The organism is Microvirga sp. CF3016 (assembly GCF_036314085.1).
Lineage (GTDB): Bacteria > Pseudomonadota > Alphaproteobacteria > Rhizobiales > Beijerinckiaceae > Microvirga.
The window spans coordinates 113,180-170,850 of sequence record NZ_JAYGGM010000005.1 but is presented as its reverse complement, the minus strand read 5'-3'; the positions used below and the strand labels follow the sequence as shown (position 1 = coordinate 170,850).

The following is a 57,671-nucleotide window of genomic DNA, read 5'->3' as shown; positions in this document are numbered from 1 at the left end:
CAATAGCAGTAGTTGGATGTGCAGACCTGACCGTCCTCGTCCAGGAGGTTCGTCGCGTTCACCTGGAAACGCAGCCCCTTGAGGCTTGGATCAAGGTTTTCAAGATCGTAGCGAATAGCTGCATCAAGGTAGGTGCGCGGCTCGTTCTCGATGACAGGGCGGTTGAGGTTGTCGCCGAAGCTGGAGCCGACATAGCGCACGCCGCCCGCGATGCCGAGCCCTCTCACCGGCCCGTCCTGGACCGTATAGTCGAGCCAGAGCGATGCCATATGATAGGGTACGCTCGTCAGCCGGTTGCCGACGGTTTCTGCGGTCAGCTTCTCGATGCGGGCGTCGGTGTAGGAATAGGACGCCTGGACATTCAGACCTTCCGTCAGCGAGGCGACGCCTTCGAGTTCGAAGCCCTGAGACCGCACATCGAGTTGAACCTGCTGGTTAGTGGCATCGATGACCTGATAGACCACCGCATTTTCCTGACGGATATCGAAGATCGCAGCGCGAAGCGATGCGTTGACTCCCGGCAGGTCATATTTCACGCCGATCTCGACCTGTTCGCCTGTCGTTGGCTCGGCCACGCTGCCGCCGAGAACCGTGCCTGGGTTGGGAGTGAACGATGTCCCCCAGCTCACATAAGGCGCAAGGCCGAAATCGGTCACGTAGCCCAGAGCGGCACGACCTGTGAACTTGGTGTCGTCGCGATCGAACTCGAGGCCCGCGCTATCGAACTCGCTGGACAACCAGTCGTGACGACCGCCCAGCGTCAGGCGCCAGTTCTGCCACTTCAGCTGATCCTGGATGTAAATACCCGTGAGGGTCTGTGTCTGATCTTCCCGATAGGAAAGCACCGGATCAGTCCCAACCGGGACGACACCGAAGCCCTGCTTGGAGACATAGCTAAGACGGCTAATGTCCAAGCCGGTCAGGATCGTATGATCCACAGCTCCTGTCTTGAGGCGGCTTTCGAGATAAGTATCGCTGACGACGCCCCAGTTGTTCTCGCGGGTGAGACCCGACCCACCATAGAAGTATTCCTGGTTGGTGCCGAGTGCAGAGAACCGTGTCCGCTGGTGCAGAGTAAACATGTCATTGAAGCGATGTTCGAACTCATATCCGATCCGGCCCTGTCTCTGACGGAAGTCGTTGTAGCGCTTGTCGCCGGCAAACACACGGGTCGCACCGATGGATAGGCTGGTGGGATTGCCTGCAGCATCGGTCGCATAATTGTTGATGTAGGCTGCCGTCCCGCCTGTCGTCGCATCCATGTATTCGCCAAGGATCGTCAGCGTCGTCGCATCATTCGGCTTCCAGGTGAAGGCCGGCGCGATGAAGACTCGGTCGTCCTTGACGGCATCGATTTCAGTGCCTGCCTCCCGTATAAGACCGGTCAGGCGGTAAAAGAACGTATTATCAGCATTGACGGGTCCCGAAACATCGAAGTTGCCTTGCAGGCGTCCATAAGAACCCGTTTGCACTTCGACCTCGCGGAAGGGGAGAAAGGTCGGGCGCTTCGAGATGAGATCGACGATGCCGCCGGTGCTGCTTGCGCCATAGATCGAAGCCGCCGGCCCTCTCAGAATCGTAATCCCTTCCAATCCGTAAGGTTCTAACCGGAACAAGCCATTCGGGCTGTTCACCTGGCGCAGGCCGTCACGGAAGACGCCGGTGTAAGTGACCTCGATGCCGCGGATGGAGAAGGCATCGTAACGAGGGTCAAAGCCATAGCTTCCGACTCTGGCGCCCGGTGTATAGGACACTGCTTCGAGCAAAGTTTGGGGCTTACGGTCCTCCAGTTGCTCCTGTGTGACTGTCGAGAGCGACTGAGGCGTCTCAAGAACTGGTGTGTCGGTCTTCGTCGCACTGCGGCTCGAAGTGGCGACATAGCCGTTTGCCGTGAGGTCACCGCCCTGCCCGCTTCGACTTCCCTCGACCGTCACCTCATCAAGCTGAATGGCGCGTGTATCGGATGATTGGGCAAGCACTTCGCATGCAGAGAACACAAGAGCTGACGATGCCAGCAACGTAAGGGGCAGCTTCACGGCAGAAACCTTCATAACGCGACGATGATGTCCGCCTATCAGAGCCTTTCTTGAGGTGTCAAATACTATAGTTTTTAATTATTTTAATCCTAATTGAGGCAACTTCGAACCATTCTAAGCTCATATTTACATAATAACTCGGGACCGAAACGTTCATTCGCCTCGGGTCGCCCTCAAGACCGACCCAAAGACATTCGCCACCCCTCAGCAACAGTTGGTCAACCACCGACGCTAAGTTTTGGCGGCAAAACACCAGGCATTTCCTGCGTCGGCGCCGATGACATGGAAATCAGGCCGTCGTCATGCGTCATTTTGCAAGTCAAAACTCTTAATATCTCTGAGTAACCCCTGAACTAACCTTGACTCTTCTTTGTCCGACTGATGCCATGCTTCGTCACACGTTGATTTGCAGCAACTCTGTATCAAGAGGCGGGAGGAAGTCATGGGCCGCATCATGAAAGAGGACGATATCTTCATCTCGGGATTATTCGACCTCATGAACCTTCGCTTCGGTCCATCACAGGGCCCCAAGGAAGCCTACGGCGGCATTGAGGAGATGGCGGAGCTTCAAAGGGAGTTCCAAATCTTCCAACGTGGACGCTCGTTTCGCGATTGCGTCGCAGTCCTCAATCTCGGAGGCTTCTGGAACCCGCGAGCACGAAACAGATGGCTCCAGCTGATCGGCGACCTGGGCTCCTATGAGTCCGATATGCCCGGCGTGAACGGCAATGATCGCATCATGGATATGATGGTCGAGAATCTGGCGTCGCGCCGTCCTCTTCCTGTTTTGTTTCAGGCCCATGACTCCCGCAGCGAGGATGGGCGCCGCGTCATCGTGAGGGATGCTCCCACCGGACGCTTCTACATCGAACAGGACCACATCATCGTGTCGATCCCCATGCTCCCGAAGACTGCTCCTCGGCTTGCCCGTCAAACCACGACCGCTGCACGAAAGTCCGCGACCAAGGCAGCGCCAAAGAATGCCCGTAAGACGCCCCGGCGGAGGTAGGTTATCCCGTTCGATGACGAATTGCTCTCCCTCAGAACTTGAGGATTCCTACCGGAAAGTGGCGCAGTATTACACACAAAAGCTGCGCCGCTTCGGTCCCACGCCTCTGGGGGTCGACTGGAGTTGCATGCCCACGCAGGCCCTGCGCTTTCGGAAGCTCCTCAAACTCTGTGACTTCGATAGCCCATTCTCGCTCAACGATGTCGGATGCGGGTACGGAGCCCTTCTCGATTACCTAGCGCTCTATCATCCACTAACTTCTATCGATTATCTCGGAATCGACGTGTCGTCTGCGATGGTTCGCAGCGCGAGGAAGCGTCGGTCCGGAGATCTGATTCAGTTTCACCATGGCAGGGAAAGTCCTCGGCAAGCCGACTACAGCATCGCAAGCGGAATTTTCAACGTTATGCTGGACCAGCCGCTCCGAGTTTGGGAGCATTCCATAGAGGCCACCTTGGTCCATCTCGGCGCAACGAGTCGCAAGGGCTTCGCCGTGAACTTTGTTCATCAGTCCGTGCCTCGGGAAATGGCGAGACCCGGTCTCTACTGCGCGAATCCCATGCAATGGATTGGTTTCTGTGAGAGACGCCTTGGCGCTCAGGTTCATTTCATCGATGATTACGCAATGAGCGAATTCACGCTTATTGTTGAATATTAAGTTCAATCGACGATGAGTGACACTCGATCCATCAGCAAACCTTACGATCGATTGGCATACTCCTGAGGGCCTGATCTGGGGATCAGGAACATCTGACCAGAAGCTTGTCCCGGCAAGCTTTCAGACGAGGCTCAAGGACTGTCGCACCGGTTGTCCGGATCAGCGCCTCGGCCTCCTCCAACAGACTGATGGCATCTTGACAGCGTTCACGTCCGAACTGCTCGATCATAGCCTCGCCGGCCACCATCAACGCGCGACATTCCGTGAGACGGGTCGCTCGATCCCGGGACAAGCTGATCGTACGCTCCGCAGTCAGAAGAGCCTCTCCATATTGTTTGGCATGGGCTTGGCACTCCGCCAAGCCGGCCATCATATCTGGCTCGTAGTCCAAGGCGGCCCTGGCCGCGTGCATGAAATTCAGCCCCTCCTCAAAGTCCTGAATAGCCGCCTGAGTGTCTCCCGCAAGTTGATTGGCCATTGCCGTGCATGCATATGCAAAAACCTTTAGGTAAGGCGTACCATGGCGCTCAGCAAGCTGGCTTACATGTGTCGCGTGTCGATGCGCCAATGCGGCGTCCCCGGACAGCCAGGCGAGGTCGACATAACCAAGGTGACTGATGAATTGAACGGTCGGATCAATAAGCCCGTCCTCGATCGCAAGCATATGATCGAGCCATCCCCTCCCCTCATCGATGCGGTTGAGATGGATCAGGATTCTCGCTCTCAGGCTGAGAGTCCAATGCTCGACGCTGTAGCCCAGGAACCGGTTCTCAAAGTCCTGAACGTATTGCAGCAGGGACAAGGCACGATCATTGGCCTCCAGGGCTTCCTTGAAAAGTCCGGCCCAGCCATAGGCTTGACTCAGTGACGCGTAGAGCGTTGCAGCCCGGCTTTGATTGGCTGCGCCATCCACTATCGCCAGTGCGTCTCTGACCCGAGCGACATAATGGTCTGCAGCTCCTCCACTGGCACCGCTGATTCTTGCCTCGACGAAAAGAAGCAAAGGGATCATCGTATCATCCGTTTCCTTCGCGATCGCGAGAGCTTCCTGGATGTAGGGAGCGGCATCCTTAACCCCCATCCCCTCGCGCCAGCCAAGCCATGCGATCTCGGCACTCGACAGGATGAGCAAGGCGTTGTCCCTCGCGGCCGGACTTTGAGCGTGGACGAGGCGATGGACGACCTGCCACTGCCTGATCGCTTGCGCCGGGTGCATAGACCCGATCCATTCTGCGGCTTTGCGAGCATACTCGGCAGCTTTCGAAAGTATCCCTGCGGCCTCATAGTGAAAGCTGATGAGGCCGGCGACCTCGTCCTGACGCTCGGCATAGTGGCTTACCAAAGCGGGGGCGACGAAGGCATGAAGTCTGCTTCTGCGAGCTTTCAACTGGCTGGAATACGCCACTTCCTGAATCAAGGGATGACGGAAGGAGTAGTAGCGACCATCGGGTCTGGAGTGGTCCTGCAGGAGCTCGACGGCACATAGCCGCAGGAGCGCTGGCTCGATCTCAGCGTGCTGCTCCTGATCACTCACAGCCTTTAGAACTGCATAAGGCACCTCCTTTCCAATGACGGAAGCCATCTGGAGGAGAGTTCGATCGTAGGTTGGCAGCCTGTCGATGCGCTCGCCGATGACAGCCTGAAGCGTCACCGGAAGTGGGTTGTCGCTGATTTCGCCACCAAGTCGATAATCACCAGGCTTTCCGACCAGCACTTGGCTCTCGATCAGTGAATGAATGATTTCTTCAGCAAAGAACGGGTTGCCGTCAGAACGCTCCGCAATACGATTTCTCACATCTTCTAGATCGGCATGAGAACCGACGACGGACGATATGAACCCGTCCATTTGATGGCGCTCAAGATCCTTCAGCTCCAGATGATGAAATCCCGCTCGCTCCATCCATGGAGCCCGATAAGATGGCCTATAGTTAATGATCATCAGCGCATATGAGCCGATGATCGAATTCCATAGGACATCCAAGAAGGCCTCACTCGCTTCATCGAGCCAATGGAGGTCCTCCAGTATCACGACATACGGCTTCGAAGCATGACCGCGGATCAGCCAGGAGATGGTGTCCAGAAGTGCCGCATGACGAATTTTCGGAGTCATCGCTGGCACGAGACTACTCTCGGCGATGCCAAGAAACTCAAGGAGGATTGGCAATGCGTTCTCTGGAGGAGAACCCAGCTGCTCGAGGCAGTCCATGACTCGGTTACGAGCATTGGCGGGATCATCGCCAGTGGATATCCGGAGCAACGATCGGACAGCTTCGAGGATAGGTTGGATCGGAGCAGCTTTTCCGTAGGGTTGAACCCTGACCTCGATGACCGGGATACCGTCTCTCCGGCATCGTTCGGCGAACTCATAGCAAAGCCTGGATTTTCCACTCCCGGCAGAACCACAGATCCCGACGACATGGCTCTCACCGCGGAGAGCAGCCTGCAAGGAGGCTTCTAGATCGGCCATTTCGCGTTCCCGAGCCTGGAACAGCGTGAGATTTGTATTCCTGAAAAGCTCTCCCGATGACGACAACTGCAAGCCAAAGAGTTCATAGACCGTTATGTCATGGGACAGCCCCCGGATGCTTCGGCGGCCAATCAAACGGGCAGAGCAGTACCGCTCGACAAGATGATAGCAGTCTTCACTGAGATAAATCGCCCCCGGATCGGCTAGTGATTGCACTCGATTAGCAATATGAATGGCGACCCCATAGGCTTCCCTTTCGTTGATGGCTCCCGAGAACTTCGTCTCAGCAACGATCAAACCGGAGTGCAGGCCGATCCGAACGGCCGTCGCCCCGAGCGTCTGTTTCGTTTCTGCTTGAATGTTCAAAGCAGCCTGACATCCCAGCAGAGCATGCCCCTCCTGCATCTGCGGCGCTCCAAAGAGCGCCATAATGCCATCGCCCAAGGTATGAATTACTGTTCCGCCGAAACGCTCCACCGCACGCCGCATGAGTGACACAGCTGGCGACAGACGCCTCATGGCCTCCTCGGGATCGAGCTTAGAAACAAGTTCCGTAGAGGCAACGATATCTGCAAAAAGGATTGTAACCGGTTTGAACTCTTCCCGACTCTCCGGTTCCGCTGGGGAGGCATCCGCTGCGGTGGAATCGGAGGTGAGAGGTGACCCACACTGGCTGCAAAACCGTGCATTGTCCGGGCTTGGTTGTGCACAGTGTGGACAAATCATTGCAGCCCTCAGTTTGCACCGTCCTAGATGAATGTCCTTGTTATTTAACGAGATGTTAAGCAGACAATGCAAGCTGTACGTTACTAGTATCGGGTCCTTAGTGATGTCTAGGTCACAAGGCGTTAACACTTATTATGTTATAAAGTTTTTAACGGATGAGGTTCACCTTCGAGCGAAGGAGTGGTCATTCGCCCATTCACTGCGCTATCGGCAAGTCATGGTTGAGATGCAGCTGCCTTGCGGCTTTGTATCGGTGCCGTTTCCTTGGCCTTGCATCCAACCCATTCTCCGCCCACATTAGCGTAGCTCAGGGGTCCGGGACCCTCTGGCGAGCAGGTTGCTGCTTGCGATGTCGGACACCTCTCTTGCCTTGCGCCGACGTGCGCTCCCGCAACTGGAGGATCCATCTTGGACTACGCAGCTTTTCGGACAAAAACGACGACCAGCGCCCGTTCCAGTGGATTTCTTTCCGTCCTGGTCAGGATATTAGCCATGGCTGCAGCAGGCATTGCCTTGCTGGCGATGATGCTGATCGGTCTTTTTGTCCTGCTCCCGCTCCTGCTCGCAGGCGGCACGGCCTTGTACGTCTACCTTCGCCGCCGGCTGCGTCGGGCTAGAAATCGCCGGCAGGATGATGTGATCGACGCGGATTATACGATCATCGAACATCGATAGGCCTTCGCCGACCAGACTGATCCAAGCTTGGAAAGCTTGAGCCGCTGTGTGAGAATGTGCCCGTCCAGGATAACCTGATCGTCGTATGCGTGTTTGAACGCCGACAATATGATGTTAACAGCGTAAGACGAGACTTCTCGTGAGGGTCTGAGTCAGGCCTGACCAGATTGGACCTCCCTCCACCATGCAGCCTCCAACCGATGTCAAAGACCGGCATGTCGCAAATCGACAGGGAGCGGTCTTCGCTCTGGTCGATATGGTGCTTGTCGTCACTTCGATGGGAGTCATCAAGCAGGCCGGCGCGACCTTTCCGGCCATCCAGCTTGTCTTCTTCCGCGCTGTCATTGGGCTTCTGCTTATAGCCCCGCTCATTTGGCGTTACCGAGGGGACGTGTTCAACAGCCGGCAGCTGAAGGGGCACGCTGGGCGGGTGCTTTGCAGCACGATGGCGTTGAGCTGCAATTATGCCGCCACCGCCGCTTTGCCCCTGACCCTCGTGAACGTGATTGGCTTCACCCGCCCGTTCGTCATTCTGGGGCTTGCTGCCATCATCTTGGGCGAGCGCATTTTGCGGCGGCACTGGATATCATCCGTCCTGTGTTTCGTCAGCGTGCTGTTCATCCTGAAGCCGGGCTCGATGAGCTGGGACTGGGGCCTGCTGGCAGCTCTGGGGATGGTTTTGTTCGGCTCACTGAGCGTGATCCAGACCCGGCGCCTCACAGGCGAACACGCCGTTGTCCTGATGGTATTCTACACGGTCGGTCTTGCGGTTCTAACGGCCATTCCGGCGGCTCTCGTCTGGGTTCCGCCAAGGCTGATCCACCTCCCCGCCTTCCTCATCATCGCCGTGCTCGCCCAAGTTGGCCAATTCTGCTTCCTGCGCTCGCATCAACTGGCTGAAGCGAGCATCTTGGCGCCCCTTAGCTACGTGGTGATCGTCTTCTCCGCTGTCGCCGACTACCTATATTTCGGCATCGTTCCGACGCTGTCTCTCGTTATCGGCAGCCTGGTCATCATCGCGGCCGCCTTCATCGGCACTCAGGTCGGCGGATCGCGGCGCTAGCGACCTCCCGTTCAGCTTACATGTGGTTGCTGCCCGCTTCCTGCGGCGACGCAATTGCATTCAATAAAATGCAAAAATTTGCATTTGCGTGATCATTGCAAGTTATCTCCGCCTGCGCAACAAATTGATGCAACGAACAAAAGGTGGGGAGGAAATGACGAGAGTGAGCCTCAGCCGTCGCCCACGTCAGACGGATATTGCCCGCTTTGCCGGCGTGTCGGTCAGCACCGTCTCACGCGTTCTCGCGAACGAGCCCGGTATCAGCACGAACGTGCGGGATCAGGTGATCCGGATAGCATCCGAACTCGGCTATAATGTCCGCCCGGTTCCCAGTGCTCAGCCCCAGAGCCAACGGTCGGTCGCCCTCATCCCGGTCGATCAGGCAACCGGCGGGCTGGGAGTCTTCTATGAGGGGATCCTGAGTGGTCTTCGCGGCGCCGCGGCGCGGTCGGGCGGGACCCTCCTGCCGCGGCTGGTCCGATCCTCGTCGTTGAAGGTGTCAGAGCTCAAGCAGACCCTGTCGGAGACCGATGCGACAGGGATCTTCCTCGTGGGCATCGATCCACCGGAGGATCTATGCGACTGGCTCGTCGGTTCCGACCTTCCAACCGTTTGGGTCAACGGCAACGACCCCGATCTTCAGTTCGATTGCGTGTCGCCTGCCAACTTCTACGGGGCGCGGCTCGCGACCCGGCATCTCATCGCCGCGGGCCACCAGCGCATCCTCCACTTCACGATGTCGCACCGGCATACGATCCGGGAGCGCGTCCGGGGTTTCGAGGCGGCTGCTGCGAAGGCTGGGGCAGTCACGCGCATTGTCCAGCTGCCTTCGACCGCAGCCCGGGCCAGCACGGCCGCGTGCGAGGCCATGGAGGCGATTCTCCTTGAGGACGAAGGCTTTACCGCTGCCTTCTGCATGAACGACATGATGGCCATCGGCGTCATGGAAGCTGTCACCAATCACCATCTCTCGATCCCTCAGGATTTCGCCGTGATGGGGTTCGATGACCTCCCCTGCGCCTCCATGACCACCCCGCGCCTGACCACCATGCATGTGGACCGGGAGGCGATCGGCCAGGAGGCCTATTACCTCATGCAGAGACGCATCGCCGATCCCGGTGCCGAGCCGCGCAAGGTCGAACTGGCCGTCAGGCTGGTGGAAGGCGCAACGGTGCAGCCGATGTCCAAGCAGCCCGAGGACGGAGAGCTCCCGGCATGACCTATACTCCCGCCTATGCCAATCCCCTCGCCGGCAACCCGCTCAAAACCAGGGGCGATGTCGAAAAGGCGCTTCTCGATCTCTTCAACCCTCTCCTGCCGGCCTTCTCGGAAGGCGGCGCCCGGGTGAGCCTCAGCGCCACGGCGGCGCATTTCGACCATGCGGCCGCGGATCTGGAAGGCTTTGCCCGGCCGCTTTGGGGACTGGCGCCCTATGCCGCCGGCGGCGGAAACTTCCCTCATTGGCCCCTCTACGCCAAAGGGCTCGCCAACGGGACGGATCCCGAACACCCCGAATATTGGGGCAAGGTCACCGACCGCGACCAGAGGATGGTCGAACTGGCGGCGCTCGGCTTTGCGCTCCGCCTGGTGCCCCAGCACCTCTGGGACCCTCTCGACGAAAGGGCGAAGAGGAACGTCGCGACCTACCTGCTGGAGGCTCGCCCGCACCAGTTCGCCGACAACAACTGGAAGTTCTTCCGGGTGATGATCGATCTCGGTCTCGCGCGGATCGGGGTCGATTTCGACCAAACCCTTACGGAGCAATATCTTCAGGAGCTGGAAGCCTTCTACCTCGGAGACGGCTGGTACCGCGACGGCAATGTCCCCCGCGTGGACCACTACATCCCGTTCGCCATGCACTTCTACGGGCTGATCTACGCAGCCCTGGCGACCACGGACGGGGAGCGGAAGCAACGGTTCCGCGAGTGGGCACGCCTGTTCGCGCCGAACATCCGGCACTGGTTCGCCGACGACGGGGGCACGCTCGTCTTCGGCCGCAGCATGACCTACCGCTTTGCCTGCGCGGGATTCTGGGCTGCCCTGGCCTTCGCGGACGAGGAGGCGCTGCCCTGGGGCGAGGTGAAGGGCTATTACCTTCGCCACCTGCGCTGGTGGGGGAAGCACCCCATCACGGATCGGAGTGGCGTGCTCACCGTCGGGTTCGGCTATGCCAACCTGCTCATGTCGGAGAACTACAATTCGGCGGGCTCTCCCTACTGGGCCTTCAAGGCCTTCCTGCCGCTGGCCCTCCCCGAATCCCACCCCTTCTGGACCGCCGAGGAAGCGCCGGCTCCCGCCTTCCCGGAACCCTCGCCGCAGCCGCAGCCCGGCATGGTGATGCTGCACGCGCCCGGGAACGTCGTGGCCCTGTCGTCCGGTCAGGAAAACCTGCAGATGCGGTTCGGCAGCGAGAAATACGCCAAGTTCGTCTACTCCTCCCGCTATGCCTTCAGCGTCGAGAGCGACGAGCGCAACTTCGAGGGCGCGGCTCTGGACGGGATGCTCGCCTTCAGCGACGACGGGCGGCATTTCCGGGTGCGCGAGACCAACGAGGAGGCGCGGATCGCCGGGACCGTGCTCTATGCCCGCTGGCGTCCTTGGGCCGATGTGGAGGTGGAGACCTGGCTCCTCCCGGCCTCGCCCTGGCATGTTCGCGTCCACCGGATCAGGACCCCGCGTCCGCTGGCGACCGCCGAGGGCGGGTTCGCGGTTCCGCGGGCCGATGCCTATCGGAATCTGGAGCGGATCGAGGAGCGGACCGGGGCTGCGCTGGTCGTCGGGACAAGCGATGTCAGCGCCATCGCGGATCTGGGATCCTCGATTGGAAGACGCGGCATCGCGCTGAAAGCGCCTCCCAACACGAATCTCATCTATCCCAAGACCTTCGTGCCCCAGCTGCGCGGCGAAATCCCAAGCGGCGAAACGGTTCTGGCGACCGCGGCGGTCGCGTTGACCGATCGGTTCGATCCCGAGCGATTCTGGAAGGAGATACCAAAGAAGCCGGCAATCGCCGACCTCGAAGCTCTCATTGCGCGAGACAGCCAACGCGTCGGCGCCATCGCCTGGAGAATGGCGCCATGACCCGCCCGCACACGATCGCCTTCGCCATGGATCCTGCCCGTACGGAAGGTGTGATCACGCCGCCGCTGCTTGACCGACTCGCTCGATCCTGCACCATCGTCGATCCGACCCCCCTCCGGTCCTTTACTCAAGGTCAGGCACCCGAGGTGCTGCGACGGACCGAGATCCTCGTGACCGGCTGGGGCTGTCCGGCCATCGGCCGGCGCATCCTGGAGACGGCGCCGAACCTGAAGCTGGTCGCCCATGCGGCCGGAACGGTCAAAGGGTTCCTGTCGCCGGACGTTCTCGAGGCCGGGATCACGGTCACCCATGCGGCCGAGGCGAATGCGATTCCGGTGGCCGAGTTCACGCTGGCGGCGATCCTCTTCGCCAACAAGCATGTCTTCCGCTTCCGCGACCTCTACCGGGCGGACCGGAACCGCTCCCGGACCTTTCCGCTCACCGCGCAGCCGGTCGGAAATTTCAGGCGGACGATCGGCATCATCGGCGCGTCGCGGATCGGGCGCCGGGTGATCGAGCTGCTGGAGCCCTTCCACTTCCGGGTTCTTCTCCACGACCCCTATGTCGACGCGCGGGGGGCTGCGGCTCTCGGCGCGGAGAGCGTATCGCTCGACGAGCTGATGCGGCTCTCGGACGTGGTGTCCATCCATGCGCCCGCCCTGCCCTCCACGCAGGGCATGATCGCCCGCCATCACCTGGCGCTCATGCGCGACGGAACCACGCTCATCAACACGGCGCGGGGCATCATCGTCGATCAGCAAGCCCTCATCGACGAGCTGCGCACCGGCCGCATCGATGCGATCATCGACGTCACCTATCCGGAAGTGCCGGAGGAATCCTCGCCGCTCTACGATCTTCCGAACGTGTTCCTCACGCCCCACATCGCCGGCGCCATCGGCAACGAACGGGAAATGCTAGGCGAATTCATCGTCGAGGAGATCGAGCGGTTCGTCGAAGGCCTTCCCCTGCGCTCCGCCATCATGCCCGCCGCCCTGGAGACGATGGCATGACGCGCTTCCGGCCCGGCCTGTGCTCCGTCACGTTCCGCAAGCTCGCGCCCGAGGCGATCGTGGCGCTGGCGGCGGAATGCGGGATCGGTGGCATCGAATGGGCGGGCGACGTGCATGTGCCGCCCGGTCAGTTCGACACCGCGCGCCGCGTCCGGCATCTCACCGAGGAGGCCGGTCTCTCGGTCGTCTCCTACGGATCCTACATCGCGCCGCCGAGCGACGACGAAGCCGCCTTTGCCCTCGTGCTCGACACCGCTCAGGCGCTCGGCGCCCCGAACATCCGCATCTGGCCCGGATCGCGCAACCGGGATTCGGCGACCTATTCCGCGCAGGAGCGCCAGCACGCCGCTTCGCTGATCCGACGCATGGCGCGATCGGCGGATTCGGCATCGGTGACGATCGGCCTCGAATACCATCCCAACTCGCTCACCGACGATCTCGCCTCGGCGCAAAGGCTCATGGCGGAGATCGACGACCCCAACGTGTTTCTCTACTGGCAGCCGCGCCCCGGTCTGCCGCTCGACGAAGCGCTCGACGAGCTTCGTGCGGTCGGCTCCGACACGTCGCATGTGCACGTCTTCGCCTGGGACAGCGAGAAGCGGCGCTACCCGCTGTCGGACCAGCGCGCCTATTGGACGAAGCTCCTGACCGATGCTCCGTCGACACGCTGGCCGCGCGACCGCTTCGCCATGATGGAGTTCGTCCGCGACGACAGCCCCGAGCAGTTCCGGGCCGATGCGGCCGTGTTTTGCCAAATGTTGAGAGAGGTGCGGGACCGCGCAGGCAGCACGGCCCGGCTTCTATAACAACACTCGCCGGGGACGTGCTTCTCGTCTCCGCGCGAAGACAGAATCGAGAAGCGAATGGGAGGAAGCCATGAAGTCTGATCTCAATCGTCGTACCCTGTTGAAATCCGCCCTGGCGCTCGGCGGCGCCGCTGCCGTCGGCGGTCCCGGCATGAGTTGGGCCCAAGAAACCGGGCGCCTGCGGGCCACCTGGTGGGGTTCGCCCGACCGGGCGCGGCGCACCACGGACGTGGGCAAGCTGTTCACCGAGCGCACCGGCATCGAGATTGCCGGCGAGCCTGTCGGGGCCGATTACTGGGCCAAGATCGGCACCCAGATGGCGGGCCGCAACATCGCCGACGTGTTCCAGCTCGAACCGAGCAGCCTCGCCGACTACGCCGGGCGCGGCGCCGCAAAGCCCATGAACGAGTTCGTCGGCAAGCAGCTCGACATCTCCACCTTCGGCGACAAGATGGTGGATCTGTGCCGGGTCAACGACAAGATCTTCGGCGTTGCGCTGGGCCTCAACTCGTTCTCCCTGTTCTACGACCAGACCGTGTTCGACAAGGCCGGCATCAAGCCGCCGACCCACGAGACCACCTGGAAGCAGTTCGCCGACATGGCGGTCGATCTCACCAAGGCGGTCGGACGTCCCGATTACTGGGGCGCGCCCTACGGGGCCCGATACCACTACGTGTTCGACGTGTGGCTGCGTCAGCGCGGCAAGCGCCTCTACACGGAAGATGCGAAGCTCGGTTTCACCGTCGACGACGCGAAGGAGTGGTTCAGCTACTGGGAGGATCTGCGCAAGCGCAACGGCTGCGTCCCGGCCGACGTGCAGACCCTCGACCAGAACCAGATCGAGCGCAATTCGCTCGCGCTCGGCAAGTCGGCCATGGGCCTGACCTACTCGAACCAGCTCATCGGCTATCAGCTTCTCACCAAGAACAAGCTCGGGATCACCATGGTGCCGCAGGCGGGACCGGGGGCGAAATCCGGCCATTATTACCGGCCGGCGCTGATCTGGAGCATCGGGTCGACCAGCAAGCAGCCCGACAAGGCCGCGGCCTTCATCAGCTTCTTCGTCAACGATCTCGAAGCCGGCAAGATTCTCGGCGTCGAGCGCGGCGTGCCGATGTCGCCCAAGGTACGCGAGGCGATCCTGCCGAGCCTGAACGAGGTCGAGCGCGCGACCGTGGACTACGTCAATCTGCTCGCCGACAAGGTGAGCGACTACCCGCCGCCCGTGCCCATCGGCGCCGTCGAGTTCGACAACAACGTCATGCGCAAGGTGGCCGACCAGGTGGCCTTCGGCCAGATCTCGATCGCCGATGCCGCCCAGCGCATCCTGGAGGACGGCAACGCCGTGCTGCGGAAGGTGAATTAGGCGTCGTCGCGCATTGTGCGCCAACGTATTCCATCTCATGATCCTGTTCGTCTAGTGCGTCCGGGATCCCACCCACCACGTCATCACCGGCCTTGTGCCGGTGATCTCGATTGTGTGAAGCGCCGCGCTCTTCCGCATCGGAATGGCCGGCACAAGGCCGGTAATGACGTGAAGGGTTGGGACAGCTTGTTCTTCTCGAAGAAGTGCGCCAAGCTCGCGTCATGAGACTGTATTACGTCTACATTCTCGCGAGCCGGCCCGGCGGTGCCCTCTATGTCGGCGTCACAAACGATCTAGCGCGGCGCGTTTGGGAGCACAAAACCGGACGCGGCAGCGATCACGCGCGGCAGTACGGGATCGACAAGCTCGTTTACTACGAAAGCTATCCGAGCATTGCGGATGCCATTCAGCGAGAAACCTCGATCAAGCGGTGGCCGCGCGTCTGGAAGTCAAACCTGATCCTCGAGATGAACCCAACGTGGCGCGATCTCTATGACGAGTTGAACGCGTGATTTCTCGTCACTCTCCACGTCGTTACCGGCCTTGTGCCGGTAACCCCGATGCTGTGAAGCGCCGTGCCTTTCCGATCGGGATCACCGGGACGAGCCCGGTGATGACGTGGCGGGTGTGATCCGTGGCGGCCGCACGCCGGAAACGACACCATCCTGTCTACGCTGCTCCACGTCATGGCCCGCCCTACGCCCGCCAGCTCGATGCTGAAAGGCGCGGCGTTCAATCCGTCGAGATCACCGGGCTCGTCCCGGTGATGACAAGCGGATAAATTATCGACCGCTGACACGTGGCCTTTGCCATGCGACACTGCCCGTGGTGGGAGACACGGATCATGGCGCAGAACGTGACGGTCTATTTCGCAACCAACCGCATGCCGCTGACCGACGCGAGCGGGGCGGCGATTGTCGATTTCGGCTCCGAACCCGGGCCCATCGACGGGACGGCGGTGCGGTTCGGCAGCGCGGAGGCGAGCGTCACGGCAACTGGGTCGAGCTTCGTCCCCGGTTCGCTCTATGTGGCGCCGGAACAGCTCATCGGACCGGCGATCCGGCGCGGCAGCCGCGACATCTTCGAGAAGCTGCGGCAGGACATGCAGGACGGCGGGCGGCCGACCCTCGTGGTGATCCACGGTTTCTCGAACACCTTCAAGCAGGCCATCGAACGCGCCGCGACCATCATCAATTTCTACGGCCTCGACGCCAACGTGTTCTCGTTCACCTGGCCGTCGATCGGCACGCCGCTGCCGACGCCCCTGCCCTACAACGATTATTTCCATGATCGCAGCACGGCGCGAGGCTCCGGCGTCGCCATCGCCCGCACGATGCGCATCCTCTACGACTTCATCGACAACCTTCCGCGCCGCGACGTCTGCCGCCAGCCGCTGCATCTCATCTGCCACAGCATGGGCAATTACGCGTTCCGCTATGCCGTGCAGGCCCTGATGCAGGTGCCACAGGGCGAGCCGCGCGAATATGGCCGGACGAGCGACGCTCCGCCGATGGAGGGCGAGGATCGTCCTCTCCCGGCCCTGATCGCGCTGGCGACCGAGGCATCGGATCCCAACCGCCTGCGCCGGACCTTCGACCAGATCGTCCTGGCCGCCGCCGACGAGGACGAGGACGCCTTCGACGATCCCAGGGAGCTGCGCTACCTGCCCCGCCTCGGCAATCGCGTCACCGTGTACCACACCCAGAAGGACTGGATCCTGTCGACCCTGAGCTCCGTGACCAAGTTCAACGGCCCGCGCCTCGGCGTGGACGGACCGGAGAACATGGCGATGATCAGCGACAAGGTCACGGCCGTCGACGTCAGCGACGCCATCGATCCGCGACAGGATTTCCAGAGCCACCAATATTACCGGATCTTCCCGGCCGTGCGGGACGACATCGTGGCGGTCCTCGCCGGCGAGCGGCAGGACAAGATCGCCAACCGGGAACGCACCGACACGCAGCGCTACCGCCTGCAGGCGCCGGCACGCCGGACGCGGCGCAAAGGGCGGTAGTGCATCGCGGGGAACGGCGGATCGGGCCTTTGCCGATGCGGATGTTCCGCCACGCTCCATGCACCACCCTGCACGTCATGGCCGGGCTCGTCCCGGCCATCGCGATGCTGTGGAGCGCAGCGCCGAGGAAGCCCCTCCGTGTCATCCCCGGCGGTCCGAAGGACCGGGAAGGGGATCCACGGGCTAGCGCTGCGCGATGGATTCCCTTCCCCTCCGCTGCGCTCCGGCCGGGAATGACACCGGGGGCGCTCGTCCGATCGGGATCACCGGCACAAGGCCGGTGATGACGTGAGGATTCCATGGCGCTGCCTTTCAGAACGAGGGCTCAGGCGATCGATGGTGCCCAGCGTGTCTGCCGCCGCAAGTTTGGCCACATGTCGTCCTAGATTGGCTCCGTCCTGACGTCGGAGCGCCCCATGCACCGACCAATTCCCTGATGGAGCGGAGACGGCCATGATCGGCTTCACTGCCAGAGCCCTTGGGCTGTTCGGTTGCGCTGTCGCTCTGTTCGTCGCCGCGCTTCCCGCGCACGCGGATCCCTTCTTCGTCCGCGTCTACGGCCGGACCTACAAGGTCGATCCACGCTATCCGTCCGAAGAGCCCAAAGGCCCCAAGCCCCAGGAGGCCATGAAAGCCCTGCCCTCCGACATCGCCAAGGGTCCCGGCTTCAGGCCGTCGCACGAAGAGGTTCTGGCCGAGGTGGAGGAGCGGGTGTGGATCGCCAGGAACCTGCTCGATGCGGAGCTGGACAAAGCGGCCGGTGCGCGGGACCGGCGCAACGCCGGGTCGGACGCGAAGACGGTCCGGCAGGAGATCGCCGGGTCCCTCGCGGCCGGCGACGGCCCGACGCGCTCGCCGGAACTCCAGGCGCTCTACGACCGGCACCGGGCCTTGAATCTGCTCGTGCGGGAACTGCGGCGCTCCCTGGACCTGCCGGTCAGAACGCCGGATTCAGGCTTCTCGCGGCCGAAGCTGACGCCGGAGACCGAGGCCAGCTACCGGGCCCAAAATTTCGACGCTTACGCGGCCTATTACGGCTTCCGGCGCGTGAAGGCCGCCTTCCGGTCAAACGACGCCGAACTTCTCGCCCGCGTGGCCCATTATCCCGTGAGCGTGACCGGCAAGGTCAGGCGGACCATCCGCAACCGCGATCAGCTGATCGCCGCGAAGGAGACCGTTCTGAACGCCTCCGTGCGGGAGGCGGTGGCGAAATCCACCTTCGAGAGCGCCTTCGTTCGCGACAAGGGGATGATGATCGGAGAGGGAGCGGTGTGGATCACGCAAGACAAGACCGGCTTCGGCCTGGGAACCGTCCATCTGGACTGAGCGTTACGAAGCTTGACCATTATGCCTCAACTTGGCCGGGATGATCCGGCAATTTCATTCGATGAGACCAATGTGGAAGGACAACAGATGACAAGGGGCTGGCGTAACAGAATTGCGGCCGCCGCGGCTTTCGTGTCGCTCGTCGGCATGGCCCACGCGGCCAGCGCGGCGCAATGCGGCAACACGGCGGCCGGCTTCGAGGAGTGGAAGCGCGACTTCGCCCAGGAAGCGAGAGCCAACGGGGTCGGCGCCTCGGCCATCTCGGCCCTGATGGCGACGAACTACGCGACCGCCACGATCCGGGCCGACCGCGGCCAGAAGAGCTTCCGCCTGTCGCTCGACCAGTTCATGGCCAAGCGCGGCGCCTCGACCATCGTGGCCCGCGGGCGCTCGCTCAAGCAGTCCAATGCCGCCCTCTTCGCCTCCCTGGAGCAGCGCTACGGCGTGCCGCCAGGGCCGCTGATCGCCATCTGGGGCATGGAGACGGCCTTCGGGACGCAGCGCGGCAACCAGCACACGCTCTCGGCCGTGGCCACTCTCGCCTATGATTGCCGCCGGTCGGAGTTCTTCACCGACCAGCTCTACGCGGCGCTCACCCTGATCGACCGCGGCATCCTCTCGGGCAATGCCCGCGGCTCCATGCACGGGGAGATCGGCCAGACACAGTTCATGCCGAAGAGCATCCTGAACTACGGCAATGGCGGCAATCTCGACAACTCGGCCGATGCCCTGGAGGCGACCGCCAACTTCCTCAAGGCCCACGGCTGGCGCGCGGGCGCCGGCTATCAGCCGGGCGAGCCCAACTTCCGGGCGATCCAGGCCTGGAACGCGGCCTCGGTCTACCAGCAGGCCATCGCGCTGATCGGCCAGCAGATCGACGGCGGACGCCGGTCGGCGGAGCGCTAGTTGTGAGGAAATGGGGCGATCCTGGACTTGGATCGCCCCTCCGGGAATGAGCTCTGAAGGCGCCGCGACGATCGCTCCGGCTATCACTCCAGGGCATCCCGCCACATCACGATCGAGACGGCACGGGCCTCTGCGTTGTGCGCGAGAAGAGCCTCCCTTCGCGCCGCGACGCCCTCGACCCTCGCTTCCGCACGTGCGCGGTAGATCGGCCGGGATGCTCCCAGAAGCGGCCCGAACCGCGTCAGGAAAGGCGAGAGCTCGGCATGAGTCCCCTGGGCGCTCGCGCGCACGAGCCCGTCGGCTTCGCCTTGCTGAAGGCCGGGAAGATTTCGCAAGATGGTTGCAGGGGCGTGCCTTGGATCCACGCCGCGAACATTGGTCCACACCGTGAAGACCGCTTCGAGATCGCGAGCCAGCCGGCCCGTGCGGTCGGGAGGATCGAGAAGGCCGCGGATGGACTCGACATACCGGCTGGTGCGGCGCATGGCCTCCAGCCGCGCGATGATGCGGTCGGCCTTGGCGCCATCGCGAACCATCGCGCGCAGCACGTTGACCACGAGGGCCGGATCGCCCGCGTTCACATCGACCTTGCCGACCTCGGGGACGAGCGAAACGATCACCTCGTGACCTGCGAAGTTCCAGCGCCCGGACCTGGCGAAGGTGGACAGAGCCGGCTCTTCCCCGTCTTCGAGTGCGGCCATGGCACGGACGAGCCCGGCATCCGCAAGGGCGCCCGCCTGCACGAGACGTCGTTCGGTTGCGGCATTCGCGCGGTTGGCGCGCACGGCGACGGTCACGGCGAGCAGAAGCGTTGATACGATGGCAACAACGAACAACACGGACAGCAGAACGAAGCCGCCCGCATCCCGCTGATCATCAGGCTGGCGATCATTCGTGGCCAACGGGAAGATCCAACGAAAGCTCGAGGCGCCGCTCCGCGATATCGACGAGCTCGACCATGCGGCGCTCGATCCTGGTGACCTGCCAGCCCTCCAAGGCGTCCCCCTCGCCGACACGCAGGGTCGACCCGTTCAGTTCGATCACGGCAATGCGACGCTCATCGGTGAGCACGACGCCCACAAGCCGCATGGTCGGGCTCGCCTCCGTGCTCGGTGAGGAGACATCGTGCTCGGGCGCCGGCTCGCCTCGAAAGAGCCGCCGCGCCAATTCCGGTTGCTCGCGCCAGGATCCGGATTCCGGCAACGAGACGGAAGCCTGCCTGTAGGTCGCAGGCCCCAACGAGCCGGCCGACAGCAGCTCGCTCGCCAACGGCCAGAATGCTGCGAGAAGGGCCAGATTGAGTCCGATCAGCATGATCCTCCACAGCCTCACGGTACAGGCCTCCCAGGTGCCGGGGCATCCAGGTGAACGACGACCGAAGCGGTCAGGTCGAGCAGGTCCGTTTCGCCATCGTCCGCAGTTTGAGAGCTATGGGTGATTCTGAGCAGATCGAAGAAGATGGCCGGAGGACCCGTTTCCAGCGCTTTGAGGAATGATCCGATAGTCCCGTCGCTGACGGTCAGGTGCAGCTTGCCGCGAACGGCAGGCAGCTTGTCGTTCACCGGCTGCACCATAAGAGAAATCGATTGTATGTCCGCGTTGTGGTCCTGGGCGATCGCGCGGATCAATCCTTCGAGACGCGAGGCCGCTTCGGCATCGCTCGCGATCAGAAGACCTGTCTGCGGGTCTGGCGCCGCCGCGAGCGCGCGCTTCATCGCGTCCATGTCGCGCGGGTCGAGGCGCTGGGCTCGAAGCTCGTTCAAACGCGTGTATGTGGACGCCAGGATCGCATGCCGGTCCGATCCGGCCTTTGCCAGGACAAGCCCGATGCACGCCAGCACGATTGCCGCGAGGACGATAAGGATCGGCCGAGAGTGCTTCATTGGCCCTTCCTCGAAATTTCGAACCCGGCCGTGACGGAACCCGGCTCGCGCGATGGCTCGATCTTCAGGTTCTGAAGGATCGGAATTCGACGAAGCGCTTTTATCGCCGCATCCGGACTGCTCCCCGAGAGATCAATCCGCCCTCGCCCGCTCCCGATTTCCAATGTCTTGACCAGGGCTTCGTCTGGCAGGTGCTCGGCCAGCGCCAAGAGAAGCTCATAGGCGCCGACCTCCTTGGTCCGTCTTTCCGACACGGCGGCCCGGCGCGCGACGAAAGCGGCATAGGTCGCCCGCAAGGCTTCCTCTTGACGAAATTGCGCAATCTCCGTGCGCAGGAGGGTTTCGGCTTCCTCAAGCCTTTGGGCCAGGACCATCACGCGAAGCGAGCCGAGAAGAAGGGCAAGAGAGACGGCCATGATCGCCAGAGCCCCATCGATACGACGGGCCCTGCGCAGACGAGTCAATTTGGGAGTCGCAAGCGTCACGGAATGCCCTGACATCGCGTCAAGGACAAGTCGATCGGCCGGAAGCCCCGCGTCCTCGAGGCGGACGAGCAGTGGATCGACCTTCGTTCTCAGCGCGTAGCTAAGACGAATTCTGGCTTGCCCTGCCTGAACCTCGTCCACGCTCCCCTTGACATACACCTCGTCGATCTCGAAAGGGCTCCAGGTCGGCAGTCCGTAAGCGATCGCCTCCGACAGGTTCGTGAGTGCCGCCTCGGGAAGCTTGACCCTTTGCGTCAGAGTGAAATCCGGCGGCAGTTCCAGGTCGACCGACCGGTGACGGGCTGCATGGAGGAGCCGATGAGAGGAGGATTCAGGTCTCCAGCGGCGATCCTCCTCCTGCCACCGGGCTTGCAACTCTCCCTTCGAACGCAACGACCGGAGGCTGGCCGTAAACCCTCCCGGTATGGGACGAACGACGATGGGGCTTCCCTCCCGGCGCATGATATGCGCCAGCACAGGTCCAACGGCGGCGGTCCAGATATATCCCTGCCTCAGAAGCAGGGATCGAAGGCCGATACGCCTCACCCATGAGAGTGCGCTCATCCTCTGGAACTCTCGAGAGCGCAGCCGCCCAGCCGTGGGTTGCGCAGGCAGGCCGCGGGAAGATCGGCCTCGATCGGGATCACGAACACCCATGCGGGATAGGCCGGCCCAAACCGAACGGTGAGCCGCAGGGCTCTCAAAGGCCCATCCTGCGAATCCCACCGTGGCCGCCAGGCCTCATTGCCGGACGCTCTGCCTTTCGCGGGACCGGCACCGAGCGGAAGATAAGCCAGGGCCAGCTCCGAGATGCCCTGGGCGAGGACAGCCCGTTGCGGCTGTCCTGTCTCTTCGGCCCACCGAAGAACCACGTCGGTCCCGTTTCCAGGTTCAGCGCGCACCCGAAAAGCCGAGGCTTGCGATAGACCCATGACCGGCAGCCCGTTCGAGACCACGGTCACCTCGTTCTCATCACCTGAAACCGCCGAATGGGGAGACGCTCCTGGGACCAGCGGAGGAGCGCCATCCACAAGAAGGCGCAGCACCCGCTCCAGGATCAAGGCCTCGGCGTGCATGCTCCCTCGCCGGGACGTCTCGGCGCGATTGCGCTCGACGAAGGCCACAAGCCCCACCAGGATGGATCCGGCAAGTCCGGCGACGGCAATGGCGACCAGAAGGTCGACGAGGGCGAACCCGGCGTGACCGGCGGCCCGATGCCGGACGTTCATCGCGGCGCCCTCTTCAGCGAAACGACCTCGACGGGCAACGCTCCCGACGCACGCCGCTCGAGACGGATGACGACCTGGAACAGGCCCGGATGTGCAACGGACGCAGCTCCGCGCTCGATCGCGAAGGGCGTGATCAGAACGGACCACATGTCGCCGTTGTCGAGCGCGCCGGATTGCCTGCCTTCCGCAAGCGGGAGATCTCGCCCGATCCGAGCCAGGAGCGTCCGCGCATGCAGCGCGGCCGAGACATCTGCATCGGCCTCGGCTTGCGCGCGTCCGTTCGTGGCGATCAGCATCATGAGCGAGGCCGTCGTTCCCGTCAGGATCGTGAGGGCGACGAGCGCTTCGAGCAAGGTGAAGCCGGCGTGGTTCCTGTCAGTGGTGTGCATGGCGGATCGATCCCGTGAGCCAGTCAACCCGATGGACGGAGGCATAGCCGCCGGCCCGTATGGTGAGCGCTGCCCCCGACGCGGTGCCGTCTGGCAGGAAAGCGACCGTCCTGATATCGGCGGATGGATCAGGTTCAGGCGTCATCTCCCACGTGACTCCGGACGGCAAGCCAAGCCACTGGCCCTCAGGCAGACGGTAGCGCCGCGCAGCCAAATCGAAATCGACCCAGGTCATGCGGCCCTCGCGCCGTGCCTGTCCACGCAGGCTCGACAGCGTGCTGTCGAGCCAGGCGCCAGCCCGTACAAACATGATCCGATCACGCGCATTCCCTACCCCGAGCACGGTTGCCGTCCCGGCAAGCGAGAGGACGGTCAATACGATCAGCACTTCGAGCAGCGTAAAGCCCGATTCAGTTGTCCGACCAGCTCGCCACATCCCGGTTCTCCTTCTCGCCGCCGAAGGCCCCGTCCGCGCCGAAGCTGACGAGGTCGTACTCACCGTGTTCGCCAGGGGATTTGTACCGGTATGGCCGGCGCCACGGATCCGTCAGGATGCTCTTGCTCCGCAGGTACGGACCGCGCCAGTTGTCGGCACCTTGAGGTGCCGTGAGCAACGCCTGCAAGCCCTCGCTCGTGGACGGAGGGCGGCCGACATCGATGCGGAACAGGTCGAGCGCCGTCATCAGTTCCTGAATCTGGAGACGCGCCGTGTCCGCCTTCGCCCGGTCGAGATATCCCATGAGCTGGAACGACCCGAGCGTCGCCATCAGCCCGAGGATCACCATCACGACCAAGATCTCGAGGAGCGTCATCCCGTCCCGGCCATGGCGGAACCGGTTCCACAAGCGGCCGGCACGAAGGGAAACGAGGATGGTATGGGACCTCATGATCGTCATCGACCCGCCAGTTCGTTGATGCCGAGTATGGTGGACAGCATGGCGTAAATGATCACGCCGGCTATAGCGCCGAACCCTATGGTCATCAGGGGCGTCAGCATGGCCCCCAACGCCTTGAGCTGCCGCGTCGCGCGCGCCTCATGCAGGGCGGCCGTCCGCTCGAGAGCAGCAGCAAGATCGCCCGTTCTCTCACCGACGCGGATGAGGCCGATGGCATCCTCTCGGAAGATGCGGCTCGCCGCGATGGCGTCGCCAATGGCCGCACCCGACACGATGGAACGATGAGCCTCCTCGAGAGCCGTCCGCATGTGCCGGTTGGCAACCGCTCGAAGGACGATCAACATCGCGACCGACAGGGTCACGCCGCCCCTCAGAAGAGCGCCGAGTGTCCGGGCGAAACGTCCGGTTTCGATGTCCCTCGCCAGCGGTCCGAAAACGGGCATCCTCAGGATGACGGCGTCAAGACGAACGTGACCCTTTGGCGAGAGAAGGAAGAGCGCGGCGGATACCGCCAGAACCGCAGTCGCGCCCAGGAGCGCAACACCGTGGTTCCGCAGGATCCGACTTGCTTCGAGCACGATCCGTGTCACCGTGGAAAGCCGCTCTTCGCCCCCCTCCCCGAGCAGGGTCTCGAGGTTGGGAACGACAACCAGCATCAGGACCAGGATCCCCGCGCTCGCAGTCACGAGCAGGAACAGAGGATATAAAAGCGCATTCCGGATATCGTCCTTCAATGCACGCCGAGCCATCAGATCGTCGCCGAGCCGGCGAATGGCGGAACCGAGATTGCCGGCCGCCTCACCGGCTTGAACTAGCGCTCGGTAGACCGGCGGGAACGAGCCCGGGAAGCGACCCAGAGCCTCATGAAGCGGCATGCCGGCCTTCACATCATCCCGGACGGCCAGGAGAATCCGACGTGTCGACGGGGCGCTAGCGCGGCCCAGCAGAGCGAGGCTCTCCTCGATCGGAATGCCTGCTTCGACGAGCCCTCCCCATTCCTGGGAAAGACGTGCCAGTTCCTGGAATCTCAAGGGTGACCTCAGGACCACGTCCCGGTTGAGCATGGCCCAGAGCGCAGAGAGCCGGGACGGCTTGCCAATTCGGATGACGACGAGACCACGGCTCCGCAGCATGCCGAGTGCATCCTGCATGCTTTCCGCTTCGATGGTGCCGTCGTGCGTTGCGTTGGCTGCGGTAGCGGCGAAATAATGGAAGCGTTCCATCATGTTCCCCCGAGAACCCGGACAAGCTCATGGATGTCGATGAGCCCTTCCGCGACCTTCGCCAGTCCATCGTCCAGCATGGTTTCGAAGCCCTCTGCTTGTGCGCTCCGGGACAGGGTTGCCTCGTCGGCGCGACGCAGAAGATGCGATCGGAAGGAATCCGTCATCGGAACGAACTCGGCCACGGCCACGCGGCCGGCAAAGCCCGATCCGCCGCACGCCGAGCACCCCGGGGACCGAAAGCCGACCCCGCTCTTCAGGCGTGCGCCCCAGAGATCCTGGAAGAAGGGCTCTATCGGATGGGGCTCGCGGCAGCTTTGGCACAGACGGCGCGCCAGGCGCTGCGCCATGGACGCGCGGACCGTGGATGCGAGAAGATAAGGCTCTATTCCCATGTCGACGAGTCGCGGCAGGGCTGCCACCGCATTGTTGGTATGAAGGGTCGCGAGCACCAGATGCCCGGTCAACGCCGCTTGGTTCGCGACTGCGGCGGTTTCCGCATCGCGAATTTCACCAACCATGATGATGTCGGGATCCTGCCGAAGAACGGCCCGTAGCGCACTTGCGAAATCGAGCCCGATCTTCTTGTTGACCTGGATCTGATTGACCCCGTCGAGCTGATATTCGATTGGGTCCTCCACCGTCACGACGTTCAATTCCGGCGACGTGATCGCCTCGAGCGCCGTATAGAGCGTCGTGGTCTTGCCGGATCCGGTCGGACCGGTCACCAACAGAAGCCCATGGGTTTGAGAAAGAACCTGACCGATCGCCGCGATGATCGGCGGCGACAGGCCGAGGGCCTCGAACTTCAGCACGACGTTGGACCGGTCGAGGACACGCAGCACCGCGCTTTCCCCGTTCAGATGCGGCATGGTCGAAACGCGCAAGTCGATTTCGCGCCCTCGCCACGGCACGCGGATGCGCCCGTCCTGCGGCAGCCGTCTTTCGGCGATGTCGAGGCCTGCCATGATCTTCAGCCGTGAAATGATCGCGGCATGAAATTGGGGCGGGGGCGCCTCGGCATCGTGCAAGAGGCCATCGATGCGGTAGCGGATTCGGACCCCTGTTCGGGTTCCGGAAATGTGAAGATCGGAGGCCTTGCGCTCGATCGCCTGATCGATCAGACGGTGAACCGTCCTGATCACGGGCGCGTCGCTGGCAAGGTCACGAAGCTTCTCCACATCGAGATAAAGGCCCGAACCTATGTCGGCATGATCCTCGGGCTCCGGTTCGTCGCGCCCCGTCTGGTACAGGCGGGCGAATGCGGCTGCAAAGTCTCCCGGTCGCGCCAGGTGTCGAACCACTCGAAGGCCCGTCTTTTCCTCGATGGCTGCGGGACTGAATCTGTCCAACGGGTCGACGACAGCGAGACTGACGGTTGCTTCACCTGCGTCGATGGGGATCGCCATCGCATGGGACAGGAAGATTCCTGACAGCGTATCGGTGAAGAGCGCCTCCTTCGGATATTCGTCGATGGACACGATCCTGAGGCCCGATACCGACGACCAGGCCTCAGCGAGTGCGGTGTCCGACACCAGGCCAAGTTTGTTCAGCACCTGATCCTGACGCTCGCCGCTTTCGGCAGCAACATGACGACCGCGCTCCAAAGCCTGGGATGTCAGAGCTCCACGTTCGATCAGAAGCTTCAGAACTCGCTTGACGAGAGCCTCGTCCGATTCGACGAGTGCATGATCGGCTGAATCCGTCATGGATAAATCCATGGCGCCACGCCGGCGACCTGAACGGCCCAGACCGTGGACGTTCCGATGCAGAGAAAGGGGCCGAACGGAAGTTCGTGCTGCGGATCGAAACGTCCGCTGAAGACACGGCAAAGTCCTAAAAACAGCAGTGCCGACAAGGACGACACGAACAGGATCGGCGCAAGCCCGTGCCAGCCGACCCAAAGGCCAGCGCCTGCCATGAACTTCACGTCTCCCAATCCCAGTCCGTCGCGCCCTCTGATGCTTCTGTACGAAGCGCGAAAGATCAGCAGCATCGCGAAGCCGAGAACGCTGCCGATGAGGCTCGCCGAGAGCGACGTGGATCCGTCCAGCGCCGCGAATGCGAGACCTCCGCCGGCATTGGCGGCGTTCAATGCGTTCGGGATGATCAGCCAACGTGCATCGACGACCGAAATGGCGAGCGAGACGGAGCCGAGATAGGCGGCCGCTACCCAAAGGATGATGTCGCTGCTGGCCACGCGATCCTCAGAGGATGAAGAAGTCTTTGGCGCTCAGAGCAGGCTTGTTCTTGAGGATTGCGACGAGAACAGGCTGCTTGCCGTTGCTGCCGTCCACATCGGCGTACAGGTAGCCCTTGGACCGATCGTACAGAATGCGGTCGTCGCTTTCCTGGGCCTCCGGGCTACCTTTGAACTTCACGAAGGCATCGGCCTTCAGCTTTCCCTTGCGCAGGCCGAAAACCTTTCCGGCCAGGTGAATTTTGTCTTCCTTGGGTTTGAAGTCGAGGATCGTGTCCGCTCCGCCGCCGCGGCTGTCGAAAACGAAGGCATCGCGTCCTTGATCGCCCTTGAGGATATCTGCGCCGCCCTTTCCATTGAGGAAATCGGCTCCCAGGCTCCCGAAAACGGACTGGCCGAGTTCGTTTCCGACGAGTTGCAGAGAGCTGGTGGCAGGGCCGCTCCCTTGAAGCAGCTCGATCGAAAGATTCTTCGAAAGAGTGAAGCCGACCGTCGTGACGATCGTGTCCTTTCCCTTTTGCGATTCCACAACGATGTCCTGCTCATGGTCGACCATGTAGGTGTCGTTGCCCGCACCGCCCTCCAAGCGGTCCGCGCCTGTTCCACCATCCAGCGTATCGTTCCCTGCGCCGCCGGTCAGAAGGTCGGCCCCATCCCCGCCCGTCAGACGATCGTCGCCGCCAAGACCATCGATCCGGTCTGCGCCGCGACCGCCTGCAAGAACGTCCGCAGAGACCCCGCCGGTCAGGGATTCATCCGATCCGTTGACGGTGAAGACGAGGCGCGCCGCAGCCTCGTCGCCGGTCTCGTTCCTGACCAGATACGTGAAAACGTCGCGTCCGGTCTCGCCGGCGATCAGGTCGTTGGAGAGATTGGCATTGTACGTGAAGCTCCCGTCCGGATTGATCGTGAGCGTGCCGTAGGTTCCCACGAGAACCAGCGGACCCTTCAAGGTCTGAGAATTCGGCACCACCGTACCGACGCTCGCACCGCGGATCACCAGCTCCTTCCCCAGCGGGGGCGGCCGGTCAGGGTCCACGTCGTTGGTGAAGACGTTGCCGGTGACGGCTGCCTCCTCGACAACCGGGAATGGGTCGTCCGCCGCGAGCAGCGGATCGTCGACCGGCGCAATCTGGAACGTCGTGGTGTCCGCGCCGAAGGCCTCCTCGTTCAGCCGGGCCGTGACCGTCAGAGTCCGTGCGGACGACTGGAGGATCTCGTGAGGATTGGCGTATTGGACGTTGCGCAGGATCGCCGAGACGATCTCGTCGCTGGCCGTGCCGTTCAGGAGGATCTTGAAGGATCCTGGCGACAGCTGCGTGATGCTGCCGACGGTGATGCCGGAATATCGCACGTCGGAGCCAGCCAGGCCGATCTGACCCGCACCCATGCCCTGATGCCGCAACCCGATGCTTTCCCCCGCACCGGCTCCGCCAAGATCGACATGGATCGCGATGCCGTCCCATCCGAGTTGCCCCCCGAGGGCAGAGACATCCTGATCGATGACGACGGCGCCTGACTGCTCCTTGTAGTCGCGCGCATCGCCGTCGAAGTCGGAGAACGTGAACAGGGGATCCTGCACGGGATTCTCGACCGTGATGGCCAGTTGAGCCGTGGCCTCTCCGCCGGCCGAACTCGTGATGCTGTAGGTGAAGATATCCTGCCCGGCACCCCCCGACGGAATGGCCGCGGTATTGTTGGCCAGATACACGTAGCTGCCGTCCGCGTTCAGGGTCAGGGTTCCGAACGTCCCCTGCACGGAGGTGCCGGCCGGAACCTGTGGGTGGGCGTCGTCCGCGCCGGCATTGACGCCCGTGACGGTCAACACAGCCTCGTCATCGTCCGGATCGGTATCGTTCTCGATCACATTGTCCGTCAGAGACCCTCCTGCCGTCACGGTCCCGATATCGCCCTTCGCGACCGGGTCGTCCGACTCGGGCTCCGCCTTCACGGAAACGTGGGATACGGACAGAAGCGTCGCCCCGCCCAGGAGCGTGAAGCTCACGACCTTGTCGGACGGCGAAGGGCTCGTGTCCGCATAGGCGATGCGTCGGGCCAGAGCGGCGATCGCGGTGTTCGTCGCGCCGGCCGAGAAGGTGACGCTGAGAGCGCCGCCCGGGTCGGCGGACAACATCCCGATCTCCGCCCCTTCGTACCGGACGATGCCGGTATCCAGCACGTCGATCTGACCTGGCCCGCTGCCCTCGCCGAGGACGGAGAAGACCTCGGACCCCGATCCATCGTCCGCCGCAACGATCAGGACGATGCCGTCGAGGGTGGGCAGGGCGCCCTCCACGAGAGCGTCCGCCGCCGCGTCGAGCAGAAGCGGCGCGGATCCCTCCGTATAGGTCAGGGCATCGCCGTCGAGATTTGCGAACCGGAACAAGGGAGGAGCCGTCACCGAAAAGCTGACCTCCGCGGTCGCCTCGCTCCCGTCCCCGTCCGCGATCGTGTAGGTGAACACGTCCGTGACCGTATCGCCGGGAGCCACGGAGCCCGCATTGTCGGCCGTGTAGGTGAATGCTCCGGTCGTGTCGATCGTCAGGGTGCCGTAGATGCCTGCGATCTCGATGGTTCCGGTATCCGGGACCAGGTGATCGGTGCCGGCGGCATCCGTCAGGCTGACGACGTTCAGGGGTCCGTTGTCGGGATCGTCCGGATCGAAGTCGTTGCTGGCAAGAGACCCCGTGACGCTCTCGTCGACGCCAAGGGCTAGCCCGTCGTTCTCGGCCACCGGCGCGTCGTCCACCGGAAAGGCATTCACCGTCACGACGGCGCTCGCCAGCACGCCCTCGTCGTCATTCGAGAAGGCGATCGTGATTTCGGACGATGCCGCCGGGGCATCGCCCGTGTCTTCATAGGTGAGGTTTCGGAGAAGGGCCGTGACCGCGTCGGCATTGTTCGTCGCGAGAACGATCGTCAGCGGCTCCCCTTCCCCGCCGGTCACCTCCCCGATCGTCAAGCCCGAGAAGGTGACGGTTCCGTTCTCGAAGCCGATCTGGTCGGGTCCATTGCCTTCATGCTTCACCGAAAGAATCTGGCTCGCCGACATGACGTCGATCGATACCGTCAGCACCAGGCCCATGAAGCTCGATGGATTGGCCGTGACGGAAACCGGTGTTTCCTGGTCGATCAGAGTGGCCTCGGCTTGCTCCACATAATCGAAACTGTCGCCATCGAGTTCGTCTATGGTCACGATGGTCTGGAATGCGACCGCAGGCGGGTTCGACACAGGGCTCATGAGCAGACTCCGATCTGAGACCGGGCAGTCTAAACACCGATACGTTGTAACGTCATTTTAGATGTCGAGTTTTCAACAAGAAGTAGTGCCGCCCGGATCGGCCACATTGATGGGGTTGTTCAGCGCATACGCGTACCGGTTCGTCCCCACCCCCGGCCGTGTCGGATCCAGGCTGTCGGGCGACAGGAAGCGGCCGAGAGCCGGGTCGTAATAGCGCGCGTTGAGGTAGACCAGACCGGTCTCCGCATCCTCCCGCTCGCCGATGTAGCCGTGCGTGTCGAGCAGCTTCTCCGACGGCTTGTCCGACACCACCACCTTCTCGCCATAGGCCCGGTGCACCACCGAGGCGAGCGCCGCCGCGTCGGACGGCTTGGTCAGGCGCCGCACCGAGCCCAGATGATCGCGCTGCACCACATCATGCAGGCGATCCATCGCCGGTGTTGGTTCACACAACCGAGATCGTTGTTGATAGACAGATTCAACCTTATTTAAGCATCAATAAGGAGTTCAATATTATCGCATTCTATTGCAATATCTGAATATTCATATGATTTACCCATATCCCACTGAATGAATATCTTAAATTTACTTATTTCACGCGAAATACTAATTATATTGTTCATACTACTGACTAATTCAATTTGATCAACTTCACGATCATTATTGTATAATTTGTATGGTTGATGGAATTTAATTCCGACATCAACGAGATTTTTAGTTTTTAGATCTTGAACTTCAACAATTCTAAGCAAAAAACCAGCAGCATCAAATGAGATGCTATCAATTTCCGAGTCATGGAAATCTAGTCGATCAAACTTGTCCATGGATACCTCACTGGCCAGGGAGCAGATGAGACGGATCGCTCCCCTTAGGGCAACTCGCCCCACAGCTGTCTAAATAATGGTCTAGCTTCCCTGTCCGTTCTGGATTCAGCTGGTGATAATGATCTTTGCCTCCCCATCCGGGTTGATTTGGTTTGCCTTCGTGCAAATCAATCCTATCACCTGTTTTTGGGTTTTCGAATGTTCGAACACCATGTTGACCCGCTTGCGGGTGTGTTGTTTCGATATATCCGGCCTTTGTTAATTCCGAGGGGTTATTTGGTAGCGACGGACGCCCATTAGGAAGATTCGATACAGGTGCGACATCATCGGAAGCGGATTTGTCGGCGGCCTGGGCAGCTCTCCCCAATCCGCGTAGCTCGGCCCCGAGAGTTGCGCCGTGACCGACGATTCCCGGCCCAGGGAAGGCAAAGCTAGGGCCCAAGCTCGCTAGAGTGCCAAAGGGGTTGTTTACAAAGTCTCCGATGACAACTCCGATGTCTGTCGGGGCCCGACTTAAGCTACTAAAACTTGTTCTGACATAATCTTTTAGAGACTCTGCCATCCCATTTGCCGAGCCTCCTCCGGACGTTTGTGCCGAGTTGGTGCCTGAGCTGGCTGTCCCCGTTGAGGTCCCCGAACCAACGGACGAACTTCCACTACTTGTCCCACTCCAGGAATCCCCCCAAGCCTTGTCGTCGGGCCCATCGATCGCATAGCCGCTCGGATCCTTGAGATTGACCGGATCGTTCAGCGCGTACGCATACCGGTTCGTCCCCACCCCCGGCCGGGTCGGGTCGAGGCTGTCGGCGACAGGAAGCGGCCCAGAGCCGGGTCGTAATAGCGCGCGTTCAGGTAGACCAGCCCGGTCTCCGCGTCCTCGCGCTCGCCGATATAGCCGTGCGTGTCGAGCGCCCCCGCGCCGGCGGCCACCACCTTCTCGCCATAGGCCCGGTGCACCACCGAGGCGAGCGGGGCCGCGTCGTCCGGACGGGTCAGCCGCCGCAGGCTGCCGAGATGATCGCGCTGCACCAGGGCTAACTAGCGCCGATCTCCGTGTGCCCATCCTCGACCTTTATGATCGAGATCTGACTCACGTTTTCTTGGATAGAATTTCTTCTTTACATGCTCTAGGCCATAAAACAGAGTTCCATGTATACCCGTAACTTCTGGCTTCCGGACTGGATTGTTCCACAAATCGTGAAATATTCGATCTACGCCGTCAAGTTCATCAAGATCTTCTATAAATTGAATATTTATGCCATCAGGAAATAATCGCTCGAAATCTTCTTTAGTACAGCTAAATATGTCGTATGCACAGTTTGGCATATCGTCAATGATCTGTATGTTTCGCCGCTCCGACATCTTTATTCCTCTTAGTATGGTCTAGTGTGACCACCAGGGTAGACGTTACCTACGCCGTTTCCGTTAGCATCTTTGACGTCCCAGTGTGGGCCGCCATGAGCGAGCGAACCCTGTCCGGTCGGGCTCCATGTACTTCCATCACTGTCAACCCATCCCGGCCGACCGCTGTTTGATGGGTCTCCCCAGGTTGGACCATCCTTGGGATCCTTAAATCCTTCCGCAGCACCAGGTTTGCCAGGTGCCTTAGCGCCTTCTGGATTCCACGCATCGCCAGGAATATTAGTGCCGTTCGGGTTTTTGCTCGGTTTGCCCTGTGACTGCTCATTCAGGAGCGGGCCGGAAGATAGGTCGGGACCCTGTCGATTCTTCTCATTGTACTGTTTCTCAATGTTCTTGCCTGCGATGTAGCCGCCGATCGCTATCGCACCAGCGCCTATGACAGCACATGGTCCGCAGGCGTAAGCAGTGTTCACATTTGCAAATTTATCCCCGAGAGGGCTCCCGGATGAATTTCCGCTGTCACCTAGGCTGATATCTCCCCTTTCAACTGCGGCCTCGTAATCCCGCAGCGCGTCATGGACGCTCTCGCCCGCGTAACCCGGTCCCGGATCACTGCGGTCGCTGCCCTGTTGGCCGCCCGGATCGGCCACGTTGATGGGGTTGTTCAGCGCATACGCATACCGGTTCGTCCCCACCCCGGGCAGCGTCGGATCCAGGCTGTCGGGCGACAGGAAGCGGCCCAGCGCCGGGTCGTAGTAGCGCGCGTTGAGGTAGACCAGCCCGGTCTCCGCATCCTCGCGCTCGCCGATATAGCCGTGCGTGTCGAGCGCCCCCGCGCCCGTAACCACCACCTTCTCGCCATAGGCCCGGTGCACCACCGAGGCGAGCGCCGCCGCATCGTCCGGACGGGTCAGCCGCCGCACGGAACCGAATAGACTGATCAATCAGAAAGAAAAGCACTTACCGCAGCAAGAAACTCGCCGTTCTGTCCTACATGTGGTCTGACGAGGACTATTGTACCTGGGCGATATTCCCAATCCTCTTCAGGGGGCATGTACTCTTCGCTGATACAGTAAAGATCTTTTGCCACTTGTTTAGCGTTCACGGGACGCCAGACCTCTGTACCCTCACCCAGAAGGCGAATGTAGATTGTCCTATTTTCAGTACTTAAACCCTGGCCCACCGACATGGATTACCTCTCTCGTGACGTTATCAATGACGACAGATTGTCCGGTATTCGGATTTTCAAATCGTGTTGCTCCATTTGCCGGGTTTATATTGTTAGGAGCCTCATACTGCTTTCCGCTGCGAATGGCATCATCGATTTTATCTGTGGTCCATCCGCGCGCGTCCATTCTATTCGACCATTGCTGTGCCGTATGATTACTGCCGAATGACCAATCTGTGCGAGGAGTAGCAGAAGTCTGCGGTTGCGCAGTAGAAGTCACAACATCGGAAGCGGATTTGTCGGCGGCCTGGGCAGCTCTCCCCAATCCGCGTAGCTCGGCCCCGAGAGTTGCGCCGTGACCGACGATTCCCGGCCCAGGGAAGGCAAAGCTAGGGCCCAAGCTCGCTAGAGTGCCAAAGGGGTTGTTTACAAAGTCTCCGATGACAACTCCGATGTCTGTCGGGGCCCGACTTAAGCTACTAAAACTTGTTCTGACATAATCTTTTAGAGACTCTGCCATCCCATTTGCCGAGCCTCCTCCGGACGTTTGTGCCGAGTTGGTGCCTGAGCTGGCTGTCCCCGTTGAGGTCCCCGAACCAACGGACGAACTTCCACTACTTGTCCCACTCCAGGAATCCCCCCAAGCCTTGTCGTCGGGCCCATCGATCGCATAGCCGCTCGGATCCTTGAGATTGACCGGATCGTTCAGCGCGTACGCATACCGGTTCGTCCCCACCCCCGGCCGGGTCGGGTCGAGGCTGTCGGGCGACAGGAAGCGGCCTGCCGCCGGGTCGTAGTAGCGCGCGTTCAGGTAGACCAGGCCGGTCTCCGCATCCTCGCGCTCACCGATGTAGCCGTGCGTGTCGAGCGCCCCCGCGCCGGTGACCGCCGCCTTCTCGCCAAAAGCCCGGTGCACCACCGCGGCGAGCGGGGCCGCGTCGTCCGGCCGGGTCAGCCGCCGCAGGCTGTCGAGATGATCGCGCTGCACCACGGCGTCCTGCCCGTCAAATGCATTCAGCAACTCTCGCTAGATACTGTAGTTCTAGGCAATACAAACTAGTATACAGTGACATTACTCAAGTTTTTTTTGAAGAAAAAAGCCTGATTACATTGTACACAAAAAATATTAACACTAGATCAGCAAAAGCCAATATACATAGGAAAACCCAACCATGCAGTGTAATAGAAGAATCTTTCACCAGCTGATAATGCCCTTGAATGTAAGATTCAAATCCACCGAGTATTAAAATGCGCCATAGTGGAATCGCTATCAGGATATGTATAAGAGCTGCAACAATGATACTGGATGCAATCCATAATACAGTCGATACGATCTGCGGAATCATGAATACAAACGTAATCCATAGCGCAACAAATGGGTTAACAACCAAAGTATTTATACTTATAAATTTGACAATCATTACTACGACAAAAGTAAAATTAATGTATTTCACCATTTGCCCCTTTGTGCATTGTAATCCCAAACAGTTCCTCCGTATATTGAGCTCTGTATTTGATCATCAAGAGCATTCCATGTTGAAGGTGCCATTAAATTGTTTGCTGTTCCAGCGATTCCATTTCCAATTCCAACTGTCCTGATCGATGTGATTCCTCCATCAATGACGACTTGCCTGCTGACTATCCCAGGCGCGAGATGATGGTCCCCAAGCGTAATATTTGTAACTGAGAAATTTTTCTTATCGACGACGCTCATAACGGGCCCGAGGCTGATTCCGAAAAGAGAAGGGATAGAAACTAGACCTGTCTCAACACGAATATTCGGGCTTAGGCCGGGTGCAAACTTGCCATTTCGCAAGTCTTCGAACGCCGCGAGCCGCGATACAGTAGATGGCTTCCCTTGCTGAGGATCCCATAAGTCCTTTTTGACGGTGTACTCGTGATAATCCTCTTTATCCTTGCTGATCCCTAGTTCCTTAGCGGTAGAACTATTCGCCAAATCCTGTCCGGCAACAACTTCACCTGAGTCCGTATCTTCACGACCGCTTCTTTCCCCTTCTGGTCCGGCAGTTGCACCTTCCGCCTTCTCGTCGCGTTCCAACTCCTTACCCGTTTTAGCGTCGATCTGCGTTTCACCAGCATCCGCCTGCCCTGTCGGATCCCGACGGTTCACAGGATTATTCGCTGAATACGCGTACCGGTTCGTGCCCACGCCGGGCAGCGTCGGATCCAGGCTGTCGGGCGACAGGAAGCGGCCCAGAGCCGGGTCGTAGTAGCGTGCGTTGAGGTAGACCAGGCCGGTCTCCGCATCCTCGCGCTCGCCGATGTAGCCGTGCGTGTCGAGCCGCTTCTGCGACGCCTCGTCCGACAGCAGCACCTTCTCGCCATAGGCCCGGTGCACCACCGCGGCGAGCGGCGCCGCATCGTCCGGACGGGTCAGCCGCCGCAGGCTGCCGAGATGATCGCGCTGCACCACGGCGGCCTGCCCGCCCACGCCCGCCTGCAGCCGGATGTCGGGATGCGGGTACACGCTCCACACCGCCACCGAGGCCGGGCCCGGCGAGCGCTCGATGCCGGGCCCGAGATAGAGCGTGGTGCGGCCCACCGGGTCGGTCGGGTCGTCGCGCACGGTCTTTGTCAGCCGGGCCCCGTCCGGCCCGTAGACGAACGTCACCGTCGAGGTGGCGGTGACGATCCGCTCCGGCCGGTTGAGCCCGTCCCAGGTGAAGCTGCGCCGGCCGTCCCAGAGCAGGTTGCCGTTGTTGTCGTAGTCCTGCCTCTGGCCGTTCACCGTGGCCGGCGCATGCGGACGCGCCGAGCCCGCCGAGGGGAATGTCGCCGCCATGGAGGCCGGGCCGGTCTTGGCCACCAGGTTGCCGGCCATGTCGTAGGCAAAGCCCTGGCGATTGCCGCCGAGCGTGGACGAGGTCAGCCAGTCGGCCGGGTTGTATTCGAAGATGGAGTTCTCCGCCGCGTTCGGGCTTTGGATCGACGTGATGCGCCCGGCCGCATCGCGGTTGTAGGTCAGGTCGAGCCCCGGCCCGGTCAGGCTGGTCAGCCAGCCGCGCTGGGGATGGTAGGTGCGGCGCGCGGTGCCGCCGTTCTTGGCATAGACGGTGGCCAGGGGCCGGTCGCCCGCATCGTAGGTGATCGACGCGATATGGCCCGGGATCGCGAACAGGCGCCCGGCGGCATCGTAGCTCCAGCCCTCGAGCTTGCCGCCGACCGTCTGCTGCCCCTCCTGCAGCTCCCAGTCCCGCCCGGTCACTCGCCCGCCCGGCTCGTAGGCGGTCCGCAGCACATGCGTCTCCACCCCGCCGTCGGGGCGCTTGATCTCGTAGGTGTCCCGCACCTTGCGGCCGCTGCCGTCATAGGCGTAGCGGATCGTGGCGTGAGCGTTCGACAGGCTCACTAGGCGCCCGCCGTCGGGCCCGCTGCCCGCGTCTCCGTAGCGGCTCTCGGTCACGTCCGGCCGCTCCAGGCCCGCCCGCACGGTCCGGGTCGTCAGGCGGCCGAGGAGGTCGTAGACGAAGGTCGTCCGCTCGTTGCGGGCATCCTTCTGCTCCACCAGCTCCCCGGCCGGATTGTAGACGTAAGCCCACGTGCCCCGGTCGGGATCCGTCTCGCCGGTGCGGCGCCCCAGGCTGTCATAGGTGTAGGACCAGGTGCTGCCGCGCGGATCGCGCACGCCGGTCATCCGCCCGAGCCGGTCGTAGGTCATGGTGGTGGTCAGGAAGGCGCCGCCCTCATAGGGCCGGTCCACCTGGACCGTGCGGCCGTAGGCGTCCCGGTGCAGGCGCGAGACACGGCCGAGCTCGTCCCTTGTCTCGGTGAGGTCGAAAGCCGTGGGGCTGGCCCTGTAGGCGCTCGTCACCACGGTCTGATCCGGCCTGGTCATCCTCACGCCCCGGTCGAGGCCGTCATAGGCGAAGCGGGTCAGGTGGCGCGGATCGCCCACATGATAGGGCAAGCTGCGGCTCTCCGGCATGCCGCGGGCGTTGTAGTCCACGTCGACCCGGATGGGGCCGTTGGGAGCGCTGCGCAGGGTGCTCCACACCCGGCCGTAGCCGTCCCGGTAGGCAGTGCTGGCCAGGGTGCCGCCGCCGAGGGGCGTCACGGTGTCGATACGCTGGGCGCCCGGGTTGCCGAAGTCGTGATAGGCCCACCGGGTGAACTCGCCTCCCGGCTTGGTGACGGATGTGGGGCGGCAGAACTCGTCGTAGACGTAAGTGGTCGCCTGGCCGGTGAGATCCTTGGTCGAGGTGGGTTTTCCGCAACGGGCGTCCCACTCGGCGGTCTTGACCGTGATGCTCTCGTTCGGCACCTCGACCCTCACGGAGGTCGGGAAGATGTGGTGGACGGAATCGTATTCGGTCACCGTCTTTCGGTTGACCTCGTCCGTAACCGTGACCCGGTTGCCCCAGCTATCGTAGGTGGCGGCGCGGTCCACATAGGTCCCCTGCTCCTTGAGCCAGCGGCGGGTCAAGGTCACGTCGCCCACCAAAGGCGCCAGGATCTCGCTGGTCTTGTAGTCGTAGAAGTAGACGGTGCGGGCGATCTCGCGGCCCGTAACCGCCTCGGCGCCCTCATAGACCGTCTCCCAGGCGGGCTTGTTCACGATATAGGCGGTGAGATTCGGGTTGTATTTCCAGACGGTCGTGCGCTCGTCGCCGGTCCGATCGGTGCGGCCGCGCTCGATGAGCTTGGTCATGTTGCCGTAAGTGTCGAAGGTCCGCTCGACCTTGCGGGTGCGATTGCCGCCCGCCAGCGTATCGGTGGTCGTGGTGGCGGTGTTGCGGGCCCAGTAGGGAACGCTTTCGGTGTGGATGGTCCACCCCTCGTCCACCTCCCGCAAGGTCGTCGTGCCGGCCTTGACGGTGAGCTTTTCGATCCGGCCGGCAGAGGCGACGTCCTGGCGGAATACATACTCGCGCACCGGGCACTGGGATTCCCCCGCGTTGCACGGCAGCTTCATGGTGACGGTCTTGAAGCCGTAGAAGCGGCGCTGGTTGTGGCTGTACAGGCCGCCCGAATAGGCGAAGCTGGTCTTTGTGCTGTTGCCGCGCCCATCGTTGCGCTGGATGGATTTGACCCGCTGCAGCACGAACGGCATGCGGTCGTTCGGCGTGGTGGTGGACGGTTCGTAGGCAATGGTGGCGGTGCCGCCCCAGACATTGGTGTGGCTCGTGAGCAGGTCCTGCGGCCCGCCGGTGGAGGTCCAGACCTTGTTGGTGTAGAAATCGGTCTTGCCATCGCCGTTGAAATCGCCGGCGCGCAGAGACACCGGGTTCGGAGACGCATCCTTGACGTCCGGCAGGGCCAGCTTCACCAAGGTCGATCCCTTGTAGCGCAGGATCGTTCCGGCGACCTTGCCGGTCTCCTTGGGAATGTAGATATCGCTGCGTCCGTCCCCGTCGAAATCGCCCACCCGGGCACCGGGCGCAACGGCCGACAGGAGTACCTTAGGACCCTGGACCAGCACCTTGCCGTTGGACAGCATCACCCGGGCTGTTTTCCGATCCTCGTTCAGAAGTGTCACGTCGCTCTTGCCGTCGCCATTGAAATCCCCGACGACGAATTCCGTGGTGGTTTCAACGGAGTTGGTGATGAGCACCAAGTCCTGCGCCTTGAACCTTTTGCCGGCCTTGTCCCAGAACAGGATGGCCGCGTAGGTTTTCGAGTCGACAGTGGTGTAGCAGACAAGGTCGGTGCGCCCGTCGCCGTCGAAGTCGCCGGTCTGGACCTGGTAGCCGGACATGCTGTTGCAGGTCGGGAATGTGCCGTAGATGTAACGACGACTGTCCGTGGATACGAGGCCTTGGTCAAACAAGATCTCGCTGCGTCCGTCCCCGTCGAAATCGCCTGCGATGGCCCGATTTGCCAAGTCGTTTCGTTCGATGAGGAACCAACCTGTCGCGAAAAGCTGCCCGCTGCCGTTCAGGCCGTAGACAACCGCCTCAGTTGTCTCGGTCGTGGTGCATTCTCCGTGCGCGTCGCAGGTCTTAACCGTCAACGAGACGATGCGCATCGCCTGCTGGCTGCCGTTGCCGATGAAATCCCCCGTCAGCCAACGGTCGCCATTGATGTTCAGCTCCTCGACTCTTTTTCTGTAGGCAATGTTAGGCACCAAAGTCGTTGTATAGGTACCCTGTGCCGGATTTTTCGAATAGATGATCGTACAGGTATTGTCCTTCGGTAGGCATGAATAGCCGAGCAAGTCGCTGCGTTGATTCCCATCGAGATCAAGGATCAGTTGCTGATAGGCGGCTGCAATCGTTTTGCTAGAGGCCTGGAAGCCGAGCGCTTCGGACGAGTAATCGAAGGTCGTGGCCGGCAAAGCCGTTCCCTGGGTGACGGTGCCGGTGCTGTCCACGACGACGTTTTTGTCGAATTCCTGCACGCTTGAAAGCCGGGCCGAGCCGGTCGCCGGAGAAGGGGTGTGGACAAGCCTGTAGGCCCGCACATTTTGGCCGCCCGTGCTCACCACGATCGCCTTCAGCCGGGCCGCAACCTGACCGATCTTCTTGCCTCCGTTGGCCAGCAGCATGGCGGGGGTCTTCAGCCGTTCCCGGTAGAAATGGATTTCGGTGCCGTTGTACGTGATCTTGGTCGGATAGCAGACGGCACCGGACGGGCACGAATAGCTGTAATTGACCACGTTGTTATGCCGATCCGTCACCGAGGTGAGGACGAAAAGGTATTGGTCCTTGAGTTTGGTATCGCCCGATTTTGAATCGCTTAACAGGTTCGGATTCACCACGCCCGAGGCGTGATACACGTAGACGGTTCCGTCCCGAGCCGTGACCTTCCAGCGTCTGGCGGTGCCCGAATAGGCGAAGCGTCGGTAGCTCTCCACCTTGGACACGTGGGTGCCGCCGTTCGCGCAGCTCGGGGCCTTTTTGCTCGGGCAGCGCACGATCTCCTCCCCGTCGAGCAGGAAGATGTCGCTGTTATCGAAACGCGGCGTGCCGCGCCCCGGCGAGGCCCTGACGATGCTGGAGATCCCTTCCAGGGACCAGCCCGTGCCCAGGAACCCCGCGAGCGGTCCGCCGGCCCGCAGGCCACGGCCCGAATCGTAGGAAAGTCGCAGCTTCGGCTCAAGCCCCCGGAAACCCGGAACGGCGATCGGAAGAGAGGTGGAGTAAGTCCCGTTGTAGGGCGCATCCGGCAGAAGCGCGGACCTGTCGTCCACCTCGCCCTTGGCAGGATCCGGCGTCGTGTCGGCGTTCGTGGTCAAGGCAGGAGGTTTCGCAGCCGCCGAGGGAGTGTTGCCCGATGGCGGATCGGACTGGGATGCCGCTTCCACATCGGCAGGTTCTGGAGCCGTATCCTCCGGCATGAGCCCGCCCGAAGGGCTCAACGGCACCGTTAGGCCCGTCCGGCCCTCTAAATCCGGTGCTTCGGCAGGGAGCTGTGCCGCCTCGCCCTGGTCCGGGACGACGACATCCTCCGATGCAGTGCTCTGCCTCGAGACCTGCGCAAGGGCCGGAGCGACGAGCAGAGGGCCCGTCGAGCCGGCAAGCCAAAGCAGGAGGGCAATATGGATCGGGCGGCAAGCAGCAGGCACAGGAGACCACCTTCGGTTGTTATGACCAAGGTCTTTAGTCCTAGACTGACACCGCCAAGCTGCGTTCAGAACCGTATAATGCTATAATGTATCTTTTATCCACAGCCTTTTGACAACTCTGGATGGCAACTTCGGAGCACATATGGATGAGTTGAATATAGTCCGCCGCTGAAAGACTGCGCGGCCTCACGTCAGATGAATTGTGTCGAGGAATTTCCATGAAGGGCGCAATCGGCGTTGTCGCCATTGCCGGGACGATTGCGTTGGCCGGATGTGTCGCACAATCATCGACGTCTGAGAGAGACGGTCGGTACAGTCTCTTGGGTCCCAATGCCCGCTACCTAACGTCAGGCCGTCCGGAACCGGCGAACGAGGGGCCCATCGTGGCGAGGGAATCCAACCCGCGAAGCGATTACGTGGATCTCGGACGCGAGGCGACTGAAGCCAAGGGGACTGGAAGTGAGCCAGCCCTCATCACCGAGAATGGCTCGAAAGTCAGTTTGAATTTCGTAAACACAGAGCTGCAGGATTTCGTTAGGGTCGTCTTCGACGATGTTCTGAAGGAAGGTGTCATCGTCGATCCTTCTCTGAGCGGACGAGTGACGATCCGCACCACCGAACCGGTGACGAGAAAGGCGGCCTTGTCCCTGGTGCGCAATGTTCTTCATCTCCATGGGGCAACGCTGGCCAAGGCCGATGGCGTCTTCCGCATCAGCAGCCGCGGCAATGGAGCGGAGCAAGGAGCGGTTGGCGAGAACATTCGCATTGTTCCAATGCGGTTCCTGAAGCCGGACCAAGCGCGCGCGGCCCTGCAACCCTTCGCCACGGCAAGCACTCAGATCGTCGCCAGTACGGAAGGGCGCTATCTCATCCTGTCCGGATCACCGGCGGATCTCGATCCGATGAACCAGCTTCTCGACACGCTCGATGTCGACCAGATGCTGGGTATGTCGTTCGCCCTTGTGCCGCTCAGAGATGCGAGCGCCGCAACCGTCGCAACAGAAGTCACTCAGATGTTCGGAACGGACAGCCAAGGCGCGTTCCGCGTGCTGCCGATCCAGCGGATGAACGCGGTCCTGCTCATGACGAGATCAGCGGACTCGCTTCATCGCGCCAAAGAGTGGATCGAACGTCTTGACCAGGCTGGAAGCGATAACCGGCAGATGAGAGTCTTCGCCATTCAAAACCGCCGCGCAACCGATCTCGCGAAAATTCTCGGCGGCATGCTTACAGGGCAAGATGCTCTGCCCGGCGAAACTCCCCCCGCAGGAGCCAACGCAGGCGCAACTCTTACGGCGAATGGAACCGGAAGGATTGAGCCGGCGGCTTTCACATCGAACCCTGATCGGGTGAACCCGGAAGCCGGCAGCCCCTTGCAAGGCGCTCAGGTCCGCGCCGACATCGCCACAAACTCGCTCGTTGTCATGGCGCAGCCCGAAGCCCACAGGCTCATCGAGTCCGCGATTCGTCGACTCGACGTCTTGCCGACGCAGGTCTTAATCGAGGCAACCATCGCCGAGGTCGGGCTGAACGACGCTCTTCGTTACGGTGTGCGCTGGTATTTCCAGCAGGGTCTCCATGGCGCATCGGTGGATGACGGCACTCCGAACGCCGGCGCAAACTTGCCGGGCTTCAACTACGTGTTCAACGTTCCGCAAGGCCGGCTTGTGGTTAACGCTCTCGAGAAGGTCACGAATCTCGAAATCATTTCCTCGCCGGCCCTCACGGTTCTCGACAACGAAACCGCAACCCTCAAAGTCGGCGACCAAGTTCCGATCGCAACACGGTCTGCCCGCAGCGTCACGAATCCTGATGCCCCTGTTGTCAACGAGGTCGAGCTCAAGGATACGGGCATTATCCTTACGGTCACGCCCCGCGTGAATGCGAGCGGCCTCGTCATGCTTGATATCTCTCAGGAAGTCAGCGACGTCGTGCCAACCTCCACTTCTGCCATCGACTCGCCAACGATCCGGCAGCGCAAGATCAACAGCTCAGTTGCCGTCCAGAGCGGCGCGGAGATCGTCCTCGGCGGCCTGATTTCGTCGAACAAGCAAGTCGCCAAGGATGGCGTTCCAGGCTTGAAGAACATCCCGATCCTCGGTGCGGTTTTCACCAGCAACGCCGTCAACGATCAGCGCAGGACGGAACTTCTCGTCATCATCAGGCCGACCGTGATCGCGAATCGCGTCGATCTTCTGCGTATCACTGAAGAGATCAAGGCGGGCATGACGGGAGTCGCACGGATCAAAAATCCGTAACGGCTTCGTCTCGACGCACTGAAAACATACGAGGCCGTATCTACGCTTTCAGCTACGGCCCTGAGGAGCACAAAGGACCAATCGATGGCGACGATCACATTCAATGGAAACTCAAATGCGAACAGCGCGCTTCTCAACATTCCCACTGAAATCGACTCCGTCGGAATAACAGGCTCTACGTTCTTTGAGATCGGGGATCCGCGGTTCACCGTTCTACGACTTGAAGGAACCGGTTTTATCTATTCAGCTCCGAGAGTGCCGAGTGCAGGCATGATCACGGGCTTCTCGCTCAAACAAGGAGGCGTGACGACCGTCACCGTTACTGGATTGCCGCCGCTCTTAAGCTTGACACAGGCCGAGGCCCTGCGCCTAGAAGGCACTCCCGGATCTCTGCTCAGGTATCTCTTGTCCGGCAACGATGTCGCCTCTGCTGGAACCGGGGATCAAACCATCCTTTCCGAGGGTGGCGATGATACGCTTAACGGAGGAGCCGGCGCCGATTATGTAGTCGCGGGCGAAGGAGACGATCTCGTCATCAGCAGCCTCGGACAAGGCCCTGCCGGTGGAGCTGTCGAACGCCTCTTCGGCGGCGAAGGGATCGATTCGCTGATCATTGATCGCTCCGACCAAGCTCTCGCCTTTGTATTCGACATCATGGTCAACGATGTCACGGCGATGCTGGATGGTACACGGCTGAGCGGGTTCGAACAAATGAAGTTTCACGCCGGTTCGGGAAGCGATCAACTTGCCGGAGGGAACTTAGACGACATTGTCAGCGCAGGTGCCGGAAATGACAGCATCAGCGGTCGGGGCGGAAATGATACCTTGTCAGGTGGCGACGGCGCGGACAACGTTGATGGTGGAGCGGGTGACGACGCAATCATCGGCGAGGAAGGTCTCGACAAGCTCGATGGCGGCAGCGGCAGTGATACACTGCACGGAGGTGGACAAGCGGACAACCTGTTCGGCGGGAGTGGCAGGGACATCCTGAACGGGGGCTCCGGTGCCGACAATATCGACGGCGGCTCCGATGATGACACGATGAGCGGAGACCTCGGCGCAGATGTTCTTGAGGGTGGCCCAGGCAACGACATTCTCGATGGGGGTGCCGAGGCCGATTATCTCTCGGGGAGCGACGGGGACGATACCTTGAACGGTGGATCCAGTGCCGACAATATCGAGGGTGGTAACGGCAACGACATCTTGGATGGGGGAGTCGGTCCAGATACCCTGTTGGGGAACTTGGGCAATGATCTCTATTATATCGATGACTCGAACGACATGTTGTTTGATGCGTTCGGTGAAGGATACGACGTTGTTCTCACTCTCACGTCCTACTTCTTGACTGCTGCTGCAGAGATTGAGCTGCTGCGGGCATCGGATCCCAAAGGAAAGGTCGCCATAGACCTCAGAGGGAACGGCTTTGCCAACATCATCGAAGGGAATGCTGGCGCCAACATCATCAACGGCCTCCGTGGAAAGGACACACTGAAAGGCGGACGGGGCCAGGATACCTTTGTATTCAATACGAAACTGTCCAAGAAAAACATCGATAAAATCCTAGACTTCAAAGTCAAGGACGACGCGTTTCAATTGAGCCGCTCCATATTCAAGAAACTCACTGCCGAAGATGAAGGCAACCATAAAATCTTGGCTGAAGGGACATTCTGCATAGCTGCGAAAGCTCAGGATGCGGACGATCGGATCATCTACAACAAGCGATCAGGAAAGCTGTCTTATGATGAGGACGGAACCGGAGACATCAAGCCGATTACATTCGCACGTCTCTCAAAAGGACTAAAGCTGACGGAGGCAGATTTCTGGGTTTAGGCATCTTATCGGAACGATATGCCAACCCTTTGTCCGTGAACGTCCAATCACATGGTTGCTGTCGCAGGGTGCTCAGGATGTCTGAGAATAGCCTGATTTCTCGTCATGGAGGGCCAGCCAACGCCATTCCGAGCCAGCAATGCAGATGCTAGAGCTTTCCCGCTCCTTAAAGCCATCCAGGCTTCACACCTTATTCAAAGGCTGGGAACCCGCTCCAGGCGGTCCGCCCGCCCTCGCCTATTCCTTCACCGCACCGGTCATGGACGACACGTAGTAGTCCACGAAGAACGAGTAGAGCAGCACCACCGGCAGCGAGCCCAGGAGCGCGCCCGCCATGAGGGCTCCCCATTCGTAGACGTCGCCGCGCACGAGCTCGGTCAGCACGCCCACCGGGACGGTCTTGTTCTCGGACGACTGGATGAAGGTGAGCGCGTAGATGAACTCGTTCCACGACAGCGTGAAGGCGAAGATGCCGGCCGAGATGAGGCCCGGCACCGCGAGCGGCAGCATGATCCTGGTCAGGATCTGCCAGCGCGACGCCCCGTCGACCAGCGCGCATTCCTCGAGCTCGTAGGGAATGGAGCGGAAATAGCCCATCAGCAGCCAGGTGCAGAACGGGATCAGGAAGGTCGGATAGGTGAAGATCAGGGCGAGCTTCGTGTCGTAGATGCCGAACTTGAAGATCATCACCGCGAGCGGAATGAACAGGATCGAGGGCGGCACGAGATAGGCGAGAAAGATCGCCAGGCCCGTCCAGCGCGAGCCTGGAAAGCGGATCCGCTCGATGGCATAGGCGGCGAACACGGAGGCTGCGAGCGACAGGATCGTCGAGCCCACCGCCACGGCCATCGTGTTGACGAGCCAGCCAGGGTAGGACGTCTCGAACAGGAGGTACTGGATGTTCTGCAGCGTCGGGTTGGACGGCCAGAACGGGTTGTAGTCGCGGAAGTTGTTGAGCTCCGCGTTGGGCTTCAGAGCCGTGATCGTCATCCAGTAGAACGGAAACAGCAGGACGAACACGAAGACCCCGAGGGGCAGGTACACCGTCAGCAGTCGCTGCGGCGTGCGGTTGAGATAGCTCATGCCGACGCTGTCGTCGGCCGTGACGGGATCGACGGGTCTGGCGCTCGTGGTCATGCGTCGGTCCCTCCCTGCTGCCAGCGGCGGCGCTGCAGCCCGAAATAGCTGAAGAGAATGGCGGCGAGCAGGAACGGTACCATCGCCACCGCGATGGCCGCGCCCTCGCCGAGCTGGCCGCCGGGAATGGCCCGCTGGAAGCTCAGGGTCGCCATGAGGTGGGTGGCGTTGAGCGGCCCGCCCCGGGTCAGCACGTAGATGAGCTGGAAATCCGTGAAGGTGAACAGCACCGAGAAGGTCATCACCACGGCGATCAGGGGCGAGAGCATGGGCAGCGTGATGAAGCGAAAACGCTGCCAGGAGGTCGCACCGTCGAGGGTAGCCGCCTCATGGAGCGAGGGCGAGATCGTCTGAAGGCCGGCGAGCAGCGTGATCGCCACGAAGGGGATGCCGCGCCACACATTGGTGAGGATCACCGTCGCACGGGCGTTGTTGGGATCGCCCAGGAAGTTGATGGGAGAATCGATCCATCCGAGGGACATGAACGCCCAGGAGATGATCGAGAACTGGGTATCGTAGATCCACCAGAAGGCGATGGCGGACAAAACCGTCGGCACCACCCAGGGCAGGAGCACGATGGCGCGGATGAAGGCCTTGAAAGGGATGTGCTCGTTGAGGAGAAGCGCGAGCCAGAGACCCAGCATGAACTTCAGGATCGACGCCACCACCGTGTACAGGATGGTGTTGAACACCGAGAGCCAGAAGATGCTGTCGTCCCAGAGGAGCTGGTAGTTCTCCAGCCCGACGAAGATGCCGGAGCGGCCGATGCGCGTGTCGGTGAATCCGAGCCAAACGCCGAGCCCGAGCGGGTAGGAGAGAAAGACCACGAGGAATATGGCCGCCGGCAGCATGAAGAGCAGGCCGAGAAAAAGCTTGCTCTGCATGAGCGGCGTGCGGGCGGGCGCATCCGTCGCGCCGGCGCGGGAAAGGGCGGCATCGACCATGGAGCGCCTCCGGAATCGTCAACACAGGACAAGGGGCGGCGCACGCGCACCGCCCCTTCTGGTTCGTCAGACGCGGTAGTAGCGGTTGGCCCGCTGCTCCGCGCGCTTGGCGGCCTCCTCGGGCGTCCGCTGCCCCGTGGCGGCCTCGGCGACCATGTCGACCATCACGTAATCCGCCATCGTGGCCGCCGAGGCATAGCCGAGCGGACCCGCATAGCCGTTGGGGCGCAGGGTCGACGACGCTCTCTTGTAGGGCTCGTGCACCGGATCGGAGGTCCAGACCGAACTTTCGATCAGTCCCTTCAGGGGTGGGCAGCAATAGGCGCTCGACCCGGTGATCCACGCATCCATCTGCGGCTTGTCGAGCATGAACTGCAGATAGGCGCGCGCCGCGTTCGGAAACTTCGTGTACTTGAAGATCACCGCCGAGGTGGTCTGGTGCAGCTCCACGGGTTGGCCGACGGGGCCGACGGGCAGGGTCGTGGAGCGGATGTCCTGCGCCAGTTCGGCCATCTTCGGATCGTTCTTGGCCGAGTAGTAGAGCGAGACGCCGTTGGCCGTCACGGAGACGTCTCCTGCCAGGAAGACGCGGTTGTTGTTGATGTCGAGCCAGCTCTCCGTGCCCGGGATGAAGGTCTGGTAGAGCTCGCGGGCGTATTGCAGCGCCTTGATGGTCTCCGGCGAGTTGATGACCACCTTTCCGCTCTCGTCGACCATCCTGCCGCCGTGGCTCCAGACGATCCAATGCGCGAAGTTGTTGCCGTCGCCGACGGCCTTTCCGAGCGCGAAACCGGCCGGCTTGCTCTTGGCCTTGAGGGCCTTGCACAATTCGAGGAACTCGTCCGACTTCTCGGGGAATTTCGAGAAGCCCGCCTGCTTGACCATGCTGTCGCGGTAGAGAATGCCGTTGCCGATCGCCGCGAGAGGGAGCGCAATGAACTTGTCGCCCTGCTTGGCATAGCCTTCGGGACCCGGATAATAGCCGCCGTACCGGCTGGCGAAGCTGTTGCCGATATCCGTCACGTCAAGCAGCTTGTCCGGATACTGGAACGGGTCGTCGAACCAGACGAGCATGACGTCCGGGCCCGAGCCGACGTTGGCCGCGACAGCCGCCTTGGGGCGAATGTCCTCCCAGCTTTCCTTGTCGACGCGCACCTCGACGCCGGTGGCCTCGGTGAACTTCTTCGTGTTGGCGAGCCAGGAATCCTCGTCGCCCTTCACGAAGGGCGTCCAGCGCAGCACGCGCAAGGTGGCGCCCTGCTCCGGCTTGTATTGGGGGGCTGCTCCCTGCGCGAAGGCCGGGCCGCCATTCAGAAGCCCGGCTCCCGCCGTGCCGGCGGCGAGGCCCGCCGTTCCAAGGAGCAGATCACGTCTAGACAGGGTCATCGTTCGCTTCCTCCATGATCCGGGATCTCTGGTGACATGCGAGGCCGCCCCGGTTGAGCCGCGCACTTGAACTCAGTCGCTCGTCGTCTGCGGCCTCCAGGGGCTCCCATCAGCGAGAGCGGAATGGAATGGGATGAGAATGAGATCACCGGACCAGGGTGTAGCGAATGACGTGGAGCGGCTCCTGCAGGAACTCATGAACGCGCCGCTTCAAGCTGGCCGGATGTTGGCAAGTCGGCAGGATGATCTGTCCGGACGTGTTCATCCGGATCGGTGGCCGACTTTCGGAACGTCCAAGTCGCGCCCTCGCGTCCAAGCATGCGCTTCCTCCCGGCCCCCGTTCGTTCCTCCGGCCCGTCTCACGCAGGCTTCGGATGTTGTTGGAATGAATATTCTAGGAAGATCCGCTTCATATCAAGCAGTCAAGTCGGCGGCGTTCATAAGCGGTCGATCAACGCCGCACATAGGTCACCGAGACTGACCAATGTCGAGGCTGCCTGCGTCCGACCGTTCGAAGGGACTCAGCCCCCGCTCGGCGGAAGCTGAGCCTTGATGTCGAGTTCTGCCAGAAGCCACTCGGCGAAGGCCCTCAAGGGACGGCGCTGCCGCACATAGCGGGGAAAGACCAGGTTGTGCCCGACATAACGGACGGCGTTGGACTTGCCCTCCAAAGGCATGACCAGCCGTCCCGAGGCGAGTTCCCTTTCCGCGAGGCGCGTGGATTCCAAGGCGATGCCGAGACCTTCCGTGGCAGCCGCGATGGCCAGGAAGCTGCGGTCGAAGCGGCTCCCGTTCGGCGATGGCCCAACCATGTTGTTGGCCGCAAACCAGTCCGCCCATTGGATCTGCTTGCTGTCAGTCTGGATCAGGACATGGTTGAACAGGTCTGCCGGTGTGTCGATCGTCGCCGCGAGGTCCGGCGCGCACATCGGCGTGATCGTCTCTTCCCCGAGAGGCACGACGATCAGCCCTTCCACGCGCGGGCCCCCGTAGACGATGTCGGCGTCGAACTCGTCCGAGGTGAAGCGCGTGTAATCCGTTCCCGCCGCCAGACGGACGTCAACTCCCGGATGATGCTTCAGGAAAGCGGCGAGACGCGGTGTCAGCCATTGCGCCGCGAAGCTCGGCGCGGAGTGAAGGCGCAGCAACATGGGGCCCCGGGTGGACACGACCTCCATGCCGCGCCTTAGTTCCTCGAATGCCCGGCTGACATGGCGCATCAGCGCCTCGCCCTCGTAGCTCAGGCGCACGTTGCGCGTATCGCGGTCGAAGAGAGGGATTCCGAGAGCCTGCTCCAGCTTGCGGATCGCGTGGCTGACCGCACTGGGCGTCAAGTTCAGCTCCGCGGAGGCCGCCCGGAAGGAGCCGGTCCGGCCAGCCGCTTCGAAGATTCGGAGGAAGGAGAGCGGAACCTGCTGGAGCATGGGATTAGTGAATCAGATTCAACAGAGGGTGTAAACCGCGCGTTTGTCCGCCGGCTCAATGTGGAAAATAATTCTTCCAACAAAAACAAAACCGACAATTCCCGTTGGAGGAAACAATGCTTCTCGAAGGAAAGACCGCGGTCATTTCCGGCGCGGCGAGCCCGCGCGGAATCGGACAGGCGACCGCCCGCCTCTTTGCCGCCCACGGGGCGAAAGTCGCCATTCTCGACATCGACGAACAGGGCGCCAAGGAAGCGGCTGCCTCGCTCGGGCCCCATCACATCGGCATCCGGTGCAACGTCACGGACCTCGACGACTGCCGACGCGCCGCAGACAGCGCCATCACGGCCTTCGGGCAGGTCGACATCCTCCTCAACAATGCCGGCATCACCCAGCCGGTGAAGACGATGGAGATCGACGAGGCCAGCTGGCGCCGCATCGTCGACGTGAACCTGACCGGCGTTCTCTACCTGAGCCAAGCCTTCATTCCACATATGCGCTCCCGCCGCCGGGGCTCGATCGCCTGCATGTCGTCCGTTTCGGCACAGCGCGGCGGCGGGATCTTCGGTGGCCCGCACTACTCGGCCGCCAAGGCCGGCGTTCTGGGACTCGCGAAGGCCATGGCCCGGGAACTTGGCCCGGACGGGATCCGCGTCAACTGCGTCACCCCCGGCCTGATCCAGACGGACATCACCGGCGGCAAGCTCACGGACGAGATGCGCCAGGACATCCTGAAGGGCATCCCGCTCAATCGCCTCGGCGATGCCGAGGATGTGGCGGGAGCCTACCTGTTCCTCGCGTCCGACCTGTCCGCCTACATCACCGGCGCCGTCATCGACGTCAACGGCGGCATGCTGATCCACTGATCGGCATCACGGGGCGCCGCACTGCTTGCGCCCTTGAAACTTTGGAGAGATCGATGACCACGAGCACAGCGACGCCGCGGGCTCCGCAGCCTCCCCTGTCCAACGTATCCCTTCCGGACCGGGCCTACCGCATCCGCCGCAACGCCCTGCGCATGGGCGAGGTCCAGGGCCAGGGCTATATCGCCCAGGCGCTGGGCATCGCGGACGTACTGGCGGTGTCCTACTTCCACGCGATGAAATACCGGCCGGAGGATCCGGAATGGGAGGAGCGCGATCGCTTTCTCCTCTCCATCGGCCATTACGCCATCGCGCTCTACGCGGCCCTGATCGAAGCCGGGATCATCCCCGAGGACGAGCTCGAGAGCTACGGGACCGACGACAGTCGGCTGCCCATGTCCGGCATGGCGGCCTACACGCCCGGCATGGAGATCACCGGAGGGTCCTTGGGACACGGACTCGGCCTCGCGGTCGGCTTCTGCCTCGGCCTGAAGCGCAAGCAGTCGAAGTCGTTCGTCTATTGCCTGTTCTCTGACGGCGAGCTCGGCGAGGGCTCCATCTGGGAAGGCGCCTGGTCGGCGAGCCACTGGAAGCTCGACAACCTGATCGGCATCGTCGACGTCAACAACCAGCAGGCGGACGGCCCTGCCTCGCAGGTCACAGGCTTCGAGCCGCTCGCTAGGCGCTTCGAGTCGTTCGGCTGGCATGTGCAGCGCGTGAACGGCAACGATATCGACGCCCTGGTGGCGGCCTTCGATACGGCCAAGAACCTCGCGGAGCCGAAGCCCCGCATCATCATCTGCGACACCAAGATGGCCAAGGGCGTCCCGTTCCTCGAGGAGCGCGAGCGCAACCACTTCCTGCGGGTGGAGCCGCACGAATGGCGAAAGGCCATCGAACTGCTTGACGCCGGGAGGACATCATGAGGCGCTCGAAATACACGCGGCCGGCCTGGCTCGGCGAGCAGGGCGAGGGAGGACAGGGTACGGCGGACAAGCCGCGGCTGACCACCTCGGCGATGATCGCCTCGCTCGCCGGTCCCGATCAGCGCACGAAGCCGGCTCCGTTCGGCCACGCGCTCGCGGCTCTGGCTGAAAGCCGTCCGGAGATCGTCGGATTGACGGCGGATCTCGCGAAATACACGGACCTGCACGTCTTCGCCAAAGCGCATCCCGACCGCTTCTACCAGATGGGCATGGCGGAACAGCTCCTGATCAGCGCCGCCGCCGGGATGGCGCGGGAAGGCTTCATGCCCTTCGCCACGACCTACGCGGTGTTCGCGGCGCGCCGGGCCTACGACTTCATCTGCATGGCGATCGCCGAAGAAAACCTCAACGTGAAGATCGTCTGCGCCCTGCCCGGCCTGACGACCGGCTACGGGCCGAGCCACCAGGCTACCGAGGACATTGCGATCTTCCGGGGCATGCCGAACATCGCCATCATCGACCCATGCGACGCTCATGAGATCGAGCAGGTGGTGCCGGCCATGGCGGCCCATAACGGCCCGGTCTACATGCGCCTCCTGCGCGGCAACGTTCCGCTCGTTCTCGACGAGTACGGCTACACGTTCGAGTTCGGCAAGGCCAAGACCCTGCGGGACGGGAACGACGTGCTGATCATCTCGTCCGGCCTGATGACGATGCGCGCGCTCGAAGCCGCAGAAGCGCTGTCCGCCGACAATGTCGACGTCGCGGTTCTGCACGTGCCCACCATCAAGCCGCTCGACGAGGCGACGATCCTGAAGGAGGCGTCGCGCACGGGCCGCATGGTGGTCGTGGCGGAGAACCACACGATCGTCGGCGGCCTCGGCGAGGCGGTGGCCGGCCTGCTGATGCGCTCAGGCGTCTTCCCGACCGCCTTCCGCCAAGTCGCCCTGCCCGACGAATTTCTCGATGCCGGCGCCCTGCCCACCCTGCACGATCGCTACGGCATTTCCGTCGGCGCCATGACGCGCAGCATCAAAGGCTGGCTCTAGAACGATCTCCCTCGGAGCGCTCAAGCCGCTCCAGGGCTTCGGCGATCGCCAGGAGGCAGTTGCCCAACACCATAACGGTCAAGAAGCCCGGCCAACGGGCAGGATCCAGAGGAGAACGCACATGAAGAGCACGATTTCACGCCGTACCCTGATCGCCGGAGCCTTCGCGGCGCCGGCCGTCCTGACGCTGCCCCGCGGCGCCCAGGCCGCCACCAATCTGACGCTGGGCCACAACGCGGCTCCCGGCAACCCACGCAGCATCGCGACCGAACGCTTCGGCGAACTGGTCAAGGAGCGGTCCGGCGGCCGCATCAGCGTTCGCGTCGCCGGCTCCGAGCAGCTCGGCAACGAGCAGTCCCTGCTCACGAGCCTGCGCACCGGCGCGGTGGACATGACCGTCAACAGCCAGGGCTCCAGCTCGGCTCTCGTGCCGGAGATCGCCGCTCTCGGCCTGCCGTTCCTGTTCGAGGACAGCGCTGCGGCCTTCAAGGTGCTGGAGGGCCCCATCGGCGAGGAGCTCGCCCAGCGCTTCTCCAAGGTCCAGATGGTTCCCCTCGGCTGGTGGGACAACGGCATCCGCCACATCACCAACAGCAAGCGGCCCATCGCCAAGCCCGCCGACCTGAAGGGCCTGAAGATCCGCACGCCGCCCGACCCGATGACCATCGACATCTTCCAGGCCCTGGGGGCCGGCACCGAGCAGATCAGCTTCGGCGAGCTCTATGTCGCCCTGCAGCAGGGCGTCGTCGACGGTCAGGAGAATCCGCTCACCAACATCGCCAGCTCGAAGCTCTTCGAGGTGAACAAGTTCATCAGCCTGTCGGGCCACAAGTGGGAGAGCTCTCCCTTCCTGATGTCGCAGATCACCTGGACCCGGCTGCCCGCGGCCGACCGGGACATCATCAAGACCGCTGCCAAAGAGGCGGGCGATCTGCAGCGCAGGCTCTTCGCCGAGAACGAGGCCAAGTACAACAGCGAGTTCCGGGCCAATCCGAAGCTCGCGGTCAACGAGGTCGACAGGGCGGCCTTCCGGGAGGCCTCCGCCAAGGTGGTCGACACCTGGCGCGCCAAGCCTTTCGGCGACTTCGTCGACCGGCTTGCCAAGACAGCCCGGAGCTGACGTCATGACGCGTGTCGCCCCGGTCCCCCACCACGAACAGGAGCTGGCCACGGGGGGCGGCACGCTCGCCGTGGCCAACGTCATCGACCGCGCGGTCGGCTTCGCATGTCGGTCGATCATTCTGCTGACAGGGATCGCGCTGCTCGCGATCCTCACGGCGAATGTCGTCGCCCGCTACGTCCTGGAAAGCGGCGGCTTCCGCTTCGCCCAGGAACTGCCGGAGCGCCTCTTTCCCTGGTTCATCATGGCGGGCGTGGCCCTCGCCGTTCAGAAGGGCGGCCACATGGCGGTCGAATCCGTCCTCTCCCGCCTGAGCCGGAACGGGGCCCGCATCATGCTGCTCGTCGGCTTCGCGATCATCATCGCGTCCTACGCCATCCTCGGCTGGGAGGCGCTCGGCGTCGCCGACATCGTGTCCATCGAAAAAAGTCCCGTGCTCGGCCTGTCGAGCAGCTACAGCTACTACGCGCTCGCCCTCGGATGCGCCGCCGTCATCCTGACGACCTTCGCGCTCGCCCTACGGGTCGCCTTGATCGGTCCCGAAGCCATGCCGACCCCTGACCCGGAGGAGACGGGCATATGAGTATCATTCTCGTCATCGTCTTCACGATCCTGATGCTGCTGGCGATCCCCGTCGGCCATGCCCTGGTCATCGCGGCCGGCGCGACGCTCGCTTGGCAGGGCGAGCTGCCCCTGATGATCGTCGCGCAGCAGATGTACCAGCAGACGCAGTCCTTCCCGATGCTGGCCCTGCCCTTCTTCATGATGGCGGGCAGCCTGATGCTCGGCGGCAAGCTCGGACAGGAACTCCTGTCCTTCGCCACCAAGTCGATGCAGCGCTGGCGCGGCGGTCCGCTCTCGACCACGGTCGTCGCCTCGGTGGTGTTCGGCGGCGTCTCCGGCAGCGCGGTCGCCAATGCCAGCGCCCTCGGATCGGTCCTCATCCCCTGGCAGAAGCGCCAGGGCTATCCGGCCGGGTTGTGCGCCGCCAACAACGCCACTTCGGCGGTGATCGACATTCTGATTCCGCCGTCCATCCCGCTCATCCTCTATTCCCTCGTGAGCGGCGTCAGCATCGCCGATCTGTTCACGGCCGGCATCCTCCCGGGCATCCTCATGGCGGGCGGATTCATCCTGACCTGCAGCTGGATCGCGCGGCGGCGCGGCATCCACTCGGAGGATCCCTCCGTCAGCCGGATGGAGCTTCTCAAGCTCGCGGTGCTGAGCGCCCCTGCCCTCCTGATGCCGATCCTGATCCTGCTCGGACTGCGCTTCGGCATCGCGACGCCGACCGAGATCTCGGTTCTCGCGGTCATCTATGCGCTTGCCTTGAGCGCTCTCTTCTACCGCGACCTGACGTGGCAGCGCTTCCATCACAGCCTGATCGAGGCCGGTATCGCGACGGGCGTGGTCATGCTCGTGATCATGGGCAGCGCTATCGTCGGCTGGATCCTGACCTTCGACCAGGTGCCGACCCGCTTCGCCGACTGGGTCTCGACGACGATCAGCAATCCTCTGCTGGTCATCCTGGCCATGAACATCCTGCTGCTGATCGTCGGCATGCCGCTCGATCTGCCACCCGCGATCCTGCTCCTCGGCCCCATCTTCGTCCCCCTGGCGGCGACGATCGGGCTCGATCCGGTGCAGCTCGGGATCATCATGGTGCTGAACCTCGGCATCGGGCTCTACACGCCGCCGATCGGCACAACCCTGTTCATCTCGTCCTCAATTGCACGGTCGACATTGGCGGACACCACCCGCGAGCTCTGGCCGTTCTTCGGCGTGGCCATGCTGGTCCTCCTGGCCGTGAGCTACATTCCCGCGCTGACGATTTACTGAAAGGGCCGGCGTCCTACTTGAGCAGGAGTAGGACGCTGCCCTTCCATCGAGCCGGCGAACGAACCTGAAGACAACCGCGAGGAACGAACGAGATGACCCGTGTTGCTTTTGTCGGCCTCGGCGCCATGGGACTGCCGATGGCGTCGAACCTCCTGAAAAAAGGGTTCGCGGTCACCGGGTTCGATCTGAATGCCAATGCGCTCGATGCCCTCGAGGCGGCCGGAGGACAGCGGGCGGGAAGTGCGGGCGAGGCGGCGAACGGAGCCGATGCGCTGATCCTCATGGTGGTGAATGCCGCGCAGGCCGAGGCGGTGCTCTTCGGCGGGGGCGCCCTGGAGAAGCTGCGCGAGGGTGGCGTGGTCGCCCTTATGGCCACCTGCCCTCCATCGGCCGTAGAGGCCGTCGAAGAGCCGGTCCGCCGCGCCGGACGGCGCCTGATCGACGCTCCCGTGTCGGGCGGTGTCGCGGGTGCCAAGGCCGCAACGCTGACGATCATGGCGGCCGGACCGCGCGACACGTTCGAGGCCGCAAAGCCTCTCTTCGACGCCATGGGCGACAAGGTCTTCCATGTGGGAGAACGTCCCGGCCAGGGCGCCATGGTCAAGACCGTCAACCAGCTCCTCTGCGGCGTGCATATCGCGGTCGTCGCCGAGGCCTTCGCCCTGGCCTCGAAGGTCGGCGTGGACCTCAACATCCTGCTGCAGATCATGAGCGGGTCCGCCGCCTCGAGCTGGATGCTCAAGGACCGGGGACCGCGCATGCTTCAGTCGGATCCCGAGGTCACCAGCGCCGTCGACATCTTCGTCAAGGATCTCGGCATCGTTCTCGACGCCGGCAGGGACACGAAGGCAGCACTTCCCCTGGCAGCGGCGGCCCATCAGATGTTCCTGGCAGCCTCGGGACGTGGAGACGGCCACGAAGACGACAGCCAAGTCATCCGGTCCTATCTTGCCCTGAACGGGATTCGATAGCCGCACTGCCGCTCGCACCCGCCGGGACTTCTCCTCCTGTTCCGACGGTGTCCGGTTCGGGCCGGCGAGCATGCCCTGGTTTCCCGTCGTCAGTCTTCCCCGCTTGGCCTTCGTCGGCAATTGACGCAGATTGCCTGCCATGGAGCCTGCGGCGGACGAGGCGCGATGGAGGCAACCGGTGGCAAGAGGACGATTTCAGGTCGTGTGCTGCGGAATGGCGGGCGTGTTGGCCGTGGAGGCTCAGACGGCCCATGCCTTCCCGCGCCATTCCCATGAGCAGTTTGGGGTTGGCCTCATCGAGCGGGGCGCGCAGCGCTCGTTGAGCGGGCGTGGCGTCGTTGAAGCCGGGGCCGGCG

General features: G+C 62.1%; 47 protein-coding genes and 1 pseudogene (2 of these 48 running past the window's edge). 23 read left to right on the top strand and 25 right to left on the bottom strand.

The genetic code is table 11. From position 1 onward, the window contains the following. Nucleotides 1-1,979, bottom strand: partial view of a TonB-dependent siderophore receptor gene (locus VB672_RS09170; RefSeq protein ID WP_329783881.1) — the 5' portion only. The gene continues 46 nt to the left of window position 1, outside the view; only the first 1,979 of its 2,025 coding nucleotides appear in the window; it begins with the start codon at nucleotides 1,977-1,979; its stop codon lies beyond the left edge, outside the window. A 499-nt stretch (nucleotides 1,980-2,478) separates the two neighbouring features. Here VB672_RS09170 and VB672_RS09165 point away from each other — a divergent pair, with 499 nt between their 5' ends. Together VB672_RS09165 and VB672_RS09160 are read left to right on the top strand one after the other, a co-directional pair. Continuing rightward, nucleotides 2,479-3,045, top strand: a complete 567-nt coding sequence (locus VB672_RS09165) for a hypothetical protein (protein WP_329783880.1) — start codon at nucleotides 2,479-2,481, stop codon at nucleotides 3,043-3,045. A gap of 58 nt (nucleotides 3,046-3,103) precedes the next feature. Next, nucleotides 3,104-3,703 carry a class I SAM-dependent methyltransferase gene (locus VB672_RS09160; RefSeq protein ID WP_329783879.1) on the top strand — a complete coding sequence of 200 codons (600 nt, stop codon included), beginning with the start codon at nucleotides 3,104-3,106 and terminating at the stop codon, nucleotides 3,701-3,703. 82 nt (nucleotides 3,704-3,785) lie between these two features. Here VB672_RS09160 and VB672_RS09155 read toward each other — a convergent pair whose 3' ends face one another. After that, nucleotides 3,786-6,896 (bottom strand): adenylate/guanylate cyclase domain-containing protein, encoded by a 3,111-nt coding sequence (locus VB672_RS09155; protein ID WP_329783878.1) that lies wholly within the window; start codon nucleotides 6,894-6,896, stop codon nucleotides 3,786-3,788. A gap of 492 nt (nucleotides 6,897-7,388) precedes the next feature. On the opposite strand from VB672_RS09155, the gene VB672_RS09150 reads away from it, so the two are divergent. The 11 genes from VB672_RS09150 to VB672_RS09100 all read left to right on the top strand — a co-directional run bounded on the left by VB672_RS09150 (nucleotide 7,389) and on the right by VB672_RS09100 (nucleotide 19,143). Next, on the top strand, nucleotides 7,389-7,571 hold the full coding sequence (locus VB672_RS09150) for a hypothetical protein (RefSeq protein ID WP_329783877.1): 183 nt from the start codon (nucleotides 7,389-7,391) through the stop codon (nucleotides 7,569-7,571). A 184-nt stretch (nucleotides 7,572-7,755) separates the two neighbouring features. Continuing rightward, complete coding sequence (locus VB672_RS09145; RefSeq protein ID WP_329783876.1) at nucleotides 7,756-8,634, top strand: DMT family transporter; 879 nt, start codon at nucleotides 7,756-7,758, stop codon at nucleotides 8,632-8,634. A gap of 154 nt (nucleotides 8,635-8,788) precedes the next feature. Next, on the top strand, nucleotides 8,789-9,853 hold the full coding sequence (locus VB672_RS09140; RefSeq protein WP_329783875.1) for a LacI family DNA-binding transcriptional regulator: 1,065 nt from the start codon (nucleotides 8,789-8,791) through the stop codon (nucleotides 9,851-9,853). Beyond that, entirely contained in the window at nucleotides 9,850-11,715 is a 1,866-nt protein-coding gene (locus VB672_RS09135) for a DUF2264 domain-containing protein (RefSeq protein ID WP_329783874.1), read from the top strand. Before VB672_RS09140 ends, VB672_RS09135 begins: the two co-directional genes overlap by 4 nt. Further along, entirely contained in the window at nucleotides 11,712-12,725 is a 1,014-nt protein-coding gene (locus VB672_RS09130; RefSeq protein WP_329783873.1) for a hydroxyacid dehydrogenase, read from the top strand. The genes VB672_RS09135 and VB672_RS09130 overlap by 4 nt, the downstream gene beginning before the upstream one ends. Next, nucleotides 12,722-13,531, top strand: a complete 810-nt coding sequence (locus tag VB672_RS09125) for a sugar phosphate isomerase/epimerase family protein (RefSeq protein WP_329783872.1) — start codon at nucleotides 12,722-12,724, stop codon at nucleotides 13,529-13,531. Before VB672_RS09130 ends, VB672_RS09125 begins: the two co-directional genes overlap by 4 nt. Nucleotides 13,532-13,601: 70 nt before the next feature. Next, on the top strand, nucleotides 13,602-14,897 hold the full coding sequence (locus VB672_RS09120; RefSeq protein ID WP_329783871.1) for an ABC transporter substrate-binding protein: 1,296 nt from the start codon (nucleotides 13,602-13,604) through the stop codon (nucleotides 14,895-14,897). Nucleotides 14,898-15,118: 221 nt separating this feature from the next. Continuing rightward, nucleotides 15,119-15,409, top strand: coding sequence for a GIY-YIG nuclease family protein (locus tag VB672_RS09115; protein WP_329783870.1), 291 nt, complete (start codon nucleotides 15,119-15,121; stop codon nucleotides 15,407-15,409). 332 nt (nucleotides 15,410-15,741) lie between these two features. Further along, nucleotides 15,742-16,911, top strand: a complete 1,170-nt coding sequence (locus VB672_RS09110) for an alpha/beta fold hydrolase (RefSeq protein WP_329783869.1) — start codon at nucleotides 15,742-15,744, stop codon at nucleotides 16,909-16,911. 453 nt (nucleotides 16,912-17,364) lie between these two features. Then, nucleotides 17,365-18,237 carry a hypothetical protein gene (locus tag VB672_RS09105; RefSeq protein ID WP_329783868.1) on the top strand — a complete coding sequence of 291 codons (873 nt, stop codon included), beginning with the start codon at nucleotides 17,365-17,367 and terminating at the stop codon, nucleotides 18,235-18,237. Nucleotides 18,238-18,324: 87 nt separating this feature from the next. Continuing rightward, nucleotides 18,325-19,143: a lytic murein transglycosylase gene (locus tag VB672_RS09100; protein WP_329783867.1), complete on the top strand. Its 819-nt coding sequence runs from the start codon at nucleotides 18,325-18,327 to the stop codon at nucleotides 19,141-19,143. Nucleotides 19,144-19,226: 83 nt separating this feature from the next. On the opposite strand, the gene VB672_RS09095 is transcribed toward VB672_RS09100, so the two are convergent. The 19 genes and pseudogenes from VB672_RS09095 to VB672_RS09010 all read right to left on the bottom strand — a co-directional run bounded on the left by VB672_RS09095 (nucleotide 19,227) and on the right by VB672_RS09010 (nucleotide 41,568). After that, nucleotides 19,227-20,045: a hypothetical protein gene (locus tag VB672_RS09095; protein ID WP_329783866.1), complete on the bottom strand. Its 819-nt coding sequence runs from the start codon at nucleotides 20,043-20,045 to the stop codon at nucleotides 19,227-19,229. Further along, nucleotides 20,032-20,457 (bottom strand): hypothetical protein, encoded by a 426-nt coding sequence (locus VB672_RS09090; protein ID WP_329783865.1) that lies wholly within the window; start codon nucleotides 20,455-20,457, stop codon nucleotides 20,032-20,034. The genes VB672_RS09095 and VB672_RS09090 overlap by 14 nt, the downstream gene beginning before the upstream one ends. Nucleotides 20,458-20,471: 14 nt before the next feature. Further along, nucleotides 20,472-21,026 (bottom strand): GspMb/PilO family protein, encoded by a 555-nt coding sequence (locus VB672_RS09085; protein WP_329783864.1) that lies wholly within the window; start codon nucleotides 21,024-21,026, stop codon nucleotides 20,472-20,474. Continuing rightward, the gene (locus VB672_RS09080) at nucleotides 21,023-22,075 is read right to left on the bottom strand and encodes a hypothetical protein (protein WP_329783863.1); all 1,053 of its coding nucleotides are present in this window, start codon (nucleotides 22,073-22,075) and stop codon (nucleotides 21,023-21,025) included. Before VB672_RS09080 ends, VB672_RS09085 begins: the two co-directional genes overlap by 4 nt. Next, nucleotides 22,072-22,740, bottom strand: a complete 669-nt coding sequence (locus VB672_RS09075) for a type II secretion system protein (protein WP_329783862.1) — start codon at nucleotides 22,738-22,740, stop codon at nucleotides 22,072-22,074. Before VB672_RS09075 ends, VB672_RS09080 begins: the two co-directional genes overlap by 4 nt. After that, nucleotides 22,737-23,129, bottom strand: coding sequence for a type IV pilus modification PilV family protein (locus tag VB672_RS09070; protein ID WP_329783861.1), 393 nt, complete (start codon nucleotides 23,127-23,129; stop codon nucleotides 22,737-22,739). The genes VB672_RS09075 and VB672_RS09070 overlap by 4 nt, the downstream gene beginning before the upstream one ends. Next, nucleotides 23,116-23,439, bottom strand: a complete 324-nt coding sequence (locus tag VB672_RS09065) for a hypothetical protein (protein WP_329783860.1) — start codon at nucleotides 23,437-23,439, stop codon at nucleotides 23,116-23,118. Before VB672_RS09065 ends, VB672_RS09070 begins: the two co-directional genes overlap by 14 nt. A 39-nt stretch (nucleotides 23,440-23,478) precedes the next feature. Then, a pseudogene (locus VB672_RS22605) lies at nucleotides 23,479-23,565 on the bottom strand (prepilin-type N-terminal cleavage/methylation domain-containing protein); the annotation flags it as partial. After that, the gene (gene gspG, locus VB672_RS09060; RefSeq protein WP_329783859.1) at nucleotides 23,540-24,016 is read right to left on the bottom strand and encodes a type II secretion system major pseudopilin GspG; all 477 of its coding nucleotides are present in this window, start codon (nucleotides 24,014-24,016) and stop codon (nucleotides 23,540-23,542) included. The pseudogene VB672_RS22605 and the gene gspG, both read right to left, overlap by 26 nt. A 5-nt stretch (nucleotides 24,017-24,021) precedes the next feature. Beyond that, the gene (locus VB672_RS09055; protein WP_329783858.1) at nucleotides 24,022-25,248 is read right to left on the bottom strand and encodes a type II secretion system F family protein; all 1,227 of its coding nucleotides are present in this window, start codon (nucleotides 25,246-25,248) and stop codon (nucleotides 24,022-24,024) included. Continuing rightward, a complete protein-coding gene (locus VB672_RS09050; RefSeq protein ID WP_329783857.1) occupies nucleotides 25,248-26,957 on the bottom strand; it encodes a GspE/PulE family protein in 1,710 nt (569 codons plus the stop codon). The genes VB672_RS09055 and VB672_RS09050 overlap by 1 nt, the downstream gene beginning before the upstream one ends. Then, nucleotides 26,954-27,448 carry a prepilin peptidase gene (locus VB672_RS09045; protein WP_329783856.1) on the bottom strand — a complete coding sequence of 165 codons (495 nt, stop codon included), beginning with the start codon at nucleotides 27,446-27,448 and terminating at the stop codon, nucleotides 26,954-26,956. Before VB672_RS09045 ends, VB672_RS09050 begins: the two co-directional genes overlap by 4 nt. A gap of 7 nt (nucleotides 27,449-27,455) precedes the next feature. Further along, nucleotides 27,456-30,689 carry an Ig-like domain-containing protein gene (locus tag VB672_RS09040; RefSeq protein WP_329783855.1) on the bottom strand — a complete coding sequence of 1,078 codons (3,234 nt, stop codon included), beginning with the start codon at nucleotides 30,687-30,689 and terminating at the stop codon, nucleotides 27,456-27,458. Nucleotides 30,690-30,761: 72 nt separating this feature from the next. Further along, nucleotides 30,762-31,142: an RHS repeat-associated core domain-containing protein gene (locus tag VB672_RS09035; RefSeq protein WP_329783854.1), complete on the bottom strand. Its 381-nt coding sequence runs from the start codon at nucleotides 31,140-31,142 to the stop codon at nucleotides 30,762-30,764. Between the two features lie 35 nt (nucleotides 31,143-31,177). Beyond that, nucleotides 31,178-31,513, bottom strand: a complete 336-nt coding sequence (locus VB672_RS09030) for a hypothetical protein (protein ID WP_329783853.1) — start codon at nucleotides 31,511-31,513, stop codon at nucleotides 31,178-31,180. A gap of 747 nt (nucleotides 31,514-32,260) precedes the next feature. Then, entirely contained in the window at nucleotides 32,261-32,542 is a 282-nt protein-coding gene (locus tag VB672_RS09025) for an RHS repeat-associated core domain-containing protein (protein WP_329783852.1), read from the bottom strand. A gap of 344 nt (nucleotides 32,543-32,886) precedes the next feature. Further along, entirely contained in the window at nucleotides 32,887-33,819 is a 933-nt protein-coding gene (locus VB672_RS09020; RefSeq protein WP_329783851.1) for an RHS repeat-associated core domain-containing protein, read from the bottom strand. Between the two features lie 216 nt (nucleotides 33,820-34,035). Beyond that, a complete protein-coding gene (locus VB672_RS09015) occupies nucleotides 34,036-35,064 on the bottom strand; it encodes an RHS repeat-associated core domain-containing protein (RefSeq protein ID WP_329783850.1) in 1,029 nt (342 codons plus the stop codon). 429 nt (nucleotides 35,065-35,493) lie between these two features. After that, nucleotides 35,494-41,568 (bottom strand): FG-GAP-like repeat-containing protein, encoded by a 6,075-nt coding sequence (locus VB672_RS09010; RefSeq protein WP_329783849.1) that lies wholly within the window; start codon nucleotides 41,566-41,568, stop codon nucleotides 35,494-35,496. A gap of 416 nt (nucleotides 41,569-41,984) precedes the next feature. Here VB672_RS09010 and gspD point away from each other — a divergent pair, with 416 nt between their 5' ends. Continuing rightward, nucleotides 41,985-43,826, top strand: coding sequence for a type II secretion system secretin GspD (gene gspD, locus VB672_RS09005; protein ID WP_329783848.1), 1,842 nt, complete (start codon nucleotides 41,985-41,987; stop codon nucleotides 43,824-43,826). Between the two features lie 84 nt (nucleotides 43,827-43,910). Next, nucleotides 43,911-45,656, top strand: coding sequence for a calcium-binding protein (locus VB672_RS09000; RefSeq protein WP_329783847.1), 1,746 nt, complete (start codon nucleotides 43,911-43,913; stop codon nucleotides 45,654-45,656). Between the two features lie 237 nt (nucleotides 45,657-45,893). On the opposite strand, the gene VB672_RS08995 is transcribed toward VB672_RS09000, so the two are convergent. The 4 genes from VB672_RS08995 to VB672_RS08980 all read right to left on the bottom strand — a co-directional run bounded on the left by VB672_RS08995 (nucleotide 45,894) and on the right by VB672_RS08980 (nucleotide 50,547). Further along, a complete protein-coding gene (locus VB672_RS08995) occupies nucleotides 45,894-46,793 on the bottom strand; it encodes a carbohydrate ABC transporter permease (RefSeq protein ID WP_329783846.1) in 900 nt (299 codons plus the stop codon). Next, entirely contained in the window at nucleotides 46,790-47,677 is an 888-nt protein-coding gene (locus VB672_RS08990) for a carbohydrate ABC transporter permease (protein ID WP_442931976.1), read from the bottom strand. The genes VB672_RS08995 and VB672_RS08990 overlap by 4 nt, the downstream gene beginning before the upstream one ends. Nucleotides 47,678-47,803: 126 nt before the next feature. Next, nucleotides 47,804-49,123: an ABC transporter substrate-binding protein gene (locus VB672_RS08985; protein ID WP_329783844.1), complete on the bottom strand. Its 1,320-nt coding sequence runs from the start codon at nucleotides 49,121-49,123 to the stop codon at nucleotides 47,804-47,806. A 521-nt stretch (nucleotides 49,124-49,644) separates the two neighbouring features. Beyond that, nucleotides 49,645-50,547, bottom strand: a complete 903-nt coding sequence (locus tag VB672_RS08980; RefSeq protein ID WP_329783843.1) for a LysR substrate-binding domain-containing protein — start codon at nucleotides 50,545-50,547, stop codon at nucleotides 49,645-49,647. 116 nt (nucleotides 50,548-50,663) lie between these two features. On the opposite strand from VB672_RS08980, the gene VB672_RS08975 reads away from it, so the two are divergent. The 8 genes from VB672_RS08975 to VB672_RS08940 form a co-directional block, all read left to right on the top strand. Beyond that, the gene (locus VB672_RS08975) at nucleotides 50,664-51,413 is read left to right on the top strand and encodes an SDR family NAD(P)-dependent oxidoreductase (protein WP_329783842.1); all 750 of its coding nucleotides are present in this window, start codon (nucleotides 50,664-50,666) and stop codon (nucleotides 51,411-51,413) included. A gap of 53 nt (nucleotides 51,414-51,466) precedes the next feature. Beyond that, entirely contained in the window at nucleotides 51,467-52,336 is an 870-nt protein-coding gene (locus VB672_RS08970) for a transketolase (RefSeq protein WP_329783841.1), read from the top strand. Beyond that, nucleotides 52,333-53,385 carry a transketolase family protein gene (locus VB672_RS08965; protein WP_329783840.1) on the top strand — a complete coding sequence of 351 codons (1,053 nt, stop codon included), beginning with the start codon at nucleotides 52,333-52,335 and terminating at the stop codon, nucleotides 53,383-53,385. Before VB672_RS08970 ends, VB672_RS08965 begins: the two co-directional genes overlap by 4 nt. Before the next feature lie 121 nt (nucleotides 53,386-53,506). Beyond that, nucleotides 53,507-54,505, top strand: coding sequence for a TRAP transporter substrate-binding protein (locus VB672_RS08960; RefSeq protein ID WP_329783839.1), 999 nt, complete (start codon nucleotides 53,507-53,509; stop codon nucleotides 54,503-54,505). Between the two features lie 4 nt (nucleotides 54,506-54,509). Then, nucleotides 54,510-55,088: a TRAP transporter small permease gene (locus VB672_RS08955; RefSeq protein ID WP_329783838.1), complete on the top strand. Its 579-nt coding sequence runs from the start codon at nucleotides 54,510-54,512 to the stop codon at nucleotides 55,086-55,088. Then, nucleotides 55,085-56,344 (top strand): TRAP transporter large permease, encoded by a 1,260-nt coding sequence (locus VB672_RS08950; protein WP_329783837.1) that lies wholly within the window; start codon nucleotides 55,085-55,087, stop codon nucleotides 56,342-56,344. Before VB672_RS08955 ends, VB672_RS08950 begins: the two co-directional genes overlap by 4 nt. 92 nt (nucleotides 56,345-56,436) lie before the next feature. After that, the gene (locus VB672_RS08945; RefSeq protein ID WP_329783836.1) at nucleotides 56,437-57,315 is read left to right on the top strand and encodes an NAD(P)-dependent oxidoreductase; all 879 of its coding nucleotides are present in this window, start codon (nucleotides 56,437-56,439) and stop codon (nucleotides 57,313-57,315) included. A 178-nt stretch (nucleotides 57,316-57,493) separates the two neighbouring features. Beyond that, nucleotides 57,494-57,671: the beginning of an AraC family transcriptional regulator gene (locus VB672_RS08940; RefSeq protein WP_329783835.1), read on the top strand. Its footprint extends 629 nt past the window's final position; 178 of the gene's 807 nt are visible here — the first part of the coding sequence; it begins with the start codon at nucleotides 57,494-57,496; the stop codon falls past the right edge of the window.

Excerpts from the sequence above, each read along its gene's own strand:
- VB672_RS09165 (WP_329783880.1), top strand. The coding sequence starts at position 2,479 with ATGGGCCGCATCATGAAAGAGGACGATATCTTCATCTCGGGATTATTC.
- VB672_RS09155 (WP_329783878.1), bottom strand. The coding sequence starts at position 6,896 with ATGATTTGTCCACACTGTGCACAACCAAGCCCGGACAATGCACGGTTT.
- VB672_RS09150 (WP_329783877.1), top strand. The coding sequence starts at position 7,389 with ATGGCTGCAGCAGGCATTGCCTTGCTGGCGATGATGCTGATCGGTCTT.
- VB672_RS09145 (WP_329783876.1), top strand. The coding sequence starts at position 7,756 with ATGCAGCCTCCAACCGATGTCAAAGACCGGCATGTCGCAAATCGACAG.
- VB672_RS09140 (WP_329783875.1), top strand. The coding sequence starts at position 8,789 with ATGACGAGAGTGAGCCTCAGCCGTCGCCCACGTCAGACGGATATTGCC.
- VB672_RS09135 (WP_329783874.1), top strand. The coding sequence starts at position 9,850 with ATGACCTATACTCCCGCCTATGCCAATCCCCTCGCCGGCAACCCGCTC.
- VB672_RS09130 (WP_329783873.1), top strand. The coding sequence starts at position 11,712 with ATGACCCGCCCGCACACGATCGCCTTCGCCATGGATCCTGCCCGTACG.
- VB672_RS09125 (WP_329783872.1), top strand. The coding sequence starts at position 12,722 with ATGACGCGCTTCCGGCCCGGCCTGTGCTCCGTCACGTTCCGCAAGCTC.
- VB672_RS09120 (WP_329783871.1), top strand. The coding sequence starts at position 13,602 with ATGAAGTCTGATCTCAATCGTCGTACCCTGTTGAAATCCGCCCTGGCG.
- VB672_RS09115 (WP_329783870.1), top strand. The coding sequence starts at position 15,119 with ATGAGACTGTATTACGTCTACATTCTCGCGAGCCGGCCCGGCGGTGCC.
- VB672_RS09110 (WP_329783869.1), top strand. The coding sequence starts at position 15,742 with ATGGCGCAGAACGTGACGGTCTATTTCGCAACCAACCGCATGCCGCTG.
- VB672_RS09105 (WP_329783868.1), top strand. The coding sequence starts at position 17,365 with ATGATCGGCTTCACTGCCAGAGCCCTTGGGCTGTTCGGTTGCGCTGTC.
- VB672_RS09100 (WP_329783867.1), top strand. The coding sequence starts at position 18,325 with ATGACAAGGGGCTGGCGTAACAGAATTGCGGCCGCCGCGGCTTTCGTG.
- VB672_RS09090 (WP_329783865.1), bottom strand. The coding sequence starts at position 20,457 with ATGCTGATCGGACTCAATCTGGCCCTTCTCGCAGCATTCTGGCCGTTG.
- VB672_RS09085 (WP_329783864.1), bottom strand. The coding sequence starts at position 21,026 with ATGAAGCACTCTCGGCCGATCCTTATCGTCCTCGCGGCAATCGTGCTG.
- VB672_RS09080 (WP_329783863.1), bottom strand. The coding sequence starts at position 22,075 with ATGAGCGCACTCTCATGGGTGAGGCGTATCGGCCTTCGATCCCTGCTT.
- VB672_RS09075 (WP_329783862.1), bottom strand. The coding sequence starts at position 22,740 with ATGAACGTCCGGCATCGGGCCGCCGGTCACGCCGGGTTCGCCCTCGTC.
- VB672_RS09070 (WP_329783861.1), bottom strand. The coding sequence starts at position 23,129 with ATGCACACCACTGACAGGAACCACGCCGGCTTCACCTTGCTCGAAGCG.
- VB672_RS09065 (WP_329783860.1), bottom strand. The coding sequence starts at position 23,439 with ATGTTTGTACGGGCTGGCGCCTGGCTCGACAGCACGCTGTCGAGCCTG.
- gspG (WP_329783859.1), bottom strand. The coding sequence starts at position 24,016 with ATGAGGTCCCATACCATCCTCGTTTCCCTTCGTGCCGGCCGCTTGTGG.
- VB672_RS09055 (WP_329783858.1), bottom strand. The coding sequence starts at position 25,248 with ATGGAACGCTTCCATTATTTCGCCGCTACCGCAGCCAACGCAACGCAC.
- VB672_RS09050 (WP_329783857.1), bottom strand. The coding sequence starts at position 26,957 with ATGACGGATTCAGCCGATCATGCACTCGTCGAATCGGACGAGGCTCTC.
- VB672_RS09040 (WP_329783855.1), bottom strand. The coding sequence starts at position 30,689 with ATGAGCCCTGTGTCGAACCCGCCTGCGGTCGCATTCCAGACCATCGTG.
- VB672_RS09030 (WP_329783853.1), bottom strand. The coding sequence starts at position 31,513 with ATGGACAAGTTTGATCGACTAGATTTCCATGACTCGGAAATTGATAGC.
- VB672_RS09000 (WP_329783847.1), top strand. The coding sequence starts at position 43,911 with ATGGCGACGATCACATTCAATGGAAACTCAAATGCGAACAGCGCGCTT.
- VB672_RS08995 (WP_329783846.1), bottom strand. The coding sequence starts at position 46,793 with ATGACCACGAGCGCCAGACCCGTCGATCCCGTCACGGCCGACGACAGC.
- VB672_RS08990 (WP_442931976.1), bottom strand. The coding sequence starts at position 47,677 with ATGCAGAGCAAGCTTTTTCTCGGCCTGCTCTTCATGCTGCCGGCGGCC.
- VB672_RS08985 (WP_329783844.1), bottom strand. The coding sequence starts at position 49,123 with ATGACCCTGTCTAGACGTGATCTGCTCCTTGGAACGGCGGGCCTCGCC.
- VB672_RS08980 (WP_329783843.1), bottom strand. The coding sequence starts at position 50,547 with ATGCTCCAGCAGGTTCCGCTCTCCTTCCTCCGAATCTTCGAAGCGGCT.
- VB672_RS08975 (WP_329783842.1), top strand. The coding sequence starts at position 50,664 with ATGCTTCTCGAAGGAAAGACCGCGGTCATTTCCGGCGCGGCGAGCCCG.
- VB672_RS08970 (WP_329783841.1), top strand. The coding sequence starts at position 51,467 with ATGACCACGAGCACAGCGACGCCGCGGGCTCCGCAGCCTCCCCTGTCC.
- VB672_RS08965 (WP_329783840.1), top strand. The coding sequence starts at position 52,333 with ATGAGGCGCTCGAAATACACGCGGCCGGCCTGGCTCGGCGAGCAGGGC.
- VB672_RS08960 (WP_329783839.1), top strand. The coding sequence starts at position 53,507 with ATGAAGAGCACGATTTCACGCCGTACCCTGATCGCCGGAGCCTTCGCG.
- VB672_RS08955 (WP_329783838.1), top strand. The coding sequence starts at position 54,510 with ATGACGCGTGTCGCCCCGGTCCCCCACCACGAACAGGAGCTGGCCACG.
- VB672_RS08950 (WP_329783837.1), top strand. The coding sequence starts at position 55,085 with ATGAGTATCATTCTCGTCATCGTCTTCACGATCCTGATGCTGCTGGCG.
- VB672_RS08945 (WP_329783836.1), top strand. The coding sequence starts at position 56,437 with ATGACCCGTGTTGCTTTTGTCGGCCTCGGCGCCATGGGACTGCCGATG.